Origin of the sequence: Nocardia sp. NPDC052254 (genome assembly GCF_040679495.1) — a bacterium.
Taxonomy (GTDB): Bacteria; Actinomycetota; Actinomycetes; order Mycobacteriales; family Mycobacteriaceae; genus Nocardia.
Genome location: NZ_JBFAUW010000009.1, coordinates 1 through 57,671, shown reverse-complemented (window position 1 = coordinate 57,671; position 57,671 = coordinate 1). Strand labels below are relative to the sequence as shown.

The following is a 57,671-nucleotide window of genomic DNA, read 5'->3' as shown; positions in this document are numbered from 1 at the left end:
GCGCGTACGGGTTGTTCAGGCCGTGGCGGGCGTTCTTCACCTTGACCGCGGCGAAATCGTCGAGCGTGGCGCCGTGCAGTGCCATCCGGCGACGGGCGTACAGCGCGAAGTAGATCGGGTTGGTGGCGCCGAGCAGGTGGAAACGCAACCAGTCCGGATCGTTGCGGCGTTCCCCGCCGACCGGTTGGAAGAAGCCCTTCGGTGCCGCGTCCGCGCCGATCACCAGCGCCACATCGGTCAGTCCGGCCAGGATCTGCGCGCGCGCGTTCGCGATGGCCTGCGCACCGGAGGCACAGGCGGCGTAGCTGCTCGAGATCCGCGCACCCGACCAGCCCAGCGCCTGGGCGAAGGTCGCACCGGAGACGAATCCCGGATAGCCGTTGCGGATGGTGTCCGCGCCGGCGATGTAGCCGACATCGCGGTGGTCCACGCCGGCGTCGGCCAGCGCCGCCCGCGCGGCGACCAGACCGTATTCGACGAAGTTGCGGCCCCATTTGCCCCACTGGTGCATGCCCGCACCGAGGACGGCGATGTCACGAGAGTTGGTATCAGGCATCGACCGGCCTCCACATCCACACGGTGTGCTCCGCTTCCTCGTCCTCGTACAGCACACCGACGGTCAGCTCGACCGGCATGCCGACGGCGAGGTCGTCCACGGTGAGCCCGCGCACGACCTGCCCGAGGATCACCATCTGCTCCAGCTCGAGCTCGACCGCCGCGACGACGTAGGGCTCGAACGGATCCGGCGAGACGTAGGGCGCGGGCGGCTTGTAGCGGGCATCGGCGTACGACCAGATCCGGCCGCGCGTGGAGAACCGGTACTCGGCCAGTTCGGAGCCGTCCTTGGGCGCGGTACATTGCGGATTGCGGCAGGCGAGGGTGTTGCGGGGGAAGTACGGTGTGCGGCACACGTCGCAGCGACTTCCCACGAGACGTACCGTGCCGTCGTCCGCAGTGAACCAATCTGCCACCGCGGGGCGTTGTTCTTTCTGCACAGACCCGACGTTATAGGAACACGTTCTACTTTGGAACCGTCAATCCCGGCCGGTGGAACCGGAGCCGGAGTACGGTGTGACCGGATCGAGGATGCGACGAGACCCTCGAGACGATCTGGAGTATCGCACCACGATGGGCACCAAAGCCATTGACCCGCAGTCGATCCGCAATGTCACGATCATCGGCGATCCTGCCGACACCGCCCGTGTCACCGCACGCCTGCGCCGCCGTTGCGCCACGACCGCATGGGTGACCGACCGGGTCGAACACACGATTCACATCGCCGAGGTGTCGAGCCACGCGCCCATCGCGGCGACGGAACGGGCGATTCGCGTCGCCGACGGGGTGATCGCGGTCGTGCCCGCCGCCGCCCGGGGCGGCGCGCGACTCGAGACGCTGCTGCGGGTCGCCGACGATCATCAGGTCGCCCGGCTGTGTGTGGTGACCGGCCTCGACCGACCGGACGCCGACTTCGACCGCTGTATCCGCACGATCGCCGGCATCCGCGGCGCGGTGCCGCTACCGGTGCAGCTTCCCACCGGCACCGGGACCGGGTTCCACGGTGCCATCGACCTGGTCCCGATGTGGGCACTGGCACCGATGGGCACCGAGTTCTACGGCAGCCGCTGGCAGATCGCCGAGCAGCGTTTCCGCGACCTCGTCGCCGCGGTCGCCGAACAGGACGGCGCCGGCGATACGCCCGAGGTCCCGCCCGCCCGGTTGCACGATCGCATCCGCCGCCTCACCCGGATCGGGGAGGCCGTACCCGTCCTGTGCGATACGGCGCCGTGGAGCGACGATCCGGCCGCACTCCTGGACGCCGTCGTCCGGTACCTGCCCTCCCCCATGCACGTCTGCCAGCCCGAGCACGCGCTCGACCAGTGAAGATCGGCGTGGCTACGCCCGGGCGTCGGGCACCGGCTGCCGGTCGCCGATCGGGTCGGGTAGCTCGCCCGCGAGCCGGACCCCGGCCAGCCCGGTCCAGCACAGTCCGGCCGTCGTGGCGATGGCCTCGTGCTTGGCCAGCGGCTTTCCGGTGGCCACCCAGTCCCGCGCACAGGATTGGGCGATCGCGACAAGTTCCGCCGTCATCAACCATCCGCGCTCGGCACCCGGCAGCGGATACGGTGCCAGTGCCCGCGAGACGGCGTCGGTGCACAGCGCCGCGGCCCGATGCGCCATCCGCTGCGCCGACGGCTCGTCGACCACGGCCGCACCGGCGAGCAACACGGCGCTGCGCTTGTGGACATCGGCGAAATCGAATACCGCGGTCACCGTCGCCGTCACGATCGAACGCATGCTGTCAGCGGGCGCCAGCGCGATGGTGAGCGTCTCCTCCAAGTCCTGCCTCGCCTCGTGCAGGACCGCCAGATACAACTCCAGCTTGCTCGAAAACGATTTGTACAGCACCGGTTTGCTGATTCCGGCCCGGCACGCGATCTCGTCCATGCTCGCCGCCCGATACCCGCACGCCGCGAACAACCCGGACGCCGCCGCCATGATCACGCGCCGACGCTCCTGCCTGGCCTGCGCCAAAGTCCCGTTCACCGCCCTGACCACCTCCTGAGATCTCACGATAACCACACGTGGATCCCGGCCCGCCCCGGCATCCCGCCGAACGGTCGCAACCGGTGCCGAATCGGCTCGGGCGCGGGCGGCTCGATCAGTCGCCGTCGCGGGCGTTCGGAACCGGTGGCAGATCCGCGACCGCGGCCGTCACGGTGGGATACAACCCTGGTGCGGCGGCGCCGGACTCGGCGGCGGTGAGCTCGTCACCGAACTGACCGACAGACCGTGCGATGCGGAAGTCGATGCGGCGGCGGCCGAGATCGCGCTGCAGATCGGCGAGCATCGCCGCCGCTGTCACATCGATACTGGGCGAGGTCTCGGCATCGAGTACCACCAGCCGGGTGCGATCGGTGCACAACTCGTCGATCCGGTCGCGGATGTAGTCCGCGTTGGCGAAGAACAATCCCGATTCCACCCGGACGACCAGCAGATCCGGGCGAGACGGCAGATCGGGATGCCGGGCCGCGTCCACCCACAGCGTGCCGGTGTGCACCACCCGCGCCACATGCGGGCGCGAGGTCCGGTACACCAGCAACACCATCGAGATGCAGATGCCGATCAACAGACCCGGCAGCGTGTCGAAGAGCAGCACACCGAACATCGCCGCGACGGCGGCGGTGAAATCGGCTCGCGCCGCCTTGCCGTAGATGCCGCCCAGACGCCGCGTCCAGACCCCGTACAGCCGCCGCAGCGCGGCGAAATCGACGAGCTCGATCACCGCGGCGATGACGACACCGGCCAAGGTGGCCTCGGGCAGTTTCTCGAACAGACCGGTCAGGAACAGCAGCGTCAGAATCGTCAGCGCCGCGACGACCAAACCGCTGACTTGGGTTTTCGCGCCCGCCGACCCGTTGACCGCGGTCTTGGACAGGCTGCCGTTGACGACCATGCCCGACGACAGGCCCGCACCGAGGTTCGCCGCCCCCAGCCCGAGCAGTTCACGATTGGCGTCGACCTGGTAACCCGCCTTGGCCGCATAGGTTTTCGCGGCGCCCAGCCCCTCGGCGAACCCGATCAGCAAAACTCCGACCGCCGGTCCGAGCAGGTCGACGAAGTCGCCGAATCCGATACCGCCCGGCAGCCCGAACCCGGGCAGACCGGAGTCGATGTGGCCGACGATGACGACGCCCTTGTCGTCGAGATCGAACAGCGCCACCGCGCCGATGCCGACCAGTACGGCCAGCAGTGAGCCCGGAATCAATGGCAGCCAGCGTTTCAGGCCGAGCACGATCGCGAGACTCACCAGCCCGATGGCGAAGGTTCGCCAGTGGATGTCGCCGAGTCGGGTCAGCGCACCCCAGGCCTGCTCGAAGAAGTTGCCGTCGTGTTTACCGATGCCGAGCAGCTTCGGCACCTGTCCGATGATGATGGTCAGCGCGAGGCCGACGATGAAGCCCTTGAGCACGGGCTCCGAGATGAAGGCCGCGACGAACCCCAGACGGATCAGTCCGGCCAGCAGTCCGGCGATCCCCGTGGCGATCGCCAGCGCCGTGGACAGTGCGAGGTATCTGCACCCGTCCGCGCCGGCCAGCGGGGTCACGATCGCCGCCGACAGTGCCGCCGTCGCCGACATCGGCCCCACGATCAGATGCCGCGAACTTCCGGCCAGCGCGTACAGGATCAGCGACGGAATCGCGGCATACAACCCGACCACCGGCGGCACACCCGCGATCGAGGCATAGGCGAGCGCCTCCGGAACCAGGACGGCCCACACGGTGAGGCCCGCGACCACATCGGCGCGCAACCATTGCGGCCGGTATCCCGCGAGCGATTCGAACACCACCCACCGTGTCGCCACCGCGTCCTCCGCTCTCGTCGCAGCTGAAATCGATGGATCTAGCTACCCAGTGCGTCCGCATCGTCCTGGCCGACCACGAGGTGGCGGATACCGAGTTTCTCGGCGAACAGGTGACGCTGGACGATCCAGCCGGCGGCCGACAGCGCCACCCAGGCCGCGGTGGCCAGGAACTGCTGCCATCCCGTATCGGGTGATCGCAGGAATTCCAGATCGTCGCTCATCCGGCCCATACCGCTCAGTACCATGCTCGCGCCGCCGATCGAGGTCAGCCACAACAACGCACGCTCCCGGAAGCGGTCGGCCAGAAAGGCTCCCGCCACGCACACCGCGAGGATCACGATCATGCTCATCGCCCAGTTCTTGTCCCCGGGTTGGAAGACCGTGGCCAGTTTCGCGCCCACCATCGCACCGGTCAGACCGCCGATCACGTAGGCCGCGAACTTGAACACCAGCGACACCACCACCCAGGTGACGACCGCACCGATCAATCCGAACAGCAGCAGCGTCCAGAACGACGGTCCGAACAGATCCGCGATCAGCCAGCCGATACCGAATCCGATCGCCACCACACCGAGGTGCACCGACCGGATTCCGTAGAAGCACAGCAACGCGCCCACCAGCACCACGACGATGCCACTCATCGGATCCCCTTTCGCCGCAGACCTCCGCGACTGCGAGTCTCGGCGCAACGACCGGCCGCGTACTCATCCCCTGCGGGTGAACCGTCACGGGACCCGTGTCCGGCGGCGGCACCGCGATGGCACAGTGAACCGGACACGGCCCGAGTGCGGAGGACACACCATGAATCGACGGACCCCCAGCCAATGGGAAGAACTCATCGCGGCCGACCCGGCCCATTCGACGTGGTACGTGCAGCGGTTCCGGACACTGGCCGCCGAGGGCACCGACATCGTCGGCGAGGCGCGGCTGATCGACGCGATGCTCGATCGCGGCAGCCGGGTCCTGGACGCGGGCTGCGGCCCGGGCCGGGTCGGTGGCTACCTGCACGGAACCGGTCACGTCGTGGTCGGCGTCGACGTCGATCCGGTGTTGATCACCGCGGCCGAGCAGGACTATCCCGGTCCGACCTGGATGGTGGGCGATCTCGCCGAGCTGGACCTGCCGGGCCGCGGCATCGCGGCCGACTTCGACATCATCGTGTGCGCCGGCAATGTGATGACCTTCCTGGCGCCCTCGACCCGCGCGGCGGTACTGGCCGGGTTCACCCGCCATCTCGCCCCGGCCGGACGAGCGGTCGTGGGGTTCGGCGCCGATCGCGGTTACGAGTTCCCGCAGTTCCTGGCCGATGCCGAGAAGGCCGGACTCGTTCTCGATCTGCGGCTTTCGACGTGGGACCTGCGGCCGTTCACCGACGACTCCGACTTTCTGGTGGCCGTGTTCTCGCGCGGCTGAGCGTCGAAGAACGCGGAGTGGATCGCCGGAGGTAGCGGACAAACCCTGTCCTGTACCGCTGACAAGGTGGCCTTCATCGCCGGCAATCCCCGGCGCCACACCCTCTCCGAAGGACGGACCATCATGTCGGTACACGCTGTCGCGCATCTGAACTTCCACGGCCGGGCACGGTCGGCTCTCGAGTTCTACCGGTCGGTGTTCGACGGGCAGCTCACCGTCGTCACCTACGCGGACTTCGGAATGCCCGCCGAACGACCCGACGCCACCAAGGTCGTGTTCGGCCAGGTGGTGGCCGACAACGGATTCCGGGTCATGGCCTACGACGTGCCGGGCGCCGACATCCCCGCCACTGCGGGGTCGCCAAGCACTCGCCGCGAGAACGGCACGACCATCACCGGGGAGCCCTTCTTCCTGTCCGTTCGCGGCGACACCGTCGACGAGGTCGGCGCGCTGTGGAAGCGGCTCGCCGAGGGAGCGACGATCATCGAGGAATTCGGTCCGGCGCAGTGGGCGCCAGGCTTCGGAATGCTGACCGATCGCTTCGGCATCACCTGGATCCTCGATGTCGCGACCGAGTACATCGGAGCCTGAGCCAGATTCGGCGCACCGGAGACACAGGCGCCCCGGGTGCACGGCCTGCCGAGCACAGGTCACCATCGCCCCGCCCCGCCCGGACGGTTACCGGGCTGCCGCAGCCTGCCGGTGTCGGAGTTCCGTTTCGGCGGTGTCGAGTACCTGACGAATTCCGGCGGCGAGTATCGGCTGCAGCAGCATTGTGAGCAGTCCACCGCCGAACGGGGCGACGACTTCGAATCGCGCCGACCAGCGGACCCGCGTGCCACCGGCGACAGGGTCGAAGCTCACCACGCCTTGCGAATGTCTCAGCGGCGGAAACGAATCGGTGATTCGATAGCGCACGCGGTGTGGCGGCGAGTAATCGACGACCTGCTCGGTCAATCGCAGCGGCGGGGAAGCGATTCGCCGGACCGACCCGGTGCCGTGCTCGGCGACGTCACCGGGTCGTATCCGCCGCACTGCGCGGATGATCGGGACGCGGCGATAGTTGGAAATGTCTGTGAGCCAATCGAATACTTCCACGCGCGGTGCTCGAATGGTGCGTTCCAGATCAACAGTGCGCATCGGGATCGTCCGCCGACTCGATCAAGCACTGCCGCAACCACGACAGTGGAGTTTGCCCATCGGGGCCGACCTCGTAGCCGGGATAGCTCTGGTGGATACCTGATTTCAGGAAGTCCTCGATCTGTGCGCGCCGCTGCTCGACGGCCCGGGCATCGAGCTGCCCGGCCAGCAGACCGACACCTCCTGCCGCGATCGCCGCACCGGCGAGGTCGGATGCCTCCTGGACGTATCGGCCCGCGTGCTGCGGGTCCGGATTCGACAGCTCGGCGAGCAAGCCCGCGATCCGTCCCGCGAAATCGCCCTCGGGCATCGCGCAGTACAGGTCACCGGAGGCACAGAAGGTGAAGGTGCGAGCCGTGACCCGGCCGAAGCCGGCCCTGGGACCGCCCGCTCCGGCACCGGGGACACGCGGTCCGATGAGATTGTCGACCGGCGACCGGCGCGGATCGGAGATCAGCCCCACGAGGACGACGCGTTCCGGAGCCACCACACCGTTGCCGGTACCGATCTCGGCCGCCAGATCTCCGGCCGCATCGGCGCCTTGGCTGTAGCCGACGAGAGCGATCCGGGTGGACGCGCATGCATCAGCCATGCCCGCGACCATGGCGCGCGCCTTGTCGAGGGCTTCCCGCTTGGACCGTCCGTAGACCTCGCCTTCCCAGGGAAAGGCGGTCGCGGCGTATGCGACGTGATCGACGCGCACATCGCCCGGCAGACCGTCCACGGCGCCGGAGAGCATGCCCTGGCGGGGCTCATCGACCGAGGTCTCCCACGTGCCGGGTACGGTCACGACGTACAGGCCGGGGCACTGCCGCCCGGATGGTTGCGCGATCGCCGGCCCCGTCGCCCCGACGGCAGTCAGGGTGAGGGCCGCCAGCAACGCGGCACCGATGTTCTTCGGGCGCGGAAACATGATCAGACCGCCCCGAGCCCAAGCGATTTCCCGCGTCTTCGGTGCGGGTCCGCACGACCGGTCGCGACCGCCATCACGGATCTCCCCCACGCGCACATACTCACGCCATCCACTCTCATCACTCCTCGTCGAGCTGGGCGCACGCCGACTGCGGCACCTCCATGAAAGAGAATCTGTATTAACATAACAGAGAGCGGGAGAGGCCGCGGCACGTTGGGAGTGGATCCGGGACTTCATCACCGAACCGTGACGATTCGTCAGCTTTCAGCCGGACAAGCTGCTAGTTGAGTCACCCCTACCAGGAGCGGGCACGGAGCCGGCCTTCACGTGACACATGGTCGACGGCAACTATCCGCGCCGCCAAAGCATCACATTATCGAGGGAATATACAGTCACTTATTGAATTTGATCGTCGTCATCGTGACAGCCCGGATCACCGGCACCGGACTCCGAGCCCGCCGCGTACCGTCCGAACCCACGGCGCCGGTACATTTCCGAGCCCACCGCATGTCACCCACCGGGTCGCCGACCGATATCCGGTGACACCGCCTGCACCAGCCGCGTGAGCGAGACGACCGGCACCGCGTGACGAGCACCCGGTCCCGGCGTCAGGTCAGGACACGCGGCTGCCGCCGCCGGGGTCCTGCTGATCGAGCACCGTCCGGGCCACCGAAGCGGCCGTGTCGCACTGCTGGGCGACGGTCCGCGCGACCGGATCGATCGTGGGCACCTGCTGGGTGAGATTGATCAGCAACGGCTGCGCCGCGCCGGTGTCGACGACCAGCATGCAGGCCGTCTTCGTCGTGCCGCTGTCCAGACCCGCCGGCCACCGGCTGCCCACCCGGACCGCGTAATAGCGATTGCCGAGGACGAATCGTTCGAACAGCTGGGCGGCGTCCTTGTCGAGGATCGTCGCGGTGATGCCACTGCCGTCGTCGTCGGGATAGTCACGTCGCCAGAATTCCCCGAACGGTGTCGCCGTCGTCATCACGGAAACGACCGTGCCGTGGTCGTCACCGGCCCAGCATCCATGGCCGGGCACCATCGTCGTGGCCCGGACATCCTGTGGCACACCGGCAACCGTGTGCAGCCGCGAGGTGAACGCCACGCATTCGGAACCCGGGGCGAGGACCGGCCGGCGGTTGGCCAGGAATACCAGATTCGTCGCACGAACGTCGTCGGGCGGCAGTGTCGCGGCGCGCGGACCGCTCGGCTCGGTAACCGAGCAGCCCACCACGGCCATCAGCACGGCGGCCGCGATCGCGGCCGCACCCCGGCCCGGCAGCGGCGGTGTCGTGGCCGATTCGCCGCGTCGCCTCGGGCCGGTGTGTGATTCCGCCATGATGACTCGACCCTAGTGGGTGCGCGCGGGGCCTCACCCCTGTGCGGCCACCTCTTTCGCCCAGCGGTAGTCGGCTTTGCCCGCCGGCGTTCTGCGCACCTCGTCCACCCGCACCATCGATCGCGGGATCTTGTAGCCGGCCAGAGTCTTTCGGCAGTGCTGCTGGATATCGTCCAGCGTCGGCGCGACGGCGTCGGGGTAGATCTCCACCACAGCGGATACGCGTTGGCCCATGCGCTCGTCGGGCACCGGGACGACGAGCGCGTCGGCGATCGACGGATGGGCGTGCAGTGCCGCCTCGACCTCCTCGGCGAACACTTTCTCGCCGCCGGTGTTGATGCACTGCGATCCGCGGCCGAGAAACACTATGGCGCCGTCGGATTCGACCCGGCCCATATCTCCCAGGACGGCCAATCGCGTCCCGTCGGCACGGGTCGGGAAGGTGCGCGCCGTCTTGTCCTCGTCCTTGTAATACCCGAGGGGAATGTTGCCGATGCGTGCGATGTAGCCCTCCTGCGCGGACCCCGGCGCCAGTTCGGCGAGATCCTCGTCGACCACGATCAGGTTGGGCGACTTCGGCATTCGCAGACTGCCGGTGTCGTCGACGGTGAAAGCTCCGTCGCTCCCGGTCTCCGAGGCACCGAAATTGTCGCGTAACAACAGATCCGGCTTCACCGCGAGCATCCGCTGCCGCACACCGACCGACCAGATGGCGCCGCCGGAGGTGATGGAATACAGCGAGCTGAAGTCGATCTCGTCCTTGCGCCGTTCCATCTCGTCGACGAGCGGCAGCCCCATACCGTCCCCGACGATCAGGATCACCTGTAGCGACTGCCGCTCGATCGCTTCCACGACCGCGCGTGGTTCGAAGTCTCGCATCAGCACCACCCGCGCACCGAGGGTGAAGAAGGTGAACAGCGAAAACAGCGCCGCGCCGTGCATCAGCGGCGCGGCGATGAGGAAGGCGAGCTCCGGGAATTCCTCGGCCGCCGCGGCGACTTCGCCGAGGTTGCGCCGATCGTCGGCGCCGTAGGGGTTACCACCGGACAGCGGCTTGTGAAAGAAGTCGTCGTGGCGCCACATCACCCCCTTCGGATACCCGGTGGTCCCGCCGGTGTAGAGCACATACAGGTCGTCACCGGACCGCGGGCCGAACTCCGCCGAGTCCGGCAGGTCATCCGAGTCCGAGAACGACACCACCGCGACCGACCGCGCCGCGGCCGCGCCGCGAAGGTCCTCGGTCACCGCACCGATGACGACGACGATCCGCAGCAGCGGGCAGGAGCCGAGCAGGGCGGCGAGCGCACGTTGATGTTCGGGGAGTTCGACCACGATCGCGACCGAGTCCGAGTTGACGAAGATGTATTCCAGTTCGGCCGGCGTGTACCGGTAATTGACGTTGATCGGCACGGCCCGGATCTTGATCAGCCCGAGAATGCTCGTGACGTGCTCGACGCTGTTCTTCAGGAACAGCGAAACATGCTCGCCCGCCGCGATGCCGGCCCCGGCGAACAGTCGCGCCACCCGGTTGGCCGCACGGTCCAGGCGCGCGTAGGTCAGATTTTCGCCCTCATAGGTCAGCGCTGTACGCTCGGGCACCGCTGTGGCCACAGCCTCGAAGACGTCGGCTATGTTGAACTGCACCATCATCTCTTCCCGTCGGTCAACGCATTTCGACAACTATGGAGGATTTACCACGTGGCAAAGAAAATCATCGTCGAACTGATCGACGACTTCGACGGCAAATCCAAAGCCGAGGAGACCGTCTCGTTCAGCCTCGACGGCGTCGAGTACGAGATCGACCTGTCGAACAAGAACGCGAGCAAGCTTCGTGGCGCGTTCGAGCAGTGGACCGGGCCCGCTCGCAAGGTCGGCCGGATTCCCCGGTCCAAGGCCAAGGCCGGAGTGCGTTCGGCAGCCGACAAGCAGCAGACCGGCGCGATTCGTGAATGGGCGAAGAACAACGGCTACAACGTCTCCAGCCGCGGCCGGATCCAGGCCGATATCGTCGAGGCGTACAACAAGGCGAGCTAGCCTGACCCGACCGGGGATGTGCGATTCCGCAACGCGCTGCGCCTGTTCCGGCCCGCCACCCAACCGGGGCCGGATCCGGCCGAGGGTCACCCCAGCGGCCCGCGAATCACTCGCCGACAACGAATTCGGTGATCCCCCGGCCGACGTTCCGGCCGGGGTGTCCACCCACCACACCGTCACTGCCGCCGCCCGCACCGAGGGCCGATCGACAGTGCTGCCGCACTTTTCCGGATGCGGCCCCGCGATCACCATCTCCTGCTCGTCAACCCGGTAGCGCGCTTCGACCGCGCGATCCACCGGCCTGCGCGGTACCGCCGCGACCTGACGCGAGCATTCGCCATCAGCCCCCGCACCGATCCGGTCACCGGAACCGGCAACCAGGCGATCGCGACCGCCGAAACGGCCGGATGTTTCAACGGGCCCGAGTATGGCAACTCTCAGGCAACTACGAGCACGTCGACGCCTCCGAGGCCGCTCGTCACCGAGAACCCGGAAAGGCCGCGATGAGTTCTGACTTTCCGAGTGACAACGACATCGGACCGGCCCCGTCCGAGGATTGGTCATCGGCCGGCCTCGAGGTCGCCGTGGTCGGCGTCTCGGATCACGACGGCATGCTGCACGGCGATCGCGCCGGTCGCTCGTCCTGGGCGGCGATGCAGGAATATACGGATCTGCTGAACGGGCGCACCGCGCTGCAGGCACACCCCGTCCTCGTACCCGCCGGCCGATTACGAGCGATCGCCGATCACCTCGCCGATTTGCCCTCGACGGTGACCGCGATCGCGCTGATCGGATCACCACCCGCGGAAAGCCTTGCCGTGCAAGCGATCACCGCATCCACCGAATGCCCGCTGGTGATCACGGAATCGGATGCCTTCAACGCCACCCTGACCGCCGCCGTCTCGACCGCGTTGCGCAGGACCGGCACTCCGTCCGGACGCGGACGCCTCGCGGTGATCGGTCTCGACCGCGCTCCCCGCCTGGTTCCGGTACTCCTCGCCTCCGGCGCCGGGAATCTCACGATCTACCACGACCACGACCCCGATCCGGCGCTGCGCCGGCAGCTGGCCGATGAACATGACATCGTCATCGACCTCACCGCCGGATCGAGCGCACGCCCGGGCACCGTCACCGCGCCCGACAACCCTTTCGGATATGCCGCGCTGGCGCTGCCCGGTCTCCTCAGTGCCCTGTGCGGTCACGGTGCGGCAACCGTCACCTCCGGCGTGCTGACGGCCGCCGCGCAAGCCATCTGCCTGCTCACCCCCGATACCCGGGCGGTCCCCGACCTGCGCGACAACCGAATCACCCTGGCAGTCGCACACCACGTCGGCGCGTCACTCACTCCCGAACTGCCGCCGGCGCCGCATCTGTGACCACATCACGACAGCGACCGCGTGTTACCACGACTCCAGAGTTAGCCAGTAGTTCGCGTGATCATCGACGGTGCGGGTGTCACGTCCAGGGCCACCCAGTCTTCCGCCGATCCGGCGGAACAACACCACGCCGCCGGGAACAGCAACACGGACAGGACAGTCGGCGGCGATCTCGAGCGCCTGTCACATGAACACTATTTACGAGCAATCGATTACCCGCCTGCAGAAGACACCGGCAACCTCGGACGACGCCGGAGATCCCGGCAAACGATGCCGGACAACAAGCGGGACGACTCTCGTCCGGATGGTCGGCGGAACAACCCGGTCGACGGTAGCCTGGAATTTGCTATTTGGACGCTGGGTGTACTGCTCCAACCTCGGGTCAGCCGGTTCCGCGCGCGCGAACACAGCAGCCCGCGGCGGGCTCCGATCGTGCACGCACCGACGACACGAGAAGGGGCCGCGTTGAGTTTTCCCGCCCTCGGATATCTGCACGCCGATGTCTCACTGTTACGGCGACACAACGACGAGGCGCAGATCTCCTGCCTGGCAGAGAGTCTGGGGTACACCCTGCGCAAGACACTCGTCTTCGAGAACCGCACCGACGACCCGATCCAGTACCTCATCGGTGAGGTGATCGCGTCCGACGCCGAAGCGGTGATCGTCCCCAGCCTCGACCACTTCCCCGACGGCATCGTCCCCGACGAACTCATCCACGTCACCGACATCATCACCGTGCTCCCCGAGCACGCCTACGCCTGGTGGGCGACCCACGAAGCGCCCGAACCGACCGACGGAGCCTGAACGCACACACCCGGCGCCACCGCGACCTCGCCGCCGGGTGAGAAAGACGGTCTCCGCGACCGTCACCTCCCGGCGGCGACGACCGCACCGCGACATTCGCCATGACCTGTCCCACTCGCTGTCACAATTCCGGGCCGCGCGGCGTCTCATGACCGAACCGCTCGCCCAAGGGAGGAAGACAATGAGTACCAAGAACGAAGTCGTCGTGATCGGTGGCGGATACGCCGGTGTGATGGCGGCCAATCGCCTGACCCAGCGCGACGACGTGCGGGTGACCATGATCAATCCGCGTGCGGTCTTCGTCCCCCGGCTGCGGTTGCATCAGCTGGTGGGCGCGACCCATGAGGCCGTCGTCGACTACCGCGACGTCCTGGCCGAGGATGTCGGGCTGGTGGTCGACAGCGTGACGCGGATCGACGCGGCCGGGCGGACGGTGCAGACGGCGGGCGGCGACCGCATCGGATACGACCACCTGATCTACGCGGTGGGCAGTGGCGCCCCCACGCCGCAGGTACCGGGCGCAGGCGAGTTCGCCTACCCGATAGCGACTTTGGAGGCCGCACGGCAGCTGCGGTCGGCACTGTTCGACACTCCGGGCGCGGCCCCGGTGACGGTGATCGGGGGCGGGCCGACCGGTATCGAGGCCGCTGCCGAGCTGGCCGGGCGAGGTCGCGCGGTCACCTTGGTCTGCGGCCGTGTGCTCGGTGCGTATCTGCACCCCAGAGCACGGCGCACGGCCCGCAAGTACCTCGCCGCGCTCGGCGCGACAGTCGTCGAGGGCCCCGGTGCGACCGTCACCGCGGTGACATCCGACGCCGTGGAGCTCGGCGACGGCCGGCCCCTGACCAGTGCCGTGACGATCTGGGCGGCCGGTTTCGGAGTTCCCGACCTGGCCGCCCGCAGCGGACTGCGCACCGACGCGGCCGGGCGGCTGCTCACCGACGAGACGCTCACCTGCATCGACGATGAGCGCATCGTCGCGGCGGGTGACTCGTCGGCACCGTCGGATCTGCCGTTCCGGATGAGCGCCTACACCGCGTACTGCCTGGGCGCGCACGCCGCGGACACCGTGCTGCACCGGATCGCGGGTGAACAGCCCACACCGATCGACCTCGCGTTCCCCGCCATGTGCCTCAGCTTCGGCCGCGATGCCGGGATATACCAGCTCGGTCACAAGGACGAGACCGCCATGCGGCTGTATTTCAGCGGATTCGCCGGAAAGAAGCTGAAGGAGTTCGCATGCGAAGCGGGCATCAAGCATCTGGCGACCGAAGCCCGCAAGCCCGGCGCACACCACTGGTTCTCCGACGGCAAGTACCGGCCGGAGCAGCTGCGGACCCGGCGCCCGGAATTCGCACAGGCCGAAATCTCCTCGCCACAAATCCACAATCGGTAGCTCGAATTCTCGGCGGACACACGGAAAACCCCTGAATCTCGCGCAATTCGGCCAAGCGGCAAACCCTCGGCAGACAAGGTTCGAATACATTTCGCCACCGCACTTCCACAGCAGCGGCGTGAGCGCACCATCGATCCGAGGTGACGCGTCGAGCCGACCGTGAAGGGATTTGTCTTGGATCGCCTGTTTCTGCGAACGCTCGTCTGCACCGCGGCTCTGGCCGGATTGTTCGTTTCCCAGCCGGCCGGAGCGGCCTCGGCGACGACGGGCACCTTCCGCATCGCGTCATCGGAACATCCTGGCTACGCGATGGTTTCGCGCCGGGCCGGGGATCCGATCCGGGCCCTGCCCGGCGAGCGCGGCGATCTGTGGGAGTTCGTGGTGATCGATTATCGGCCCGCGGGACCGATCTATCAGATCCGCAACGCACGGACCCGATGGTGCCTGCGGCCGCATCGATACGATCCCGGCGGCGCCTTCGTCGAACAGGGCGCGTGTGGCGTCAGCGATTACGTGACCTGGTGTCTACGCAACGACGGTGGTAGCCAATACATCTCACTGGCAGCGGATCCGCAGACGATCGCCTACGGGACGACGACCACCGGACCGGGCATGACCGTGATCGCCGGCCACGGTGGGAACGGCAGATCCGCGCACTGGATTTTGCGCCCCGCCTGAGCCGGCGGATGGCAGAATGCCCTGCCTGGCAACCGTTTCGCGCACCCGGGGCGGGGAGGCGATCGGAGTGTCCGCCGTTGTCCGGCACCGGTGACGGCAGGCAGCCTCGTCATCACCCCAGCCGGTCACGCGGCACATTCTCGCAGCGAACCAGCAAATCCGCCGGCATCGTGGCAGGACCGCGCCCGCACCGACCGATTGCCATGGCTGGAACCCGCCGCTAATCTTGGATTAGCCAGGAAGATGCTGACGGATGGAAGCGGTTGCGACCGAACACCATTTCGTCACACGACCGGTAATCGGTTGCCCCGGTCGAGCTGTCCGGATCGCGCCCGGTGATCTTCTGCTCCACGCTCGCCGCCGTGCCGCCGCGTGACGCGGTCGGCCTCCAGGAAGGACAGCGATGAGTTTCGTGGCCCTCGGATTCCTTCGCAAAGACGTCTCGCGCCAACGGCAACGGTGGGACGAAGCTCAACTCCGGCACGTAGCAAGAAGTTTGGGATACGACCTCAGCAGAACCATCACCTTCAGCCAGCTGACCCGGGATCCGATGCGGCAACTACTCGACACCGTCGTCCGGTTCGACGCGGACGCCGTCGTGGTCCCCAGTGTGGACCACTTCACCGACCACATCGTTCCCGCCGCACTCATCGAGATCACCGATGTCATCACCGTGGCGCCGGAGCACATCTACACGCAGTCCACGACCACGGAGCTGTCGCGGCGGGCGACAGGGTGATCCTGCCGTGCGCGAGCACAATTCCAATTGTGTTGCCGGAATGAGGAAGTCGGCAACCCCGTTGGGCACCGCGGCGCCGCGGGCGGACCCGTTCGCACGCTCCGGAGCAGAACACGCCGAGCCGAGCAGGATCCGTCCGCGGCGCCGTGGCGCACGGCACAATCCACCCATGAGTGCACCCGACGACTGGAACACCAAGATCATCGACGAGTTCCGGGCCAATCAGGGCCGCGTCGGCGGGCCTTTCGAGGGCGCCCCGATGCTGCTCGTCCACCATCGCGGCCGCAGGAGCGGACGCGAACTCGTCACCCCCATGATGTACATGCCCGACGAGCGCCACCTCGACACCGTCTACGTGTTCGCGAGCAAGGCGGGGGATCCGACCAACCCCGCCTGGTACTACAACCTCACCACCGCGGGCACCGCCGAAGTCGAACGCGGCACCGAGAAGTACGCGGTCGACGTGGAGGAGATCACCGGTGAACCGCGCGACCGGATCTACACCGAGCAGGCCCGCCGATACCCGGGCTTCGCCGGTTACGCCGAGAAGACCGCCGGGATCCGAACCATCCCGGTTCTCGCACTCCACCGCCGCTGACTCGGCGCTCTCCGGTGGCAGCGGAGCGGCCGATCGCGGTCGGGGCGAATCGTGCGTGACCGCCGCGCTCGTCCGGGCAGCGCTGGGGCTGCTCGACGAACAGGGCGCCGCGGCGGTATCGCTGCGGGCGATCGCCAAGCGGCTCGACGTACGGATGAATACCATTGCGTGACATGACAAGTCGACGAATCGCCCCGAAGAACTCATGGCCGACGCCATCGTCGGCGGGGCCGATCTCGACGGGTCGCCCGCGCTCCGGCGGGAGCGGTCCGCCGAGATCATCCGCCGATACCGGGCCGCACTCCTGGCACACCGCGCCGCGGTGGTGGCTGGCACCCTCGCCGCCGAACCCGCCACCCTCGATATCGCCGAGGCGCTGGTCAGCGCCCTGCTCGACCGGGGACGACCTCCCCGGGAGGCAGCCTGGACGTGCTGGAGCCCGGTCTACTTCGTCCTCGGGCTCACCCAGCGACAACACGGCGTCGCCCGGCTCTGGGCTGAGGCCGCCCGCACGACCCGCCTCGGAGGAGAGGACGTTGGTCTCCTGCGCCGAGCCACCGCGCGCGGGAGGATCGAAGAAGGTGACCCGGCACGATGTAGGGAAGGTCGCCGCGCGGCGCACACCGTCACTCTTCGGCCGCAAGTCGGAGAACTCCCGGGTCGAGGCTTCGCCCCGGCGCGAGGGTGTGGTTATCTCATCACAGGTCCTGGGCAACTTCCGGAAGCCTTGGAGCGTCGATCGGCTGCGCGGGCAGGCCGCCAATACCAGAGAAGGGCCAGTGGACGAACGATCCGGGGGGCGACTGCACACGGCGGTGGTGGCGATCGGCCAACCGCGGCGTGCCGAAGACTGGGGCAGAACAGTCTGCACCGCGTGCCGGGATGCCCTGGACGGAGTCGATTCCGTCGGGCTCGTGTTGCACAGCACGGGTTTCCTGGTCGATCTCGTGGGGTGCAGCGATTCGCTGGCCGAACAGGCCGAGGACGCGCAGATCGTGGTCGGTGAAGGCCCCGGCCCGTCCGCCTACAGCACCGGCACCGTGGTGCGGGCCACGGCGGGAAGCGACGCGTTCGAGCCGTGGCCGATGCTCGCGCACGAGGCCGCACGGCTGGGCGTCGGCGCGGTGATCGCGCTACCGCTGCGGGTCGGCGGTCTGCGAATCGGCAGGCTGGATCTGTATCGGCGGCAGCCGGGCGGACTCTCGACCGAGGTGGAAACCGATGCGATGCTGCTGGCGGAGCTGATCAGCTATACCCTGATCGAGGATTTCGCGCTGCGAGAACCCGGGGCGGACCCGCTGGCGACCACTCACCGAGATGTCAACATCGCGACCGGCATGATCGCAGCTCAGCGGGGTATCTCACTGGAAGAAGCCTTCCTGCGCCTCCGCGCGTTCGCGTTCGCCGCGGAACGTTCCCTACCAGAGGTGGCACGAGGTGTTCTCGAACGACGAGTCGATCTCGATGGAGCGACCGAATGAACGACAACACCACGAACCCAGAACGAAATCGTAAAATCCTCGATGTGTCGAAGGAGTACGTCGTGCTCGAGCAGCTGGTCGGTCCGCTGTCCCGGATCACCGCCGACCTCGTCCGTGATGCCGACCTCACGAGCACCCTTCCGCTGATCAACGAGATGTGCACCCGAGTCCTGCACGTCGCGGCGGCGGCCATCGTCGTTCTGGATCCGAACGGGGTCGCGCGCATCCTGCCGATGACCGAGGACCGACCGGATCTGATCCGACTTCTCGAAATACACGCGAGCGACGGCCCGTGGACCGAGAGCATGTCGTCGAAGGAAATGGTCGAGGTCGCCCGGATCGGCGACGACACCCGGTGGCCGGATCTGTCCCGCGCTGCCGCCGCGCTCGGCTGCGGCGCGGTGTGTGCGGCCCCCATGATTCTGGGAACCGACGCGGTCGGCAGCCTGATCTCGTTCTACGACGAGTCGGTCGAGCAGCGCCCCGGCTATCAGGTGGTCGTCCAGACCCTGGCAGACCTGACGACACTGTCGCTGTGTCAGGACAGCGACAGCGCACGGGCCGAACTGCTCGCCCGCCGGTCGCTGTCGACCTTCGACGATCGCGTCCGCTACGAACACTCGGTGGGGATGGTGGCCGGACGGCTGAACATCGACGCGAGCCGGGCGGCGGCATTGTTGCGCGAGCATGCCGACGCCCACGGTCTCTCACTGGTCGCACTGTCCCGTGCGATCACGAGCGGCACCTTCGACTGGATCGAACTCGAACATTCGGCGTGATCGGTGCACCGCGAATCGTTCACTCGGACCGCACGATTCGCCTCCGGCGCCCGCGGCTCACTCGGCCCAGGGTGAGCTCTCGATCATGTCGACGAAGTCGATGTGCTCGTGGCCGGGAACGAAGTGCGCCAGCACGTCGTCGTTGACGGTCCCGAAGGCGGTTTCGGGTTTCGGCGCGACACCGGCGGTGAACGCGGCGAGGATCCGGCGTTTGAAATCCGGACGCGGTTCCATCGCGGTGACGGCGCGGCGATCGGCATCGGCGATGCCGTGGTAGCCGATGCCCAGAACGTCGTATTCCACACCGGCGGTCACCAGCGCGACCTCCGGTTCCATGAACTCGGGGACGCCCGGCGTGGTGTGCAGCGCGATCGCGGTCCACACGCGGCGAATACTGTCCTCGGGAACGCCGTGGCCGCGCAGGAATCGGCGGGCTTCGTCGGCGCTGTCGACCTCGAAGCGATGACCGCTGTGATGGAACTGCTCCCCCAGGCCGACATCGTGGAACATCGCACCGATATACAGCAGTTCGGGGTCGTAGCTCAGGTCACGACGGCGCCCCTGCAGACTGCCGAACCAGTAGACCCGGCGGGAATGGTGGAAGACGAGTTCGCTGGTGGTGTCGCGGATGAGCTCGGTGGCCTCGCGGGCCAGTTTCGTGTCCGGGATCGTGACACCCGCGACGGATTCGACGGTGCGCGGCCGGGGCTGCTCGATGGTCATCAGGTCATCTCCTGCTCGACGAGTTCGATTACCGTGATTCCAGCCTCCCGCGGCACACCGCTCGCGCGCCCCGTGATCCGCGCCAGGCATCCCACAGATCCGGACGTGAGGAGACAGCGGTGGACACCGAGCGGCGCATCGGCATCCTCGTGTTCGACGGGGTGAAACTGCTCGACGTCGCCGGTCCCGGCGAGGTCTTCGCCGAAGCCAACCGCTTCGGCGCGCACTACCGCCTGGTGATGTGCTCACCCGAGGGCCAGGACGTCTCCACCTCGACCGGCCTGCGGATCAGCGTCGACACCGCGGCGGCCGAGACCGGTCGGCTGGATGTGGCGATGGTCGCGGGCGGCGACGCACTGCCCACACATCCGATCGATCCGCGGCTCGTGTCCGCCGCCGCGACATTGCACCGGCACGCCCGGGAGACGGCCTCCATCTGCACCGGCGCGTTCATCCTGGCGGCCGCGGGTCTGCTCGACGGCCGCCGCGCCACCACCCATTGGAAACACGCGGCCACCCTCGCCCGCGCCCACCCCGCCGTGCGGGTGGACCCGGACGCCATCCATGTCACCGACGGACCGATCCTGACCTGCGCGGGCGTGACCGCCGGCATCGACTTGTCGCTGGCCCTCGTCGAACGCGACCACGGCCCGGAACTCGCTCGCGAGGTCGCCCGATCGCTCGTGGTGTTCCTGCAGCGCCCCGGCGGCCAATCGCAGTTCTCCCCGGCGATGCGATCGCCCCTGCCACGGACCGCACCGCTGCACCAGCTGTGCGCGGCCATCACCGCCCAGCCCGCCGGCGACTACTCCGTCACCGCGCTGGCCGCGCTGGCCCACCTCAGCGCGCGCCAGCTCACTCGGCTGTTCCGCGACGAACTCGGCACCAGCCCGGCGAAATACGTCGAGCAGATCCGGGTGGATACCGCCAAGGACCTCCTCGACTCCGGCCACTCGGTGACCGCTGCCGCCCAGGACAGCGGATTCGGCAGCCCCGAGACCCTGCGCAGGGTGTTCCTCCAGCATTTCGGCGTCTCACCGCGGGCCTATCAGCGCCGATTCCACAGCGCGCTGCGCGAATGACCTGCCGGGCCCGTCGGCGTGACACCCGAATAGACGCTGGTTCCGGCCATGGCACGCGGATGTGGTTGCGGGCCGGGCGGATTCAGCGGTAGAGACCATGCAGCGCGCGGCAGGCGGACTCGATGATCTCCTCGGCGGTTGCCTCGATGGCGCCGTCCAGCCAGGCGGTGACCAATTCGGCCATACCACCGATGAACAGCAGACCGGAGGTTTCGTCGGCGGCCCGGCTGCGGCCGGCATCGCCGAGCCATGCGCGAACTTCGAGAGCCGATTCGTGCGCCAGGTGACGGAGCAATTCGGTACGCCGCCTCCGCAATTCGGGGACCGCCACCGATTCGACGATCGCCACCCGGCCCTTGCGCGGATCCGCCACCAGCAGGCGCACGAACGCGCCGATCGATGCCCGCATGCGAGCTTCCGGATCGTCTCCGGCCGCATCGGCGGCGCTGCGGCTGTTCTCCTCGATCTCGACCGCGATTTCGTCGAGGACGGCCTCGAGCAAGGCATCGAGTCCGGTGAAACTCTCGTAGAAGTAGCGTTCGCTGAGGCCGGCCTCGGCACATACGGCGGTCATCGTCGTCCGGGTTGCCGGATCGGCCCACACCGTGAGCCCCGCTTCCAGCAGGCGCGACCGGCGTTCGGTGGCCCGTTCGGCGGCAGTGGCTCCGCGATAGACCCCTGATTGCACGGCCATGGGCCCAGCATGCCACAGCGAGATCCGCACCAAGGTTGACAGGATGCTCTTCCTGAATCAGGCTGTGATGTGAGCGCCATCACAGAGACGAGGTGTGCGATGACGGCCGACGCCCTGGACACCAGGCCGATCCCGACCCAGCGCCGCGAAGACCGCGGCTATCCGGTGCTCGGGCAAGTACTGGATTTCGCCAAGGACCCCGTGGCCCTGTTCCAGCGCGAATGGGATCACTACGGCCCGGTCGCGCCGATGTACTCGCTCGGCCGGACCGCGGCACTGCTGCTCGGCCCGGACGCGTGCGGTGCCGCGCTGCTGAACAAGGACGGGGCACTGGCCAACGAGCCGGCCTGGTCGCGGCTGGTCGGCCCGTTCTTCCACGGCGGGCTCATGCTCATCGATTTCGACGAGCACAAGCGGCATCGGCGAATCATGCAGCAGGCCTTCACCCGTCCGCGACTGCAGGCCTACACCGAACGGCTGCACCCCGCGATCGAGCAGGGGGTGGCGCATTGGGGCGAGAGCGAATCCTTCCCCGCCTACTGGAAACTCAAGCAGCTCACCCTCGACATCGCCACCGATCTGTTCATGGGTGGCGCCGCGGACACCAGCCCCGCCGAGATGGAACGAATCAACAAGGCGTTCATCGCTTGTGTCCAGGCCGCGGCCGGCATCGTGCGCGGCAACGTGCCGTTCACCCGCTGGGGCAAGGCCTACCGCGGCCGGCGGGTACTCGAGGATTTCCTGCGCCACTACCTGCCCGCGAAACGCGCCGAGCAGACCGACGACATCTTCTCGGTGCTGTGCCACATCGCGGACGAGGACGGCGCCCGGTTCACCGACGACGACGTGGTGAACCACATGATCTTCCTGATGATGGCCGCCCACGACACCTCCACCATCACCACCTCGACGATCCTGCAGTATCTCGGGCAGCACCCGGCCTGGCAGCAGCGTTGCCGGACCGAGGCATCGGCACTGGGGCCGGCACCGTCGATGGCCGAACTGGAAGGTCTGGAATCGATCGACCTGGTGATGCGCGAGGCATTGCGTCTGCGCGCTCCGGTACCGGTCCTGGTCCGCTACGCGGTGAAAGACACTGTGATCCACGGGGTTCGGATTCCGGCCGGCACCGATGTGGTCATCGGCATCCAGTTCACCCACCTGATGCCGCGGTACTGGACCGATCCGCACACCTTCGACCCGGACCGTTTCGGTCCCGACCGCCGCGAGGACAAATCCCACCGCTTCGCGTGGGAGCCCTTCGGCGGCGGTGCGCACAAATGTATCGGCATGCACTTCGGCGGACTGGAAGTGAAGTCGATCATGCACCGCCTGCTACGCGACTACCACTGGCGGGTGGACCCCGGCTACGTCCCGCCACTGGACCACCACTCGCTGCCCTTCCCCAAGGACGGCCTGCCGATCACCTTCGTTCGCAACTGAGGGTCGTGCCGCCGGGCCTATTTCCGCGGCAGACCCATGACCAGGGTGGCGATGGTGTTGAGCTGGATTTCCAGGGTTCCGCCACCGATCACCCAACTGGGGATGTCGAGTTCGTGGTGGACGACCTCGGAGTCCTTTTCGCTCAGCGCGGCCGCGGGGCCGATGAGTTCGAGGGCCGCGGCCGCGGCCTCGGTGTGCAGCATGGAGGCCGCGGCCTTGGACATGCTCGTGGCGGGGCCGATGGGATGACCGTCGAGGCGGCGGATGGTCTCGCGCAGGTTCATCGCCGAGATGGCAGCCCCGCGCGCACCGATCCGGCCCAGCACCCGCAGCGCGTTCTCGCGACTGCCCGCGTACCCGTCCCGCTCGATGATGCCGACGATGCGGGCGTTGTGCCCGGGATCCCGGACGCCACCGATGAAAAGCCGTTCCTGGGCAAGGGTTTCCAGCGTCAGCGCCCAGCCCTGGCCGACCTCGCCGAGGACCATGTCGTCACCGACGAAGGCGTCGTCGAAGAACACCTCGTTGAATTCGGCGTTGCCGCTGGACTGGGTGATCGGGCGCACCGTCACACCCGGACCGTGCATGTCGACCAGGAACATGGTCAGGCCACGATGACGTTCGGCCTCGGAATCGGTGCGGGCCAGCAGCAGTCCCCAGTCGGAGCGATGAGCCAGCGTGGTCCAGATCTTCTGGCCGTTGAGCCGCCAGCCGTCACCGTCCCTGGTGGCGCGCAGGCTCAGCGAGGCCACATCCGAGCCCGCTTCCGGTTCGCTCATCAGCTGGCACCAGATCTGTTCACCGCGCAGCGCGGGGGCGGCCACCCGGGCGAGCTGTCCGGGAGTGCCGCGCGCCAGCACGATCGGCACCACCCACTGGCCGATTCCCATGGAGGGCTGGGCAATTCCGTGCTTGTCGAATTCGTCCTGCAGGATCAACTGCTCCAGCGGTCCCGCCGCGATCCCCCACGGTGCGGGCATCGGCGGGGAGACCAGACCCGAATCCGCGAGCAGGGTACGGCGGGGCCCGGTATTGGTGGCGTCGTGGTCACCGATCTTGCCCGGATTCGGATTGTCCAGGGCGGCCGCCCGATCCAGGATCTCCGAAACCCATTCGCGGAACGTGGAATCGGTTTCCGGCAGCGGTACCGCGAAATTGCGCGGCCCGCCGAGTGCGACCTCCCCCAGGCGACGTTCCCAGTTCTGCGCGGGCCCGCCGAGACCGGCCAGCGATATGGCCCGCCGCCAGTACAGGTGCAGGTCGTGCTCCCAGGTGAACCCGATCGCGCCGTGCAGGCACAGACATTCCACGGCCGCGTGCACGGCATTGCCGAGAGTGGTGATCGCGGCACCGGCCACGGCGTGCGTGCGCTGGGCGGGGTCGTCGGTCAGTCCGCGCACCGCGTCCCAGGCCGCCGCGGTGGCGAGTTCACTGGTGATCAGCAGCTGCGCGGCGCGATGCTGCACGGCCTGGAAGGAGCCGACGGGACGACCGAATTGCTTGCGGGCCTTCACATATTCGGTGGCCGTGTCCGAACACCAGCGGATCACCCCGGCCGCTTCGGCAGCCATGAACGCGGTGGTCACCGCCTCGGCGTAACCGGCGTCGATACCGGCGAGTTCGGTTCCCGCGACATCGTGCAGCCGCACGACGGCGAGGTCGCGACCGAGATCCGAACCGGCGCGCGCTTCGATCTCGACGCCCGGCGCACCGCGTTCCACCAGGAACCAGCGGGTCCGGTCGTCCTCGGCGGCGGCCACCAGCAGCACCTGGGCCGAGGCGGCGCCCAGGATCGGATCGGTCGCACCGCGCAGGCCGGTGGCGGCGATCCGCACCCCGTGCCCGGGTTCCACCGTCGCGGCGGTCACGCCCTCGGCGAACCGCCGCAACACCGCACCGGCCGGTTCGGCGGATCGCGACGAAGCGACGACGGCGCTGGTGACCACCGACGGCAGCAGCGGGCCGGGCAGCAGCGCCCGCCCGGCCTCGGCCAGTACCACCGCGATCTCGTCCAGGGTTCCGCCCTGTCCGCCGACCGACTCCGGCAGATGCACACCGGGCAGACCCAGTGCGACCAGCTCCGCCCAGAATGCGGGCAGTTCACCGGCGGCGAGCCGGTCGGTGTGCTCGCGGGTGTATTCGCGGGTGTTGTGACGGTCGGCGAATCCGCTGACGGCCTCCGCCAGCGCCGCCTGATCCGCGGTCAGGGCTACGGGCACGATCTCTCACTCCGCTCGGCTTCGGTACGCACCCGGCCGGGAACCGGGCACTCCGATTAGAACAGGTTCCTTCCGATCGCGAGGGCGAATAGGATCTCGCCCGATTCCCGCGCGCCAGGCCGGCGCCGAGACGCGGCGGCTCCCGCCGGCAGGACGGATACCGCCGCGAATATCGCTTCCCCTCAACGCATCCCGACGATGCGTTCGAGCCGCGTCAGGCGGAGATTTCGCTGCGGTCGCCGCTCCACTGGGTGTGGAACTTGCCGTCGGCGTCGACGCGCTCGTAGGTGTGCGCGCCGAAGAAATCACGCTGCGCCTGGGTGAGCGCGGCCGGGAGACGCTGCGCGCGCAGCGCGTCGTAGTACGACAACGAGGAGGCGAAGGCCGGAACCGGGATCCCGAGCATCGTCGCGGTGGCGATCACGCGACGCCAGCTGTCCACGGCATGCTCGATCGCGTCCCGGAAGTAGGGGGCCAGGATCAGGGTCGGCAGCGCCGGGTCCTGCTCGTAGGCCTCCTTGATGCGGTTGAGGAAACGGGCGCGGATGATGCACCCGCCACGCCAGATGGTCGCCAGGTCACCCGGGTTCAGGTCCCAGTCGTATTCGGCGCTACCGGCCGCGATCTGGTCGAACCCCTGGGCGTAGGCGACGATCTTGGAGGCGTAGAGGGCCTGCCGGATGTCCTCGGTGAATTGCGCCGCGTCGGTCGGCTTGTCGGCGAGTGCGCCCGAGGCCAGCCCCTGCGCGGCCTTGCGCTGCGCCCGGGAGCCGGACAGGGCGCGAGCGAAAACGGCTTCGGCGATACCGGTGACGGGGATGCCGAGATCGAGGGCCGCCTTCACCGTCCAGCGCCCGGTGCCCTTCTGCTCGGCGGCATCGACGATGACATCGACCAGGGGCTTGCCGGTCTTGGCGTCGATCTGCTCGAGCACCTGGGCGGTGATCTCCACCAGGTAGGACTCCAGCGGGCCGGAGTTCCATTCGGTGAAGACGTCGGCGATCTGCTTGGCATCGAAACCGAGTGCGTCACGGAACAGGTGGTAGGCCTCGCCGATCAACTGCATATCGGCGTACTCGATGCCGTTGTGCACCATCTTGACGAAATGGCCGGAGCCGTCGGGGCCGATGTGGGTGCAGCACGGGGTGCCGTCGACGTTGGCCGCGATCTTCTCGAGGATGGGGCCCAGCGACTCGTAGGACTCCTTGGGCCCGCCGGGCATGATGGCGGGGCCGTTGAGCGCGCCCTCCTCACCACCGGAGATACCGGCGCCGACGAAGTTCAGCCCGCGCGCCTTCATGGCGGCTTCCCGGCGGATGGTGTCGGTGTAGAGGGCATTGCCGCCGTCGATGATGATGTCGCCGGGCTCCATCGCGGCCGCCAGTTCCTCGATGACCGCGTCGGTGGCCTCCCCCGCCTTCACCATGATCAGCACGCGACGCGGCTTCTCCAGTGCCGCCACGAACTCCTCGACCGTTTCGGTCCGCACGAAGTTGCCGTCCCCGCCGTGCGCCTCGAGCAGAGCATCGGTCTTGGCGACGCTGCGATTGTGCAGCGCCACGGTGAATCCGTTGCGGGCGAAGTTGCGGGCGATGTTGCTGCCCATGACCGCCAGACCGGTCACACCGATATTGGCAATTGCGTTGGTGGAGGCCATAAGAACAGCTCTTTTCAGGTCGGGTCGCAGGTGGTCGGTGGCGGAGTCAGGATTGCCGGGCATACCGGTAGTGCATGATAAGTGCGTTCGTGGAGCTGTCGAAACCGGGTGACCGATCGGATCGAAGCTCGTCGTGTATACGACCCGCGAGCTTCTTGCCGAGCTCGACACCCCATTGGTCGAACGGGTTCACGCCCCAGATCCAGCCTTGGACGAAAACCTTGTGCTCGTACAACGCGACCAGCTGTCCCAGCGTGTAGGGGTCGACGCGGGGCAGCAGGATGGTGTTGCTCGAGCGGTCTCCCGGAAACGAGCGATGGGCCGGGCGCTCGCCGGGTTCGTCGAGATCACCGAATGCCAGTGCGCGGGTCTGGGCGAACAGATTCGACATCAGCAGGTCGTGGTGGTGCCGGTGGGTGTGCGCGGGTTCGAGCACGCCGATGAAGTCACAGGGGGTCGGGGTCGTTCCCTGGTGCAGCATCTGGAAGAAGGCGTGCTGGCCGTTCGTGCCGGGTTCGCCCCAGATGATCGGCGCGGTGTCGACAGCGACACGATGCCCGTCGCGATCGACCGACTTACCGTTGCTCTCCATATCCAGCTGCTGCAGATAGGAGGGCAGCAACGCCAGCCGCTGGTCGTAGGGCAGCACCGCGTACGACTGTGCGCCGCAGAAGTTCCGGTGCCAGATACCCAGCAGGCCGAGCAACACCGGCAGGTTCTGCTCGATGGGTGCGGTACGGAAATGGCGGTCGAGTGCGCGCGCTCCGGCGAGCAGCTCGCGGAAGTCGCCGGGCCCGAACACGACCATCAGCGAGAGCCCGATCGCCGACCACACCGAGTAGCGGCCGCCCACCCAGTCCCAGAATTCGAACATGCTGGCCGGGTCGATCCCGAAGGCCGAGACCTCCTCGGCGTTGGTCGACACCGCGACGAAGTGCCGGGCGACCGCGCCGGGGTCACCGAGACCGTCGATCAGCCACTGGCGCGCGGTACGGGCATTGGTCAGCGTCTCGACGGTGGTGAAGGTCTTGGAGGCGACGATGAACAGCGTGGTCTCGGGATCGAGGTCGCGCAGCACCCTGGTGATGTCGTGGGCGTCGACATTCGAGACGAATCGCGCGTCCAGTCCGGGCTGGGCCCGTTCCCGCAAGGCGTGATGGGCCATCGCCGGCCCCAGATCCGATCCGCCGATGCCGATGTTCACCACGGTGCGGATCGCACGGCCGGTCGCTCCACACCACCGGCCCGAGCGCACCCGCTCGGCGAAATCGCTCATGCGATCCAGCACGGCCTGCACCGCCGGAATGACGTCCTCGCCGTCCAGCAGCACCGATGCCGAGGCGTCGGCGCGCAGGGCGGTGTGCAGAACCGCGCGATCCTCGGTCGTGTTGATCCGGTCGCCAGCGAACATCGCGGCGATCCCCCGCTCCAGGCCGCGATCGGCGGCCAGGCGGGTCAGCAGACCCAGTGTCCGCTCGGTGACCAGGTTTTTCGAGTAGTCCAGAACCACACCGTCGTACTCGGCCGACATCGCGGTACCACGCCGCGGATCGGTCTCGAAAAGCCGGGCCAGCGACGTGGTCGCCAATTCCGCACGGTGCGCGGCCAATTCACGCCATACCGGCGACTCGACCAGAACTTCCAGCGTGCGACTCATGGATCCCTCGATCTGCAATGCGCGAATTCGCGCAGCCAATGCTCGAAATCATGCACTGCGGTGACGAGGCAAGTCAACCGCCGGGCCGAGTACCATGCACGAAACCGCAGCACAGCAGGACTTACGCAGGAAACCCGGTTTCGGAGGCACAGTTGCTAGCCAGCACTCGACGGCGCGAAATCATGCACAGGCTGGTCACGGATGGCTATGTGGAGGCCAAGGCCCTCGCTGACCAACTCGGTGTCGACGCATCCACGATCCGCCGGGACCTCGATGCCCTCGAGCGTGCGGGGCAGGCGCAACGCACACACGGCGGCGCACGTCCGGCTCCGGGCGCCACGGCGAAGTTGCCCTACACGATGAAGGAGGGCGAACGCCTCATCGAGAAGGCGGCGATCGCCCGAGCGGCGGCCCGCCGGGTACGCGATGGTGAGACCGTGATCCTCGACAGCGGATCGACCACCTACGAGGTCGCCCGGGCCCTGCGCCATCACGCGGACCTCACGATCATCACCAACGATCTGCGCATAGCCAAGTTCGTCGCCGAAACCCCGGGGGTGCGCCTGCTCGTCACCGGTGGCGAATTGCTCGGCTCGGTGTTCACGCTGGTCGGCGAACGCGCGATCGCCTTCCTGTCCGACTACACCGCCGATTGGGCCTTCCTCGGCGCCGATGCCGTCGACATCGATGCCGGCATCACCAACATGAACACCCTCGAGGTCCCGCTCAAACGCGCGATGATCACCGCGGCGGCCGATGCCGTCGTCGTCGCCGACAGCTCCAAATTCGGGCGTCGGGCCCTGGCCAAGGTCGCCGGTCTGGACGAGATCACCCGCGTCATGACCGATCCCGAACTGGCCACCGAGGTCCGCGAGCGGTTCGGTGAGGTCCTGGCCGTATCCGAGGATGCCGATACCCAGGACCCGCTCGACCGGCCGGCGAACGACGGTGACGGTTCGGCCGCGTACGACGACTGACTCACCTCGTCGGCCGCCGGATCCGGCCGGGAACACCGGCGCCGCGGTTCATGCGGCGCCCGGGTCGCGGCCACGGTCGTCGCAGCCATCGCTGCCATCGCTGCGGCACCGCTGATCAGCCCGGTCGTGGTCGAGGAGCCGGCGCGACCGGCCTCGATGGCGGCGCTGCGCCCGCAATTGATTAGGTAGGCTAAGCAATGTGGAATGTTCGACCGGGAGCCCGCTTGCCCCTGCGGTGACGACACAGTTCGCCGCGAGGCTCGCCGCGCACCGTCGTTCACCCGGGCGGCACACATCCCGCACCCGGGCCCAGCCGTAGCAACCGAACGTTGCTCTTCACCGAACAAGGAGTGGCACAGGCAGGAAAGGCAGTCTTGACCGCGATCCGCACCGACGACGAGAACACCACCGATACCGATCCACTGCCGCCGGCCCCATCCGGCGACGCAGCGGAGCCCTCGCACCGTCCGGGCGGAATGTTCACCTCCCTCACCGTGCCGAACTACCGCTATTACTTTGCGGGCCAGGTGGTTTCGAATACCGGCACCTGGATGCAGCGCATCGCCCAGGACTGGCTGGTACTCGGTCTGACCGGCAGCTCGTTCGCGGTCGGCATCACCACCGCGATGCAGTTCCTGCCGATGCTGCTGTTCGGCCTCTACGGCGGCGTCCTCGCCGACCGCTTCCCCAAACGGGGTCTGCTGGTCATCACCCAGGCCGCCATGGGGCTGCTCGCCGCCGTACTCGCCGTGCTGACGCTGACCGGCAAGGCCGAGGTCTGGCACGTATACCTGCTGGCGCTACTGCTGGGCATGGTGACCGTGGTCGACAACCCGACCCGGCAGTCGTTCGTCCCGGAGATCGTCGGGCGGGAGCGGTTGCGCAATGCCGTCAGCCTGAACTCGGCGAACTTCCAGGCCGCCCGGCTGATCGGGCCTGCGGTCGCGGGTGTGCTGATCGCGGCCGTCGGGTCCGGCTGGGCCTTCGTGATCAACGCCTGTTCGTTCGCCGCCGTCATCGGTGGCCTGCTGGCGATGCGACCGGCGGAACTGACGCCGGTGCCGCGCCTGCCCCGCCGCAAAGGGCAACTGCGCGAGGGCCTTCGCTACGTGAGCGCACATCCGCAACTGCTCTGGCCGATCGTCATGGTGGGCTTCGTCGGCACCTTCGGCTACAACTTCCCCACCGTGCTGTCGGGCTTCGCCTATCACGTCTTCGATGTCGACGCCGGGAAATACGGACTGCTCAACACCGCACTGGCGGCAGGATCGCTCGCCGGCGCGCTCCTGGCGAGCCGCCGAGGACGAGTGCGCATGCGCATGCTGGTCGGTGCCGCCGTCGGCTTCGGAGCGCTCGAAGCGGTCACCGCATTCGCACCGGACTACTGGCTGTTCACCGCCCTGCTGATGGTGGTGGGTCTGCTCGGGCTCACCTTCAACACCTCGGGCAACTCGATGGTGCAGCTGGAGACCGACCCCGCCATGCGGGGACGGGTGATGTCGCTGTACATGATGGTCTTCACCGGTGGCACACCGATCGGTGGCCCCATCGTGGGATGGCTCACCGAACAGTTCGGCCCCCGCTTGGGCCTGTTCGCGTGCGGCGCCGTGTCGGCGGCCTCCGCGGCGCTGGTCGGCGTCATTCTCGCCCGGGCCGCCGGCCTGCGCATTCGGATGTCGGGCAGGCGAATATCGCTCGTCCCGCGGGCCGATCCGGCGGCAGCCGTCGTCACCGCCGAGACGCGGTAGCACCCGGAACGTACGGCAAACGCATCGGAGTATCGGGCATCGTTGTCTATTATCTAGCAGTGGGCAACCCGTGCCGCCGCATGGTGGCACCGGTGCCCGCAGATCGGGAGAGTTGTTGTGGCACAGAAATACACGCCGCAGGTTCAATCCGATCTCTCCGGGATGCACGGGCAGTACCGCGCATTGCTGGATCGGGGACATCGCTGGTCGTTGCGCGAGCTGTTCAGCACCACCGATTGTGATATCGCCGAGTATTGCGGCGGCTTCGCGCCGAACCGCTTCGGCGACCAGGCGTGCGCGGTGGTCGAGGATTTCTGCCGGGGCCACGACATCTGGCTGGAACACGGTGGCGCGCAGTACAACAGCATGACGCCCTATCTGCACCCTCGGGCCGCCACCGCCGAGCGGATGACGATCATCGGGATCTACAACGCGATCCTGTTCTGGCTCAACGACACCGTCGGCCGGGAGAAGTTCGGCCATCTTTCGGCCGCGGAGCAGGCTCGGGCACTGCACGAGGTCGACCGGCTGTGCCGATTATTCGAGGCGGACCACACTCCGCCCCACCCCGCCCCGCCAGGATCGGCCCCCATCGAGGCCGCCACCACCGAATTCCTGTCGATCCTCGCCGACTACGCCGATCCGGCCTGGTTACGACGCTTCCGACAATTGACCGTCGCCCATCTGCAGCCGGCCATTCGCGATCAGAACGCCAGTGCGCGCCGCGACCTGCTCGGCGTCGGCGAGTACATCGAACTCCGCAATCAGATCTCCGGCATGTACCCCGCGATCGCGCTCTGCGATTTCGCTCGCGGTGTGGTGTTGCCGTGGGAGCGGATCCGCGCCGCCGGGCTCGACGAGGATGTTCGCGATCTCATCCGGCTCACCGCCGAGATCGGCGCATTGATGAACGATGTCTTCTCCTTCGAGAAGGAGTGCATTGTCGATCGTTCCGATTTCAATCTCGTTCCGATACTGCTGCTCAACACACCCGGTGCGACGCTGACCGATGCCGTGACCGCCGCCGCCACCGTCGTTCGCGACCGGCTGACACAGTTCCGCACCCTGCGAGCGCGCGTACTGCGGCACTGTGCGACCAGCGGAGACGACGAGCTCACCGACTCGATCGCCGCCTATCTCGAAGATCTGGACCAGTGCGTGCAGGCCAGCTGGGTGTGGCAGTGCACGACCTCGCGGTACAAGGGCAGGTCGATCTTCGTGGAGGATCACGACGCCTGAGAGGTGTTCCCTGTCGTGAGAATTTCGCCGTGCAGTACTTTTGCAGCAGCGGCCTTTAGCGTTGCGTATAGAGCGGTATCAGCCGGAGGAGGCACTACCGGACGCCCGGCTCCGATGGGCGCCCGAATCGGGCAGGGGAGTTGCAGTGGACGACCTGGAGTACACCGCGTTCGCCCAGCAGTGGCGACGCGCCTTGGCATCGCTCGCGGACTCCACTCCCTACACTGATGTAGCAATATCGCTGCTCAGCGAGTTGCTGCACGATCTCCGGACCGGAGTCGACGCCCCGGAATTCGACCCCGCCGTCGGCTCCCGGGTGGGCGCCGCGCTGGCAGACGCCCGGCTGACCGACGCCGCGGTGCCCGTGGTGTCCGCACCGGTGCTGTATGGACTCATCGAGTACTGCGACCATCCCGAAGCCGGTCCACGGCTGGCGGCCTTGCTCGCCGCATTCGGACAGGGACATCGCGAGGCTTCGGTTCCCGACGCCGCGGTCCAGTCCGAGTACGACAAGCGCTTCCGTATCGTGTTCGACCACGCGTCCATCGCCATCGCGGTCGGCGACACCGACGGCGCTCTACTCGAGGCCAATCCGCATCTGGCGGCGATGATCGGCGTGCCGCAGGAGGCGCTGCACGGCATCTCGGTCTACGACTTCGCGCATCCGGACGATCAGAACGAGATCCGGCGAATGGTCTACGAAAAGCTCGTCCCGGCCCAGGAGGGCACCGCCCGGATCGAGCGGCGCCTGCTGCGCGCGGACGGCAGCGTCGGCTGGGCCGCCTTCGCCATCACCTACGTCAAGGGCGCCGGTGACGAACCGGACTACCTGCTGGCGATCGGTGAGGACGTCACCGAACGCCATCAGTTGCAGGAGCAGTTGCACTATCAAGCCCGCCACGACGCGCTCACCGGCCTGCCCAACCGCCGGCATCTGCTCGAACAGCTCAGCGCGGTCATCGAGGTGGCCGAGCCCCCCGATCGGATGGGGTTGTGCTTCACCGACCTCGACCACTTCAAAGAGGTCAACGACCGCTACGGCCACGGGACCGGCGATCAGGTGCTGGCGACGGTCGGCCGGCGGCTGGACGACAGCCTCGACGGGCTGGGCTGCCTGGTCACCCGTATCGGTGGCGACGAGTTCGTGGTCATGGTGTTTCCGCCGGCGGACAACGAGCGGGTCACCGCGGTCGCCGATCGGCTGCGCGGTGCCCTGTCGGAGCCGATCGTCGTCGGCGGTCATCGATTGCACATCTCGGCCAGCATCGGCGCCGTGGTCACCCCGATCGCCGGCACCGATCCGGAATGGCTGCTCGACGCCGCCGACACAACGCTTTACCAGGCGAAATCCGATGCCAAGGGCGATTGGATCCTGCACAACGTGCATCGCGCGGACGGTGACGACAGTCGCGTCGAATCCCGCTGATCGACAGCGTCATCGGCGGCAGGTACGCACCTGCACCCCACACCCGGCAGCGACCTCACCACCCACCACCGGCACGGATTTCCGATCGGGTGCGCGCCGCACCACCCCGGACGGGCGGTGCGGACCGGCGGATGCGCCATATGCCGTCAACACCGCTGAGCCGACGACGGCCACGAAGACAACGACCAGATACAGCACCATCGCGCTCTCCTGTCCGAGGGCGTGGTGCGCGTGAGCGAGAACGTCACGCACACCGAGCAGACAACTCGCGCGGTGGCCGACCGCGACACCCGGACTATCGGAGCGGCACACCGAAAGTTACATCCCGCGCTTCCCGTTCTTCGCCCTGCGCGCGGACCGACCGCCGTGGGCGGTATGCCCCGCCCGGAACAGGATGTTTCCGTCGCGGCGTAGCCTGGCAGCTCGTGGCGGTACCCATGACACCCGATCCCGCAGGCAGCTCGGCGCGCCTGGCCACTGCGTGCCGCGACGACATTCCCGAGCTCACCCGGCGGCTGATGGTCGCGATCTTCACCGACAACCCGGAGTGGACCGACTATTCGGCCATCACTCGCGAAGATCTCCACGACGGCTGCCGGCGGTACCTGAACCGCGTTCTGGACCTGCTCGAAGTCGGCGGCGCCGGTGCCGAGGACGATGAGGTCGCCGCATCGATCGGCAGTCAGCGTGCCGCGCAGCGGGTGCCACTGGAAGTGATGTTGCGGACCTTCCGCCTGGGAGGTCGTGTCGTATGGGAAGCGCTGTCGGATCGGGCCGCGGTGATACCCGCGGCCGATTTCAGGGAGGCCGGCACCGCCATGTGGGCGGTCGTCGACGGAATGTCCTCGGCACTGGTCACCGCGTATCGCGGCACCGAGCTCGACCGCGTTCGCCGCAAGGAACGCCGGCGGCACGCCCTGATCGAGGATATTCTCGCCGGCCGCGCGCGTGATGCCGTGTTCGCGGCCCGCGCCGCCCGCGAGTTGAGCATGCCGCCCACCTGTGACTACGTCGTCGTGGTCGCCCGGGGGGACGCGTATCCCATGCGGCCTGGCACCGAAACAGCATTGGCCGCCAAGGGAATTCGCTCGATCTGGCACGATCGCGGCGACTCGGCGGTCGGTATCGTCGCCCTCGAGCAGCACCTGCCGCACCACGTGGCCGACATCGTGCGGCCCCTGGTTCGCGGCCGTGCCGCGCTCTCCCCCACCGTCACCGGACTCGCCGAGCTCGACGTGGCCGCCTCGCTCGCCACCCTCGGGCTCGACACGGTCCCGGCGAGCTCGGCGGGCGTGCTCACGTCGCTGGATACTCGTTATCCCGAAGCGCTGCTGCTGCGTTCACCGGACCTGGCGAGGTTGCTGGTGCGCCGATCACTGGGACCGATTCTGGCGCTGCCGCCCAGAGAACGGGACATGCTGCTGCACACGTTGACGGTCTGGCTGGCCGAAGGCAGCTCGGCCGCCCGTGCGGCTCCACTGCTGCATTGCCATCGCAACACCGTCATCAACCGGCTGCAACGCGCCGCGACGCTGCTCGGGCATCCGCTCGAGGGACAACGCCAGCACCTGGAACTGTCCCTCGCGCTCACCGCATTCGAGTTGCTGGACCACTCGGCCGACTGAGCTGCGACGACTCGGCCCCGAGCCGGCGGAATTGGGCACAACGCCCAATTCCGAGCCTCGATCACTGGGCTTGCTGGGAATTGTCCAGCGCCCGAGCACAGACAAGACTCCACCTGATGACCCACACCACAACCGGATTCGGGTCACGCACATCAGGACGAGGAGCACCACAAGTGCCGGAATTCGATCTCGTGATCGTCGGCGGCGGGCCGGGCGGATACGTCGCGGCGATCCGCGCGGCCCAGCGCGGCCTGCACGTCGCTTTGGTGGAGAAGGAGCGCCCCGGCGGGGTGTGCCTGAACTGGGGCTGTATCCCCACCAAGGCGATGCTGCGATCCGCCGAGGTATTCGAAACCGTCAAAGCCGCGGCAGCTTTCGGCATCGACGCCGACAACGTCCGGGTCGACTTCGCGGCCGTCCGGCAGCGCAAGGACGGCATCGTCAAGGAACTCACCGACGGCGTGACGGGTCTGCTGAAGGCCAACGGAGTCACCGTCATCGAGGGACACGCACGGTTCACCGGCCCGACCACCGTCGAGGTATTCGAGCCGGGCCCCTCCCCCGTCTTCGCCGGTGGACCACGCTATGCCGCCACCCCGTCCGCCACCGCGATACGCACGGTCACAGCCACCGACGTCGTCGTCGCCACCGGCTCCACGCCCGCGCTGCTGCCGATCCCGGGCGCCGACCTGCCCGGCGTCATCACCTCCGACGGCGCGTTCGGAGTGACCGAGGTGCCCGCGCGGATCGTCGTCGTGGGCGGCAGCGCCGTCGGCGCCGAATGGGCCAGTCTGTTCGCCGCCTTCGGTGCCGCCGTGACCATCGTCGAGATGCAGGACCGGCTGGTTCCGGCGGAGGACAAGGAAATCGGCGGCGCACTGGGCCGATCGTTCACCGGACGCGGTATCACCGTGCTGACCGGCACGACGGTCACCAGCATCGCGCAGACCGGCGACGCGCTGGTCGTCGATGTCGGCGGGGCAGCGACCCGGGGCATCGAGGCCGACCTCGTGCTGATCGGAGTGGGCCGCCGTCCCAACACGGCCGACCTGGACCTCGACGTCGCCGGAATCGACACCGACGCACGAGGTTTCATCCCGGTCGACGACCACATGCGGACCGCGGTCGAGCACGTCTACGCCATCGGCGATGTCACCGGCACGGCACTGCTGGCGCATGTGGCATCCCATCAGGGGCTCACCGCCGCCGATGTCATCGCCGGCCATGATGCCCGCATCGATTACGACGTCATTCCCGCGGCGACGTTCACGCATCCGGAAATCGCGAGTGTCGGCCTGACCGAGGACGCCGCCCGTGCCGCCGGACACGAGGTCGTCACCGCGAAATTCCCCTTCGCCGCTCTCGGCAGAGCGAAGACCCTCGGCGACAGCGAGGGCTTCTGCAAGATCGTCGCGGGCGCCCGGCATCACGAAGTCCTCGGCATGCACATCATCGGCCCATCGGCCGGCGACCTGATCACCGAAGGCGCACTGGCGATCACGCTCGAAGCCACCCTCGACGAGCTCGCCGAGACCATCCACGCCCACCCCACCCTGGGCGAAATCGGTATGGAAGCGGCCCTGACCGGGCTCGGCCTGCCGGTTCACACCGCCCCGCCCCGCAAGCGTTGAGGAGCACCACCGTGACTGCCACAACCCCGCAGCAGACCCCGCACAAGGCCGCCCGGCGTACCCGCCCACGAGCCACCACACCCGTGCAGTCCGCCGCCACCGAAGAGACGCCAACCCCGCCCGACTCCTTGGAATCACGTATCGCCGCAGAGGATCCCGATGTTCTGCGCACGCTGTACCGCGACATGGTGTTCATCCGCCGGTTCGAAGAGCGGACGGCGCAGAGCTACCAGCAGGCCAAGATCGGCGGCTATTGTCACCTCAATCTGGGTGAAGAGGCCACCGTGGTCGGGCTCGGCGCGGCGATGCGCCCCACCGACTACCTGTTCACCAACTACCGCGAACACGGCTACGCCCTCGCCAAGGGCATCGAACCCGGCCGGGTCATGGCCGAGCTGTACGGCCGCTCCACCGGCACCTCCAAGGGCTGGGGCGGTTCGATGCACATGTACGACACCGCGACCCGGCTGCTCGGTGGCTACGCCATCGTCGGCGGCCAGATCCCCCTCGCCGTAGGCGCCGCTCTGGCGATCGACTACCGCGGCGGAGACGATGTCGTCGTCTGCCAAATGGGTGAGGGCACAACCAATATCGGCGCGTTCCACGAATCGCTGAATCTCGCCGCGCTGTGGAATCTGCCGATCGTTTTCCTGGTCGTCAACAATTACACCGGCATGGGAACCACGGTCGAGAAATCCTCCGCCGAACCCGATCTGTGGAAACGCGCCGCCGCCTACCGGATGCGCGGCGAACGCGTCGACGGCACCGATGTGCTGGCCGTCCGTGACACCGCGCGTGAGCTCATCGAGACCGCGCGCCGCGACGGCAAGCCGGCCCTGCTCGAAGCCGTCAGCCACCGCCTCAAAGGCCATTCCGTGGTCGACCCCGCGAAATACCGCACCGAACAAGCGGTCTCGGCGGCACGCTCTCATGATCCGGTCGAGATCTGGACCGATCTGCTACTGAAAGCCGGTGTGCTGAGCGAGGATTCGGTCGAGGCCGTGACCGCCGAGGTGGCCGCGGAGGTCGTCGCCGCCGTCGAGTTCGCCGATGCCAGCCCGCATCCGGAGCCGTCGAGCCTGTTCGACTACAACTACGCCACCCCGATGCCGGGCGATTCCCGACGCCTGCCCGCCGACCCGCTCTTCACCGCCTGAGGACCCCCTGTGCCAATCATGACCTACCGTGAAGCGCTGCGCGAGACCCTGCGCGAACAGATGCGGCGCGACGACGACGTCTTGCTCATCGGCGAGGAGATCGGCGTCTTCGAAGGCTCCTACAAGATCACCGCAGGACTCCTCGACGAATTCGGCGAGAAACGGGTCCGCGACACCCCCATCGCCGAAGAGGGATTCGTCGGCGCGGCCATCGGCGCCGCCATGCTCGGCCTGCGCCCGATCGTCGAGATCATGACGATCAACTTCTCCCTGCTCGCCCTCGACCAGATCGTCAACCACGCCGCCAAGATCTACGGCATGTTCGGCGGGCAGACCAGCGTGCCCATGGTCATCCGCACCCCCGGCGGCGGCGGCCAGCAACTCGGCGCCACCCACTCCCAGAACATCGAGCTCTACTACGCGTTCGTACCCGGTCTCAAAGTCGTGGCGCCGAGCACCCCTGCCGATGCTCGCGCTCTGCTCGAGGCCGCCATCGCCGACGACGATCCGGTCCTGTTCCTGGAAAACCTCTCGCTCTACAACACCAAGGGCGAAGTGCCACAGGATCTCGCACCGGCGCAGATCGGCAAGGCCGCCGTCACCCGCGAAGGCACCGACATCACCCTGATCGGTTACTCGCGCATGGCCAACGTATGCGCCCAGGTCGCCGAAAAACTCGCCGCCGAGGGGATCTCCGCGGAAGTCGTCGACCTCCGCAGCCTGCGCCCTCTCGACCGCGACACCCTCATCCGCTCGGTACGCAAGACCGGATGCGCGGTCATCGGCGAAGACGACTGGCTCACCTACGGAATCGGTGCCGAAGTCGCGGCCTCGATCTCCGACGGCGCCTTCGACTACCTCGACGCCCCGGTGCGCCGCGTCGCCATGGCAGAAGTACCGCTGCCCTATGCCAAGCCGCTGGAGAAGCTGGCTCTGCCGTCCGCCGAATCGCTTTACATCGCAGCTACGGAAACCCTTGCGGCCGTGGGCAAGCGACGCTGAGAGGAAGAATCCTTGCCTGAAATCACCATGCCACGGCTCTCGGACACCATGGAAGACGGTGTCGTCGCGAACTGGCTCAAACACGTCGGCGAATCGGTACGCCGCGGCGAAGTTCTCGCCGAGATCGAAACCGACAAGGCGCTCATGGAGCTCGAGGCCTACGACGACGGGGTCCTCGAGCACATCATCGCCGAACCCGGGACACGAGTGCCCATCGGCGAACCGATCGCCATCCTCGGCGACGGCAGTGGACGCACGGCGATCCCGGCACGGTCCACCACCGACACCGGCACGGCCCCGGTCACCCCGAGTGTCACCGAGGCACCCGCGCCGGCACCGTCCGCCGCACCCGCCGTCGACGCTCGCCGCCCGAAGTCCTCACCGCTGGCACGCAAGATCGCCGAGGAACTGGGAGTGGACATCGCGGCCCTCACCGGGACCGGCCCCGGTGGGCGCATCACCCGGCGCGACGTCGAAAACGCGCATGCGGCAACCGCGTCCGAGGCACCGGCAGCCGCTACCGACAGGCGACTGCCGCAACCCGTCGCCGCGGTCGACGCCCCCGCCGGCAAGGCGTCCGGTGACTACGACGAGATCGCCCTGACCGGGATCCAGCGCGTGTCCGCCACCCGTCTGACCCAGAGCAAGCAGCAAGCACCACACATCTATCTGACGAGCGCCATCGACGTCACCGATCTGCTCGCCTTCCGCGCCCGGATCAACGACACACTCGCCGAAGCCGGCACCGGCAAGGTCAGCGTCAACGATCTGCTCGTCAAAGCGGTCGCGGTCACCCTGCGGGCCAACCCCGCCGTCAACGTGTCCTTCGCCGGCGACACACTGCACCAGCACCATGGCATCCACCTCGGTGTCGCCGTCGCCACGCCGGCCGGCCTGCTGGTTCCCGTGATCCGTGATGCCGACCGCAAATCGGTCTCGGCGATCGCCGCCGAAACGCGGGACAAGGCAACCCGCGCACGTGATCGAACACTCAACACCGACGACATGAGTGGTGGCACCTTCACCATCTCCAATCTCGGCATGTACGGGATCGAACACTTCACCGCCGTCATCAACCCGCCCGAGGCCGCGATCCTCGCCGTCGGCGCCGCCACCGACGAACTGCGACTCGACGGCGAGGAAATCGTCAGCCGAAAGATCCTGCGCGTCACCATGTCCGCCGACCACCGCGCCATCGACGGCGCCATCGCCGCGCAATTCCTCGCCCACCTCCGAGACCTGATCGAACACCCCCTGCGGATTGTGACGTAGGCGCCACCGCGCACGTCACAACCCCCGAAGCCGGGCGGCGCACTCGCACACCCGCGACAACGCCGCCCGGCCTCACCTCACCGTCATCCACACACCGTGTCTTGCCGCGCCCCGGCGACTCGCTCGGGTCGCGGTCTTCCCGGCGGACAGCGCATCAAGGTGCCCGCGCGGATGCCCGTCGTCGGTCGCCGGCGGGCATCAGGTCAGATCGAGCGACCCCGAGCGCTCGAGTGCGCTCTTTCCACGATCGTCAGTGTCCGCACCGCGTCCCGGGGATCGACCGGAACGGGGCCGCCGCCGGAAATGGCCTCGGCCATCCTGCGGTAGAACAACCGCCAATCCCCCGGCACGCTGGGGATCGACCGGGTGTCGCCCTCCGATCCGAGCACGCCCCAGTCCGCGGGTTCCACTGTGCCCCAGGGTTGTCCGGCAACGGGGCGGCGACCGGCACGCAGAGCACCCTCTTGCGGGTCGAGGCCGTAGGTGACAAAGGCGGCATCGGAGCCGAGAACACGGAATCGCGGGCCCAGCTGTGCGGCCACGGCACTCATCCACAGGTGGGAGCGGACTCCGTTGGTATGGGTGAGCGCGAGGAAGGCGTCATCGTCGGCCTGCACACCGCCGCGTCGGCGATCCAATTCGCAGTACACGTCGGTGACCGGGCCGAACAGTGTCGTTGCCTGGTCGATCAGGTGGCTGCCGAGATCGTAGAGAGTGCCGGCGCCCTCGGCCGTGCTTCCGAGTTCACGCCAGCCTCCCTTGGGCACCGGCCGCCAGCGTTCGAAGCGCGACTCGAATCGGTGCACCTCGCCCAAGCTGCCCTCGGAGATCAGCTTCCGGATGGTGCGAAAGTCGCTGTCCCAGCGCCGATTCTGGAATACCGACAGCGCCACCCCAGCACTGGCGGCCGCGGCGACCACCTGCTCGGCCTCGCCCGCGGTGACGGTGAACGGTTTGTCGACCACCACCGGTAATCCGCACTCGATCGCCTGCAATGCCAGCGGACCATGGGTGCGATTCGGCGTGGCAACGACCACCAGGTCGATATCGGACGGATCGGCGAACAACTCGACCGGCGTCTCGAGAACCCGCACCCCGGAGTGTTCCCGGCGCGCGTGCTCGGCGCGTTCGGCCGACGAGGTCACGACCACCGCGACCGTCATACCGGGGTCGGCGGCGATCAGCGGCGCGTGAATCACCGCCCCGGCCAGTCCGTACCCCACCACGGCGACTCTGAGCTGCGACATCTCGATAGCTCCCTCGGATCACGGGCTGTCGGATCATTCTCCACGCGGATGTTCGGTCATCGATCGGCGGGGACCGCATCGTCGGCACGAGACGTGCCGGTGCCGACGGCGATGAATGTCCGCCGTTCGTTTGGCAGCCGGACGGTCTCGGCCGACGAGTCGAAATGGTAGTCCAGCGATCGTGCGATCCGTACCGGATGCGATGCGCCCTCGGCTGAGCCACTATGTAGCGAACACTCACGGGAGCGGACCGCGCGCCGTGGCTGAGCTCAGAAAAGGCATGGCATGGAACTCGACGGCACGATCGCTCTGATTACCGGCTCGACAAGTGGCATCGGGCGCGCTACCGCCGAACTCATGGCAGCGGCAGGCGCACGAGTGATCATCACCGGACGCGACCTCGAACGCGGGAAAGCCGCAGCGCGAGCCATTTCCGGAACCGGCGCCGACGCCCGCTTCATCGCCGCCGACCTCACCGACCCGGAGTCGCTGCGGGGTTTGGCCGGCGATGCCGGCGAGGTCGACATCCTGGTGAACAACGCCGCCTTCCTGCCCACGGGCCTGACAACGGTCCAGGATATGAAGTCCTTCGACATCGCGCTCGCGACCAATATCCGAGCACCGTATTTCCTCACCGCGGCTCTCGTTCCCGCGATGATCGCCAAGGGCCGTGGCAGCATCGTCAACATCGGCACCATGGGAGCCCGGATCGGCATGCCCGGTGTATCCGCCTACAGCGCCACCAAATCGGCGCTGGAAGCACTGACGCGCACCTGGGCCGCCGAATTCGGCCCGGCGGGAGTCCGCGTGAACGCGGTCGCACCCGGCCCGACTCGCACCGAGATGGTGCTGGCCTCGATCGGCGAGGAGACAGCAGATCGGATGGACGCGGGCGGCCCGCTGGATCGGCTCGCGGCCCCCGCCGACATCGCCGAGGTGATCGTCTTCCTCGCCTCCGACCGCGCCCGCCACATCAACGGAACGACCATCGCCGTCGACGGCGGCCGCACCGCGGTCTACCGAAATCAGAGTGGGAACCAACTGTCCAGCCGGAGCACATAGCCGGATCCGCCGGTATCCGGACCTGACCGGCTGTGTCCGCTCCGCCCGGCTCGCGAGTGACCGCAACGCGGTGGGCGACGGGTGAGTGCCAACGGGCCGATGGTGGCGATCAGCATCGACAGGTCCCCGCCCATGCCCACGAGCGTACGGTGAGCCCGTTCGCTCCCGGCGCGTTCGCACGCTATTCGGCGATACCGGCCACTTCCGCCGCGTCGGGTTCACTCGTCGGCTTCGTCGCTGCGTCACGACGGGGAAGGATCACCGCGGCGGCCAGCGAACCCACGGCCAGCAGTCCGGCGGCGATGGTGAGCGCAGTGGTGTAGCCGTGAGCCAGATCGGTTGGGGCACTGGAGTCTCCGATGATGTTGCCCGCGATCGTCACCAGAATCGCCAGTCCGAGCGATCCACCGAGCTGACGTGAGCTGTTGAGGATGCCCGATGCCAAGCCCGCCTGTTCGGCCCCGACCCCGGCGACCCCGGCGACCCCGGTAGCCACCATCGCGGCGCCGATACCGATGCTGCAGACCAGCGACGGGCCGAGCACGGCGGTCACGAATCCGCTCTCGGTGGTGGCCTGCCCGAACCACAGCAATCCGAGGGCGCCCAGCAATCCGCCCGCCACGACCACCTGCCGCGACCCGATCCGGCCGATCGTGCTCTGCGCGGCACGCAGACCGATGACCACACCCACGCAGAACGGCAGGAAGGACAGGCCGGTGACGGTCGAACTGTAGGCCAGGACGCGCTGCAGGAACTGGGAGACGAAGTAGAAGCTGGCGATCTGGGCCGAGACGAGCATGAACCCGAACACCGTCGCACCGATCAGCGACCGCCGACGCAGAAACCCCAACGGCACCAGCGGATCGGTGGCATGCAGTTCGGCCCAGCCGAACACCGCGAGTGCCACGACTCCGGCGGCGAACCAGCCCAGCACGGTGGCCGAGCCCCACGCGTGTGTATCGGTGGAGATGATCGCAGCGACCAGCGCCGTCATCCCGATCGTCACCGACACGGCGCCGAGCACATCGATCGGACCGCGGCGCACCACGGCGGCATTGTCGATGCCGCGCAGCACCGCGGCGACCGCGACGCCGACGAAGACGAGGTTGACCCACATCACCCAGCGCCAGCTCAGATTGTCGGTCAGCAGCCCGCTCATCACGACACCGAACGCGCCACCCGCGGCACCGGCGCCACCCCACACCGCCATGGCCTTCGAACGTGCGGGACCCTCGGGAAACTCGGAAGTCACCAATGCCAACGACATCGGTGACAGCACCGCCGCCGCGACGCCCTGCACCGCCCGGGCCGCGATCAACTGCCAGCCTTCCTGCGCAGCGCCTCCACAGGCACTGGCCACGGCGAATACCGACAAACCGACCAGCAGCAATCGCCGGCGACCGGTCAGATCCGCGAGCCTGCCTCCGAGCAGCATCAGGCCGGCGTAGGGCAGTGTGAACGCGTTGATCACCCAGCTCAGTCCCGAGGGGCCGAAATCCAGCGCGCGATCGATGTCGGGCAAGGCGACGTTGACGATCGACAGGTCCAATGACACCAGGAACATCACCAGGAAGACCACTCCGAGGACAGCCTTCGGGTGTCCGTTTGCGCGTGCGGGCACCGTACCTCCATTATTAAATGACGCGTATTTTTATTAGGGTAAGCATGCCCTGACCATGTTGTCGAGACCTTCGATTCCAAAGAAGGGAGCGCCATGTCGCTCACCGCGGGCCGCAAACGTGGCCGTCCGATCCTGCTGGACCGGGAAGCCGTCGTGTCGACGACGGCTCGGCTGCTCGCCACCGCGGGAGTCGCCGGTTTCAGCATGCGAGGACTCGCCCGTGAGCTCGGCGTGAGCACCGCCGCGGTCTACCATCACTTCCCCACCAGAAGTGAGTTGTTCTTCGCCGTACTCAGCGCCCGTGCCGACGAACTGGACCGGCCACCGCTGCCGAGCGACCCGCGAGAGCGCCTCGTCGCGGTCGTGGTCTACCTCATCGACACCCTGCATCAGCTGCCGTGGGTACTCGACATCCTGGTCACCGGCGAGACCTTCGGCCGCGCGGCGATGTGGATTCTCGACGAATTCGTCCAGGCGGCACACGAACTCGGCGCCGATGACGAGAAGGCGATATACGTCTACGGCGTCATGTGGCGATTCGTTCTCGGCGAGCTCATGACTCGCCGCGCCGCCGACGAGCGCGCGCGAGCAACCGTGGCGGCCGGCCGGCCGCCACGACATTGGACGGACACCGCCACCGCGGAGATGCTGGCCGACTTCCCCAACGTCGTGCGAGTGCTTCCGCAGTGGTCGCGCTCCATCGCACGCCACGACACCACCACCGCCACCCGCGACATGCTCGACGGACTATTGCCCATCGGAGTCGAAAACATATGACGGCGAAGCGGATCCGGACGCACGCACCCGAACCACACCAGAAATCTCACTGCCCCGCAGCGCATTCCGCGCACCGAGGACTCGGACAACGCCCGGCATTCGGAGGCAGCACCCAGGAATCGCCTTCTATACCAACGCATTTCACGATGAGACCGCACTTGGGACACCGGGCGTCGAACCCTCGCGGACCGGCAAACCAATTGTTGAAAATCATTTTCATCCATGGTCAACTGTGACCATGATCGGAGAGCAGGCGACAACACCTGAAGGGCTCCGCTGGACGCGACAGCGTGAGTTGATCACGTCCAGACTCTCCACCCAGCAAGGGTTCATCACCGCACAGGAATTGCACTCACAGCTACGTCGCGACGGACACCGCATCGGCAAATCCACCGTGTACCGAACCTTCGCCGAACTGGGACGGGCCCAGCGTTTGGACATCGTCCGCCAGGAAACCGGTGAGCGCCGATACCGCTTGCGACGCTCCCCACGCCACGGATATCACCTGGTCTGCCGGGGATGCGGGGCAACCACCGCCCTGGACGCCGAGGCCATAGAAGGCTGGGTCGACCAACTACCTCAAGCCACCGGATTCAGCGCCATCACGCACAGACTCGAACTCAGCGGCGTGTGCACCCGATGCATGACGGCACAGCACGAACACACCCGCTGACAAACGACATCGCCACACGAATCCAGCTGCCCATCATCGGATTACGGCCGACCCGTGGTCACCACGAGGCCCCGGAGCCGGGCGACGCGCCCACATCCGAGGCAGACGACCACGCCTCCTTCCATCGCCGCCGAGCCACATGACCTTAATGATAATGTTTTTCAATAAGGGCCGTACGGCTGTGATGTGACGAAACTGGAGAAACGTGCATGGACGACTTCTACTCACCGGTTGCCGAGTTCTACGACCTGGTTCCCCGCGCCCACGCCGAGGGTGAGGCCGCCCTGCGAAAAGTCCTGGCGCAGGTCGAACCGAGTGCGGGCCCCGTGGTGGACATCGGAGCGGGCACCGGACGTACCTGCCGTATCGTCGCCGAGGTTCTCCCGTCGGCGAAGATCCTCGCCTGCGAACCGGCACCGGCGATGCGGGCGGTCCTGACTCACGATGTGATCGCCGATGAGGATCTGCGCCGCCGGGTCACAATCGTGCCGGAATCGGCCGACGCGGTCGTGCTGCCCGATTCGATCTCGGCGTTGATCCTGTTCGGTGTGCTCGGCCATATCGCCGCGGCAGACCGCCGGGCACTGTGGGATCGAGTTCTGCCCCGGCTTGCGCCCGGCGCACCGGTGCTGGTGGAGCTGCTGCCGGTCACCCGCCCCACGGCGCTGCCGGCGATGCCGCTGGCACGCGAGCAGATCGGCGATCTCGTCTACGAGGGCATGCTCGAGGCGGAGCCGATCGGCGGCGATCTGATCCGGATGACCTCCACCTGGACGATCAGTGGCGCGGCCGCACCCACCCGGGTGGTCCGCAACCGCAGCGAGTGGCACACCTTCGGCATCGATGATCTGGCCGGGGAAACCGGATGGGCGGGCGAACAGCTCACCGCACAGACCGGAGTGCTGCGAGCACGCTGATATCGGGCGGATGCGCACGCGGCCCCGAACGCGTGCGCATCCGCGCGGTTCTCAGTGTTTTTCTTCGACGCGCACGGTGATTCCGCCCTCGGGGTGCATTCCGATCAGCCCCTTGGGACGCACGTTCGTCGTCAGCAATTCGATGTCGACGCGCCGCGCGAGCGCAGCGCAGGCCGCCGTGACCGCCATGGTGGCGAAGGTGGCGCCGATGCAGCGGTGCGGGCCGAGGCCGAACGGCAGGAACTCGTATGGTGCCGGACGGTGGTATCGCTCGGAACCGGGCACCCATCTGCTCGGATCGAACCGTTCCGGATCCCGCCACACCGAGGGCAGGCGATGGGTGTGAAACGGACTGAAGATCAACAGATCTCCGGGCCGGAACCGCCGCCCCGCCAAGTCGAACTCGGTGGCGACCTTGCGCGAGACGATCGCTGTCGCGGGGTACAGCCGCATGGTCTCGGACACGATATGGTCCAGGCCCACCGCGGTCGTGGCCGCCGGGCCGCCGGCCGCGGCACGCACATCCGCCCACAGCCCGGGTTCGCGCAGCACGCAATAGAGCATCCAGGACAGTTGGGCCGCGGTCGTTTCGGCTCCCGCTTCGAGCAAACTGATCAATTGATCGGTGATTTCGTCGTCGGTGAGACGGGTTCCGTCGACACCGCGCAGCAGCGTGCCCAGCACATCGCGGCCGGGATCGGCCTGCCGGGCGCGCTGCTCGATCTCCGCGACCACCCAACGGTGTACCGACGAACGCGCGAGCAGCGCCCGGCGCCAGACGGCCGAACCCGCACCGCGTTCGAGGCTGCCGCCGAGCACATCGGTGTCGATGGCACGGTGGATGTCGTGCAGCCAGTCGTCGAGACCTTCGGAACGTCGCATGGCCGCTTCGCCGAACAGGCTCTCCACCGTGGCCAGGCGCATCGCCCGGCGCAACGGAACATGAACCTCGACAACGTCATCCGTGGCCCAGCCCGCCACGGCGGCCTCGATGTGGCGGACGACCGTGTCGCGGTGATCGCTCACCCGCCGCACGGTGAAGGCCGGTGCGACCAGCCGGCGCAGATGTCGATGACGTACACCGTCGTTGACCAGTAGCGCGGCGGATCCGGTCAGCGGCGCCAGTGCGGTGAAGGCTTGTTCCCAGCTGAACCGGTGACTGTTCGCGAGGATGAATTCACACGCCTCGGTGCCGAGGGTGAGCCAGAATCGCATCGGTTCCGCGCCGAGCTGGGAGAGTGTTCCATTCTCCCGGTACAGCCGCTGCATCGTGGCAAGCGGATCCGAGGAGAATGCCCGCAGATCCGACAGAGCGCGGGACGGATCCGGTGCGGTCACGTGCGACCACCCGCGAATGATGCCTGGGCGGTGACCAATTCGGCCAATGGCACCGGTGTGGGCGCCGCGGGCCGGATCAGCTCGGGCTCGCCGAGGACGGTCGTGAGTCGTTGCCAGATGGCGGTGACGGTGGTCGCCCACTGCCCGGCGCCGATGGATCGGCTCGGGTCGGCGATATCGGCCCGCAGCTGCGCGAGGGCGACCCGGATACTGTGCGGCCAGAGCTCGTCGAAGACCGTCCGGAACGTCGGGACGGATACCGGATTCAATATCTCGGTGCTCGGCACCTGCAGTCGCTCGGTCCCGGGTCCGGCCATGAGCAATCGCCCGGTCTCGTCCCGGTCGGTGTGCAGCCGTGGACTCCACAGCACCGGACCATGGGTGTCGGCCAGCGACAACACTCCCCCTTCGAACGCGATCGCCACCCGATGCAACAGCAGTGCGTGATTGTCGGGGTCGGCGGGATGGATCTGGTTCTGCACCCGCAACGACACCGGCACCCCGCCGATCACCGCGGTCAGATTGGTGTAGGGCATCGGCGAATCCGCCAATGCGATCAGCTCCGGTGGCACCGGTGCGGGCTCGCTGATCGTCCACGGCCGCAGCCGGCCGACAGCTCGGCCGATGATGTCGAGCAGTGAGTAGACCACCTGGCTACCGGCCGCGGCATCCACATGCAGCGGGCGTTGCCGCTCCCGGAGAATTTCGGCCGCCCGCAGGAACAGCTGTATCGGCCGCAAGTGCGGATAGAACGAATTGAGCCGGTACCGAACTCCGTGCCGGCGCGCGCTCACCAGACAGTCGGTGAGCTCGTGGGGATGCAGCAGATGCTCCTGCAGCACATGGATACCGCGGTTCATCAGGCTCTGCGACACCTTCGCGCCGTCACCGCCGGCGGCGCCGGCACGCACGGCGACACAGGCGATGTCGATATCACCGGGCAGTTCGTCGACGCCGACATAGTGCGGTACCCCATAGGTTTTCGCGTGCTCCAGGGAGGTGGCGCTGCCGCGCGAAACGACGCCCGCGAGCTCGAGGTCCGGGTCTTCGTGCACGGCTCGCAGGTATACCCGGCCGAAGGACGTGCCGCATACGACAACCTTCGGTACCGCCGGTGACGATGGTCGATCGGCGTTGTGCGCCGGTGGTGATTGGTTCACAGACTGCCTGTCTCGAGCGGTTCGTCGTGGGCGTGATGGTGGGTCTCACACACCGGCAGTGCCCCGAGCTCGGCCACCGTGTCGAGCAGACCCCGGGGATCGAGGACCTCGTCGGCGTGATGCAGACCTGCGGCGACCGCACCGGACAGCACCGCTCGGACGGCGAACGCGGCAGTCGCGGCGGTGAGTGCGAAACTGCTCGGAGTGCGCAGCACCGCGGTGTCGACGCGGTCCGGCCGGTGCACCGTGAACGCCATCAGATAGAAGGGGTCCAGCCCCGCCATATCGAGTTCGGCTGCCGCGCTGATCTGTTCGGCGATCGCGGCCAGGGCCGCCGCGTCGCGGCGCACCCGGCCGCGCAGCCGAGTGAGGGTGAGCCGCAACGCGTTGCCCACGAACACGTTGTGCCAGTGCAGATCCGCGAGTCCGGCCGACCTGGCCAGCCGTTCGGCATCGGCTGTCAGAAACGGCATCGTGGTGACGCGGCCGGGAAATCCGGCCACTTCGACGTCTTCGCGTGCCGGAAGGGCATTGCGTCGACGGCGGCCGCCCGTCCACGCGGCGAGAGTTTCGCCGTACCAGTGGCCGTCCTCGGCGTCCGAGCTGTCCAGCGACAGCGCGAGATCTCCCGCCGACGCCGGCGCGAACGCCTCGATGCCCCCCGCGTAGACGACGAGCCTGGCCCCGGTGAGGTCGTCGGCCAGTACGCGGGGAACGATATTGGCCAGCCCCGGCAGCATGCCCGCCGACAGCACCGCGACCCGCTCGGTGCCCAGCAGCGGCGAGCCTTCGAGCAGTTGGTGGGTGGGACCGTCCCCGGAGACATCGACATAGTCGCTGCCGGCCGCCAACGCGGCGCGCGCGACCCGATCCAGCAGCAGATAGGACGGACCCGCACAGTTGAGCACCAGCCTGGTGCCCGCGCAGAACCGCGCCAGTGAGTCCGCGTCGCGGACATCCACCCGGCACCGTTCGACACCGGGTGGCAGTGCCGCCGGCCCGATCCGGGTCACCTCACGTGCCCCGATCCGCAGGTCGTCGATACCGAGCCGGGTGAGCATCCGCACCGCCGCCCGCCCGACCACCCCGGTGCCGCCGAGTACGGCCACCGGTCCTCGCGAGCCGGTCACGATCGTCGCTCGCTGCCGGCGTCCGCGAGTGGCGCGGTGATACGCGCGGCCAGCGCGGCCGCGTGGGTCGCGGACATGCTGGTGAGGTGATCACCGGCAATGTCGTCGATGACGAGGTCACCGAGCCCGACACCCGACCAGAACCGCTCCACCTCCGCACGCGTGCCCATCAGTGTGGCGGCACCACCATTGCTCAGGACCCGCAGGGGACCGAAGTAGGGCTCGGCCCGGTGTGCGCCCATGGCCCGCAGGTTGTGCGCGAAAACCTCGAACTGCCGGTGGAACTCGTCGAGTGCGAGTCCACCCGCCCGGTACGGTCCGGTGCCCGAGGTCGCAGCGGCGTGCAGTGCGGCGAGACGTTCCGCGCGCGCAACGGTCGACAGCTCCCGCGCCCGCGCCGCCAGCGGTGCCCACTCACCGCTGAGCCCGATCAGCGCACCAGCGGGGATTCGGCCCGGGGTGCGGTCGAGGATCGAGCGCAGTGCGTTGTCGAATGCGTCGGTGTCGGCGGGGAATCCGATCATGGCCGGGTCGACGCCGATGGACTGGGCGAACACGTACTCGGTCAGCAGCTCGTCGTGCACCGCGGGCGGTTGATACGACCCGATGACGGTGAGCTCGTCCACCGTCGCACCGGCCTCGGTGAGGTGGCGCGCGATCTCCGCGGCGAGCAGGCCGCCGACCGAGTATCCGATGATTCGGAAGCGGCTGTCGCGTTCGAGCAACTCCCGCGCGTAATCCGCTGCCTGCCTGGTGATCACGGTTTCGGCCGGGAACGCCAGATACCGGTCCGGATCGACGACTTCGAGACCGAGCAGGGCACCGGGATGCGCCTCCCGCAGATGCGGAAGCAGCGCGTCGTAGGGCGACAACGTTCCGGTACCGCCGTGCACCAGCACCCACGTGCCGGTGTCGTGTCCGGCCGCACCGCCGAGCGAGCGCACCGCGCTGCGCCGATCCGCCGGTGCCGCGGGGGCCTGCCCACGGTGGCGGCGGGCCGCGAGAGCGGCGACGGTGGGGTTGCGCAGCATGTCACGCAGCAGTTCCTGCCATTCGATGTCGGCCACCTCGGGAACTCGCTCCCGCAGTTTGCCGACCATCTGTGACAGCAGCAGTGAATCTCCGCCCAGGGCATAGAAGTTCTGGTCGCGACCGACCTGCGGGACGCCGAGCATCTCCTGCCACAAGTGCGCGATCCGCTCCTCGATCTCGTCGGCGGGCGCGACATAGGAGGCGTGCTCGGCGGCGGCCGGAGTCGCGGCGGCGCGCTCGGCCAGCGCCGATCGGTCCAGTTTCCCGTTCGCGGTGCGCGGCAGCGCATCCAGCAGGTTCATCTCGTCCGGCACCATGTGGTCGGGCAGCAGCGTCGCGGTATGGTCGATGAGCTGCTGTTCGGTCACCGTATGGCGACCGCCCTTGAAACGGGCGAGAAAGACGCCCTGCCCCGAGGCGGCCAGCGCGGTGTCCTCGGCCGGCAGCACCCGGACGTGGTCGGCGCCGGCGGTGTCGAGCTGGCGCAGCCACTGATCTCGGGTGAAGAATGCCTGGCCGGTGCCCGCTCGAACATCGGTGAACGCGGTGAGTTCGCTGAAGAACTCGAATTCCATCGACACCAGCAGCGCGTAGTTGTGTTGCCGGGTGGGTTCCAGGAATATCAGCCATCCGCCCGGTGCGAGCAGGTCACGCAGCCGCGCCAGCACCTCGTCGGCATCGACGGAGTTGTGCAGCACGTTCGCGCACAGGATGACATCGGCCGAGTTGGGACGCAGTCCCTGGTCCGTGGCGTCGGCATTGATGTCGAAGCGGCCGTAGCGCACCCACGGATATTCCGCGAACTGTGTGCGGGCCTCGCCGAGGAAGTACTCCGACACGTCGGTGAACCGGTAGTCCGGTTCGAACTCGGCCAGCGCGGGAATCAGATCGGTACTGGTACCGGCGATTCCGGCACCGACTTCGAGTATCCGGAGCCGGTGCGGTGCCTGCCGGGCGATCTCGCGCACGGTGTCGATCACGATCCGGTGCGAGCTGCGCGCCACCAGGTTGGTGCGGTACACGGCGTGGGCAGCACCGGGTTTTCCTGCGGGGAACAGCAATTCGCGCACATCCAACGCGCCGCGCAGCAGGTCGTCCAGTCGGCTGCTGCATGCCCGGATGTAGGACAGGGTTTCGCTGCCGTAACCGACGATCTGCTCGAGCTCGTCGATGCGCCGCCATGCCGCCTCGACCGCGCGCGGGCCCGCGGCGATCAGATCGCGGTAGCGATCGCTGCGCGGATCGTGCACCACCGCGCCGCCGTCGGCGAGGGCGGTGAGCCAGCGTTTCAACAGTCCGTGCTGGCGATCGGAAACTCCGGTGGCCCTGGCGATCTCGGCGATGTCGTAGGCGTGCTCGCGGTCCTCGAACAGACCGTTCGCGCGGAGCTGGGCGGCAATGGACAGCATGGCCATCTCGTCGACCGCCTGCATCAGCGCGACGAACGATTCGCCGTCGATCTCGTCGTGTGCCGCGTCGGCGGCCCTGTCCGCGGTGGTGAGCACATCGGCCGCGGCCGACACGCCGAGGCCCTGGTCACCGCCGGTGTCGGTGGCGATTTCGGCGAACCCGCGCAGACGCGCTCCGGGGCCCCGCCCGTCGACCAGCACTGCGGCGTCGGCCACGGCGGGGTGGCGCCGCAGCGCGGATTCGACTTCGCCGAGTTCGACGCGGTGACCGCGGATCTTGACCTGGGTGTCCTCGCGGCCGAGGAATTCGAGCCGCCCGTCCGGGTGGAACCGGCCGAGGTCGCCGGTGCGGTAGAGCCGGTCGCCGGTGCGCGGATGCCGGATGAACCGCCGCGTGGTCAGCTCCTCGTCGCCCAGATACCGCTCGGCCAGTCCGGCGCCGCCGATGTAGATCTCACCGGTGACGTGTTCCGGGCAGTCCTGCAGCGCGGCGTCGAGTACGTGAATCCGCTGGTTCCGCAAGGGGACCCCGTAGGGGATGCTGCGCCAGTGCGGGTCGATCCGGCCCACCGGATGGTGGATCGACCAGATGGCCGCCTCGGTGGCGCCCCCCAGCCCGACCACGGTCGGGCCGGGCCGGTTCGCGCGTATCCGGTCGGGCAGATCCAACGGAATCCAGTCACCCGAAAGCAGAACCAGCCGTAACGATTCGGCCGGCGCCGCTGAATCGGCGGCGCCGGGTCGAGCCGAATCAGGCAGCGAGTCCACAACATCCAGCAGCATCTGCAGCTGTCCCGGCACGCTGTTCCACAGCGTGACCGAATGCCGCTGCACGAGTTCCAGCCAATGCGACGGGTCGGCGGCGCGGCCGTGTTCGGGGAGTACCACGGCGCCACCGGCCGCGGGCACGCCGAAGATGTCCCATACCGACAGGTCGAACGCCAGGCTCGCGACGCCGAGCACCCGATCCCCGGAAGTCAGCGTGAACCGCTCGTTCATGTCGTCGATCGTGTTCGCCGCCGCCCGGTGCGTGACGACGACACCCTTCGGTTCACCGGTGGAACCGGAGGTGTAGATGACATAGGCCGTCGCATCCGGGTCGTCGGCGACGCCGGGCACGGTGTCGATGCCTGGCAACAGATCTACGGCGATCGGCCGTACCTCCGCGGGGATCTCGCCGGCACCGTGCAGCCAGGACTGGGTGAGTGCCACCTCGATCCCGGCACGGTCGATGATCCGCTCCCGGCGGGCCACCGGCTCGGTGATCGCGATCGGCACATACGCCGCGCCGATCGCGGCGACCGCCACCGCGGCGACGATCTGTTCCGGTCCCTTGTCCATCACGATGGCCACACGGTCACCGGGCCGTACCCCCGCGTCCCGGAGCGCGGCGGCGCACCCACCGACCCGGCGCCGCAGCTCGGCGAAGGTGATCACCTCGTCGCGGTGAAAGACTGCCGGAGCTTGCGGATCGGTATCGGCGCGATCCAGAATCCGCTGGTGCAGCACACGCGGCGCCATGTTGGCGGCGGTGTCGTTGTAGCTGTCACGGCGGCTGCGCTGCTCGGGCGGCAGAGCGACCGGGTACTGCTCGGCCCAGACCTCGGGAGCACCGGCCAATCGGGTGAGGAGGTCGACGAACGCGGCGAAGGCCTCGGCGGCCGTATCGCCGGCGAGCGCGCCGCGACGCACGTCCCAGGCGATCATCAGTCCGCCGTCGTACGGGGTCACCTGGCAGTCGAGCCACACCTGCGGGGTGCGGGTGAGGCCCCGTCGAATCCGGCCACGGTTCGTGCGGGCGCCGTCATCCCGGCTGCCGAGCGTGCTGGTGAACACCACGGGCATGAGTACCGGATTGCCTGCGCGGCGGGTGAGTTCGCTGAGCACCTCCACGCCGTCGAACGATCGATGGTCGAGATCGGTGAACAGCTGGGCCGTGACGGCGCGGGCGCGATCGGCGAAGGTGTCGTGGCCGTCCAGATCGATGCCGAGGAGGGTGACCGACGTGAAATCACCTATCACCGAATCGATGTCGTCGTGCACCGGGAGCCGGTTGAACACCGGCAGGTTGATCGTGAATTGGCGCTTCCGGCTCCAGCGGCCGATGACCTCGGCGTATGCGGCGAGAACCGCACCGGACGGGGTCAGGCCGTGCGGGATCGCACGGCCGGCCAATCCGGCCAGTGCGGAGGCGGGCAGCCAGTGCTGCAATCGGTCGAAAACGGGGTCGGCGTTCGCGTCGGCGACGTCGCCGGTCGGCTCGGTGGCCAGCTCCGGTGCGGCGGGCAAGGTGTCGATCCGCTCGTGCCAGTAGGCGCGATCGCGTTGGTAGCGCGGGCCGTTGCGCCATTGCTGCGCGCCCAGGACGTAATCACGGAAGCCGATCTCCGGGGCGGGCTTCAGCACGGTGGCGTCGCCGGACGCGTGGACGAGGTCGTCGAGTTCGGCCAGGAGCAGCTGCAGGCTGGCGGCGTCGACCACCAGCAGTTCCACGACCAGATGCAGCACGCAGGCGGTATCGGTGCGGGTGGTGCGCAGGCCGAACAACGGCCAGGTCTGCGTATCGCCGGCCGGGCCGAGCAGTTCGTCGCGTTGCCGGTCGAGCACGGCATCGACCTGGGTGACATCGAAGCCCCGGACATCGGTCACCGAGATCTCGTAGTGCGGCACGGTCGCGGCGACCTGCTGACAACCGTCGGCGCGGACGGTGGCCCGGAGCATGTCGTGGCGTCGCACCAGGGCGTTCCACGCCTTGTCCACACTGCCGGGATCGACACCGTCGTAGGAGATTTCGAGGTAGCCGGTGCAGGCCACGCCTCCGAGGGGATAGGTGGGATCGCGGCCGATCAGGTAGGCCTGCTGCACCGGCGTCAGCGGGAACGCGTCGTGCGCGGCGGCCGGATCGGCGCAGATGCCGATGGCTGCCTGGTCCTGGGCGAGGTACTCCAGGAGCGCGGGTTTGTGGGCTGTCAACTGCTCCCGGAGTTGCGCGGTCACAACTCCCTGTGGGGCACGGAACCGCACCTGCTCGCCGTCGGCCCACAGGTGAACTCCTCGCTGTCGGAGATCGGTCACCAGGTCGGGGATGTTCACAGAGCACCTTCTTCGAGATCGATACTGGTTTGCGGTTGGTTGCGGACGAGTCCGGCGATGGTCGGGGTGGTGAAGAATTCGCGCAGGGTGACGGTGATTCCGAGTTCCCGGTCGAGGCGGCTCACCAGGCGGGTCGCCGACAGTGAGTCGCCGCCCGCACCGAAGAAGCTCAGGTGCCGATCGGCAGGCGCGGCGCCGAGGGTCTCGGACCAGACCCGTGCGATCCGGGTTTCCAGGCCTGCTCGGACCGGCTCGTCCGGGTCGGAAATGTTTGTGGCGGAGGCTGATTCAGCTCGTCGCAGCAGGGCGGCGCGGTCGATTTTTCCGTTGCCGGTCAGCGGGAGGTCATCCACCGGAATCAATTCGGGCATCCAGGCGGCGGGGATACGGTCGGCCAGGAAGGCGCGCAGATCGTCGGGGAGCACCGTGGGGCCGGTGCGTTCCGATTCCGGACCGGCCGGAGCCGATGGTTCGATGAAGGCGACCAGTCGCGTCCGGGGACGGTCCCCGATCGCGAGCGCCATCGCCCGGCGGATCTCCGGGTGGGCGGTGATGGCTTGCTCGATCTCACCGAGTTCGACCCGGTGCCCGCGGATCTTGACCTGACGATCGGCCCGGCCGAGGAATTCGAGAACCCCGTCGGACCGGTACCGGCCCAGATCTCCGGTCCGATACCAGCGGATACCACCGTCCTCGAAGAACGACGCGGCAGTGAGGTCGGGGGCGCCCCGATAACCGCGGGCGACCCCGGCTCCGCCGATCAACAGCTCACCCGGAACCCAATCGGGACGATCCCGGCCATTCTCATCGACGACACGAAACTGCTGGTTGCGCAGCGGCCGACCGTAGGGAATGGAAGTCCACCGCGGATCCACCGACTCGACCTCGAAGAAGTTCGACCAGATCGATGCCTCGGTAGCACCGCCGAGCGCGATGAATCGGCAGTGCTCCGACAGTGCCGTCAGGCGCCCCGGGAGGTCCAGGCCGACCCAGTCCCCGGACACCAGCACCAGCCGCAACGATCGGGCCGGATCGCCTCCGGTCTCGGCGACCGTGAGCAGCATGTCCAGCATCGCCGGCACCGTATTCCACACCGTCACACCGTGTTCGCGCACCAAGGCCAGCCAACGAGCCGGATCCCGCCGATCCTCGTCCGCCACGATCACCGCACCACCACCGGCGCCCAGCACACCGAACAGGTCGAACACCGACAGATCGAAATCGACTGCCGCCACCGCCAGCACTCGGTCATCCGCCCCGAGGTCGTAACGATCCTGCAGATCGGCGAGTGTGTTCACCGCCTGGCCGTGCTCGATCTCCACACCTTTCGGGACACCCGTGGAGCCGGAGGTGAAGATGATGTAGGCGAGGTCCGCGCCGCTGCCCCGGTGTACCGGGGCAGGTGCGCAGGTCTGCGCGTCCGCGATCGGAATCACCTGCACCCCAGCGATATCGGGTTCCCGTTCCTGCCCGATACCAGCCTGGCTGTCCTGCGGGCCGGGGAATCGGCCGGTGTCGTCGGTGAGGACAACCGCGGCACCGGCCTGCTCGACGATCGCGGCCCGCCGCCGCGGCGGCTGATCCACAGCCACCGGCACATACGC

General features: G+C 67.9%; 50 protein-coding genes (1 of these 50 running past the window's edge). 28 read left to right on the top strand and 22 right to left on the bottom strand.

The genetic code is table 11. The features are described 5' to 3' along the window. On the bottom strand, positions 1 to 556 hold the 5' portion of the coding sequence (locus AB0L57_RS22165; protein WP_364965225.1) for a lipid-transfer protein. The gene continues 647 nt to the left of window position 1, outside the view; the window shows 556 of its 1,203 coding nt (coding positions 1-556); it begins with the start codon at positions 554 to 556; its stop codon lies off the left edge, out of view. Continuing rightward, positions 549 to 971, bottom strand: coding sequence for an OB-fold domain-containing protein (locus tag AB0L57_RS22160; RefSeq protein ID WP_364965810.1), 423 nt, complete (start codon positions 969 to 971; stop codon positions 549 to 551). The genes AB0L57_RS22165 and AB0L57_RS22160 overlap by 8 nt, the downstream gene beginning before the upstream one ends. 115 nt (positions 972 to 1,086) lie before the next feature. On the opposite strand from AB0L57_RS22160, the gene AB0L57_RS22155 reads away from it, so the two are divergent. Beyond that, positions 1,087 to 1,881 (top strand): GTP-binding protein, encoded by a 795-nt coding sequence (locus AB0L57_RS22155; RefSeq protein ID WP_364965223.1) that lies wholly within the window; start codon positions 1,087 to 1,089, stop codon positions 1,879 to 1,881. 12 nt (positions 1,882 to 1,893) lie between these two features. Here the strand turns inward: AB0L57_RS22155 and AB0L57_RS22150 are convergent, their stop codons facing one another. The 3 genes from AB0L57_RS22150 to AB0L57_RS22140 all read right to left on the bottom strand — a co-directional run bounded on the left by AB0L57_RS22150 (position 1,894) and on the right by AB0L57_RS22140 (position 5,004). Beyond that, positions 1,894 to 2,544 (bottom strand): TetR/AcrR family transcriptional regulator, encoded by a 651-nt coding sequence (locus AB0L57_RS22150; protein WP_364965221.1) that lies wholly within the window; start codon positions 2,542 to 2,544, stop codon positions 1,894 to 1,896. Positions 2,545 to 2,659: 115 nt separating this feature from the next. Continuing rightward, positions 2,660 to 4,363, bottom strand: coding sequence for a SulP family inorganic anion transporter (locus AB0L57_RS22145; RefSeq protein ID WP_364965219.1), 1,704 nt, complete (start codon positions 4,361 to 4,363; stop codon positions 2,660 to 2,662). Positions 4,364 to 4,401: 38 nt separating this feature from the next. Further along, complete coding sequence (locus AB0L57_RS22140; RefSeq protein WP_364965216.1) at positions 4,402 to 5,004, bottom strand: DUF4203 domain-containing protein; 603 nt, start codon at positions 5,002 to 5,004, stop codon at positions 4,402 to 4,404. A 160-nt stretch (positions 5,005 to 5,164) separates the two neighbouring features. Between AB0L57_RS22140 and AB0L57_RS22135 the strand changes: the two genes are divergently transcribed. Next, the gene (locus tag AB0L57_RS22135) at positions 5,165 to 5,776 is read left to right on the top strand and encodes a class I SAM-dependent methyltransferase (protein ID WP_364965213.1); all 612 of its coding nucleotides are present in this window, start codon (positions 5,165 to 5,167) and stop codon (positions 5,774 to 5,776) included. A 123-nt stretch (positions 5,777 to 5,899) separates the two neighbouring features. After that, positions 5,900 to 6,367 (top strand): VOC family protein, encoded by a 468-nt coding sequence (locus AB0L57_RS22130; RefSeq protein ID WP_364965211.1) that lies wholly within the window; start codon positions 5,900 to 5,902, stop codon positions 6,365 to 6,367. Positions 6,368 to 6,454: 87 nt separating this feature from the next. Here AB0L57_RS22130 and AB0L57_RS22125 read toward each other — a convergent pair whose 3' ends face one another. The 4 genes from AB0L57_RS22125 to AB0L57_RS22110 all read right to left on the bottom strand — a co-directional run bounded on the left by AB0L57_RS22125 (position 6,455) and on the right by AB0L57_RS22110 (position 10,815). Then, the gene (locus AB0L57_RS22125; protein WP_364965208.1) at positions 6,455 to 6,916 is read right to left on the bottom strand and encodes an SRPBCC family protein; all 462 of its coding nucleotides are present in this window, start codon (positions 6,914 to 6,916) and stop codon (positions 6,455 to 6,457) included. Continuing rightward, entirely contained in the window at positions 6,903 to 7,829 is a 927-nt protein-coding gene (locus AB0L57_RS22120; RefSeq protein WP_364965206.1) for a cutinase family protein, read from the bottom strand. Before AB0L57_RS22120 ends, AB0L57_RS22125 begins: the two co-directional genes overlap by 14 nt. Before the next feature lie 613 nt (positions 7,830 to 8,442). After that, complete coding sequence (locus tag AB0L57_RS22115; protein ID WP_364965204.1) at positions 8,443 to 9,171, bottom strand: hypothetical protein; 729 nt, start codon at positions 9,169 to 9,171, stop codon at positions 8,443 to 8,445. Positions 9,172 to 9,204: 33 nt separating this feature from the next. Further along, positions 9,205 to 10,815, bottom strand: a complete 1,611-nt coding sequence (locus tag AB0L57_RS22110; RefSeq protein ID WP_364965201.1) for an AMP-binding protein — start codon at positions 10,813 to 10,815, stop codon at positions 9,205 to 9,207. A 54-nt stretch (positions 10,816 to 10,869) separates the two neighbouring features. Here AB0L57_RS22110 and AB0L57_RS22105 point away from each other — a divergent pair, with 54 nt between their 5' ends. From AB0L57_RS22105 to AB0L57_RS22060, 10 genes are all read left to right on the top strand, one after another. Next, entirely contained in the window at positions 10,870 to 11,205 is a 336-nt protein-coding gene (locus AB0L57_RS22105) for an Lsr2 family protein (RefSeq protein WP_364965199.1), read from the top strand. Between the two features lie 503 nt (positions 11,206 to 11,708). Continuing rightward, on the top strand, positions 11,709 to 12,581 hold the full coding sequence (locus AB0L57_RS22100; protein ID WP_364965196.1) for a hypothetical protein: 873 nt from the start codon (positions 11,709 to 11,711) through the stop codon (positions 12,579 to 12,581). A 465-nt stretch (positions 12,582 to 13,046) separates the two neighbouring features. Then, positions 13,047 to 13,385 (top strand): hypothetical protein, encoded by a 339-nt coding sequence (locus tag AB0L57_RS22095; RefSeq protein WP_364965194.1) that lies wholly within the window; start codon positions 13,047 to 13,049, stop codon positions 13,383 to 13,385. Positions 13,386 to 13,566: 181 nt separating this feature from the next. Beyond that, a complete protein-coding gene (locus tag AB0L57_RS22090; RefSeq protein ID WP_364965191.1) occupies positions 13,567 to 14,781 on the top strand; it encodes an FAD-dependent oxidoreductase in 1,215 nt (404 codons plus the stop codon). A 174-nt stretch (positions 14,782 to 14,955) separates the two neighbouring features. Continuing rightward, positions 14,956 to 15,459, top strand: coding sequence for a hypothetical protein (locus AB0L57_RS22085; protein ID WP_364965188.1), 504 nt, complete (start codon positions 14,956 to 14,958; stop codon positions 15,457 to 15,459). Positions 15,460 to 15,862: 403 nt separating this feature from the next. Then, positions 15,863 to 16,198: a hypothetical protein gene (locus AB0L57_RS22080; RefSeq protein WP_364965186.1), complete on the top strand. Its 336-nt coding sequence runs from the start codon at positions 15,863 to 15,865 to the stop codon at positions 16,196 to 16,198. Between the two features lie 169 nt (positions 16,199 to 16,367). After that, positions 16,368 to 16,796 carry a nitroreductase/quinone reductase family protein gene (locus AB0L57_RS22075; RefSeq protein WP_364965183.1) on the top strand — a complete coding sequence of 143 codons (429 nt, stop codon included), beginning with the start codon at positions 16,368 to 16,370 and terminating at the stop codon, positions 16,794 to 16,796. A gap of 55 nt (positions 16,797 to 16,851) precedes the next feature. Then, on the top strand, positions 16,852 to 16,968 hold the full coding sequence (locus tag AB0L57_RS22070; RefSeq protein WP_364965181.1) for a TetR family transcriptional regulator: 117 nt from the start codon (positions 16,852 to 16,854) through the stop codon (positions 16,966 to 16,968). A gap of 409 nt (positions 16,969 to 17,377) precedes the next feature. Continuing rightward, positions 17,378 to 18,277: an ANTAR domain-containing protein gene (locus AB0L57_RS22065; RefSeq protein WP_364965179.1), complete on the top strand. Its 900-nt coding sequence runs from the start codon at positions 17,378 to 17,380 to the stop codon at positions 18,275 to 18,277. A 44-nt stretch (positions 18,278 to 18,321) separates the two neighbouring features. Continuing rightward, positions 18,322 to 19,056: a GAF domain-containing protein gene (locus AB0L57_RS22060; protein WP_364965176.1), complete on the top strand. Its 735-nt coding sequence runs from the start codon at positions 18,322 to 18,324 to the stop codon at positions 19,054 to 19,056. 57 nt (positions 19,057 to 19,113) lie between these two features. On the opposite strand, the gene AB0L57_RS22055 is transcribed toward AB0L57_RS22060, so the two are convergent. Continuing rightward, the gene (locus tag AB0L57_RS22055; RefSeq protein ID WP_364965173.1) at positions 19,114 to 19,779 is read right to left on the bottom strand and encodes an HD domain-containing protein; all 666 of its coding nucleotides are present in this window, start codon (positions 19,777 to 19,779) and stop codon (positions 19,114 to 19,116) included. 119 nt (positions 19,780 to 19,898) lie between these two features. On the opposite strand from AB0L57_RS22055, the gene AB0L57_RS22050 reads away from it, so the two are divergent. Continuing rightward, the gene (locus AB0L57_RS22050; RefSeq protein WP_364965170.1) at positions 19,899 to 20,861 is read left to right on the top strand and encodes a GlxA family transcriptional regulator; all 963 of its coding nucleotides are present in this window, start codon (positions 19,899 to 19,901) and stop codon (positions 20,859 to 20,861) included. Between the two features lie 82 nt (positions 20,862 to 20,943). Here the strand turns inward: AB0L57_RS22050 and AB0L57_RS22045 are convergent, their stop codons facing one another. After that, positions 20,944 to 21,555, bottom strand: a complete 612-nt coding sequence (locus AB0L57_RS22045; RefSeq protein ID WP_364965169.1) for a TetR/AcrR family transcriptional regulator — start codon at positions 21,553 to 21,555, stop codon at positions 20,944 to 20,946. A 99-nt stretch (positions 21,556 to 21,654) separates the two neighbouring features. Here AB0L57_RS22045 and AB0L57_RS22040 point away from each other — a divergent pair, with 99 nt between their 5' ends. Then, a complete protein-coding gene (locus AB0L57_RS22040) occupies positions 21,655 to 22,998 on the top strand; it encodes a cytochrome P450 (RefSeq protein WP_364965165.1) in 1,344 nt (447 codons plus the stop codon). A gap of 17 nt (positions 22,999 to 23,015) precedes the next feature. Here the strand turns inward: AB0L57_RS22040 and AB0L57_RS22035 are convergent, their stop codons facing one another. From AB0L57_RS22035 to pgi, 3 genes are all read right to left on the bottom strand, one after another. Next, a complete protein-coding gene (locus AB0L57_RS22035) occupies positions 23,016 to 25,217 on the bottom strand; it encodes an acyl-CoA dehydrogenase (RefSeq protein ID WP_364965162.1) in 2,202 nt (733 codons plus the stop codon). Between the two features lie 214 nt (positions 25,218 to 25,431). Next, positions 25,432 to 26,874, bottom strand: a complete 1,443-nt coding sequence (gene gndA, locus AB0L57_RS22030) for an NADP-dependent phosphogluconate dehydrogenase (RefSeq protein WP_364965160.1) — start codon at positions 26,872 to 26,874, stop codon at positions 25,432 to 25,434. Between the two features lie 46 nt (positions 26,875 to 26,920). Beyond that, on the bottom strand, positions 26,921 to 28,531 hold the full coding sequence (gene pgi, locus AB0L57_RS22025) for a glucose-6-phosphate isomerase (RefSeq protein ID WP_364965157.1): 1,611 nt from the start codon (positions 28,529 to 28,531) through the stop codon (positions 26,921 to 26,923). A 152-nt stretch (positions 28,532 to 28,683) separates the two neighbouring features. On the opposite strand from pgi, the gene AB0L57_RS22020 reads away from it, so the two are divergent. The 4 genes from AB0L57_RS22020 (at position 28,684) to AB0L57_RS22005 (ending at position 33,921) form a co-directional block, all read left to right on the top strand. Further along, positions 28,684 to 29,508, top strand: coding sequence for a DeoR/GlpR family DNA-binding transcription regulator (locus tag AB0L57_RS22020; RefSeq protein WP_364965154.1), 825 nt, complete (start codon positions 28,684 to 28,686; stop codon positions 29,506 to 29,508). A 374-nt stretch (positions 29,509 to 29,882) separates the two neighbouring features. Further along, positions 29,883 to 31,256, top strand: coding sequence for an MFS transporter (locus AB0L57_RS22015; protein ID WP_364965151.1), 1,374 nt, complete (start codon positions 29,883 to 29,885; stop codon positions 31,254 to 31,256). A 117-nt stretch (positions 31,257 to 31,373) separates the two neighbouring features. Next, positions 31,374 to 32,495 carry a terpene synthase family protein gene (locus AB0L57_RS22010; protein WP_364965149.1) on the top strand — a complete coding sequence of 374 codons (1,122 nt, stop codon included), beginning with the start codon at positions 31,374 to 31,376 and terminating at the stop codon, positions 32,493 to 32,495. A gap of 145 nt (positions 32,496 to 32,640) precedes the next feature. Continuing rightward, a complete protein-coding gene (locus AB0L57_RS22005; RefSeq protein ID WP_364965146.1) occupies positions 32,641 to 33,921 on the top strand; it encodes a sensor domain-containing diguanylate cyclase in 1,281 nt (426 codons plus the stop codon). Positions 33,922 to 33,930: 9 nt separating this feature from the next. Here AB0L57_RS22005 and AB0L57_RS22000 read toward each other — a convergent pair whose 3' ends face one another. Continuing rightward, positions 33,931 to 34,233 (bottom strand): hypothetical protein, encoded by a 303-nt coding sequence (locus tag AB0L57_RS22000; RefSeq protein ID WP_364965143.1) that lies wholly within the window; start codon positions 34,231 to 34,233, stop codon positions 33,931 to 33,933. A gap of 113 nt (positions 34,234 to 34,346) precedes the next feature. Here AB0L57_RS22000 and AB0L57_RS21995 point away from each other — a divergent pair, with 113 nt between their 5' ends. The 5 genes from AB0L57_RS21995 (at position 34,347) to AB0L57_RS21975 (ending at position 40,608) form a co-directional block, all read left to right on the top strand. Beyond that, complete coding sequence (locus tag AB0L57_RS21995; protein ID WP_364965141.1) at positions 34,347 to 35,546, top strand: helix-turn-helix domain-containing protein; 1,200 nt, start codon at positions 34,347 to 34,349, stop codon at positions 35,544 to 35,546. A gap of 173 nt (positions 35,547 to 35,719) precedes the next feature. Next, a complete protein-coding gene (gene lpdA / locus AB0L57_RS21990) occupies positions 35,720 to 37,177 on the top strand; it encodes a dihydrolipoyl dehydrogenase (RefSeq protein WP_364965138.1) in 1,458 nt (485 codons plus the stop codon). An 11-nt stretch (positions 37,178 to 37,188) separates the two neighbouring features. After that, entirely contained in the window at positions 37,189 to 38,334 is a 1,146-nt protein-coding gene (pdhA, locus tag AB0L57_RS21985) for a pyruvate dehydrogenase (acetyl-transferring) E1 component subunit alpha (RefSeq protein ID WP_364965136.1), read from the top strand. Positions 38,335 to 38,352: 18 nt separating this feature from the next. Beyond that, a complete protein-coding gene (locus AB0L57_RS21980; RefSeq protein WP_364965134.1) occupies positions 38,353 to 39,336 on the top strand; it encodes an alpha-ketoacid dehydrogenase subunit beta in 984 nt (327 codons plus the stop codon). A 12-nt stretch (positions 39,337 to 39,348) separates the two neighbouring features. Next, a complete protein-coding gene (locus AB0L57_RS21975) occupies positions 39,349 to 40,608 on the top strand; it encodes a dihydrolipoamide acetyltransferase family protein (protein WP_364965133.1) in 1,260 nt (419 codons plus the stop codon). 203 nt (positions 40,609 to 40,811) lie between these two features. On the opposite strand, the gene AB0L57_RS21970 is transcribed toward AB0L57_RS21975, so the two are convergent. Continuing rightward, positions 40,812 to 41,855, bottom strand: coding sequence for a Gfo/Idh/MocA family oxidoreductase (locus AB0L57_RS21970; RefSeq protein ID WP_364965131.1), 1,044 nt, complete (start codon positions 41,853 to 41,855; stop codon positions 40,812 to 40,814). A gap of 285 nt (positions 41,856 to 42,140) precedes the next feature. Between AB0L57_RS21970 and AB0L57_RS21965 the strand changes: the two genes are divergently transcribed. Then, positions 42,141 to 42,917, top strand: coding sequence for an SDR family oxidoreductase (locus tag AB0L57_RS21965; RefSeq protein ID WP_364965129.1), 777 nt, complete (start codon positions 42,141 to 42,143; stop codon positions 42,915 to 42,917). A gap of 181 nt (positions 42,918 to 43,098) precedes the next feature. On the opposite strand, the gene AB0L57_RS21960 is transcribed toward AB0L57_RS21965, so the two are convergent. Further along, entirely contained in the window at positions 43,099 to 44,538 is a 1,440-nt protein-coding gene (locus AB0L57_RS21960) for an MFS transporter (protein WP_364965127.1), read from the bottom strand. Positions 44,539 to 44,631: 93 nt separating this feature from the next. Here AB0L57_RS21960 and AB0L57_RS21955 point away from each other — a divergent pair, with 93 nt between their 5' ends. The 3 genes from AB0L57_RS21955 to AB0L57_RS21945 all read left to right on the top strand — a co-directional run bounded on the left by AB0L57_RS21955 (position 44,632) and on the right by AB0L57_RS21945 (position 46,905). Beyond that, the gene (locus tag AB0L57_RS21955) at positions 44,632 to 45,315 is read left to right on the top strand and encodes a TetR/AcrR family transcriptional regulator (RefSeq protein WP_364965125.1); all 684 of its coding nucleotides are present in this window, start codon (positions 44,632 to 44,634) and stop codon (positions 45,313 to 45,315) included. A gap of 238 nt (positions 45,316 to 45,553) precedes the next feature. Continuing rightward, positions 45,554 to 45,988: a transcriptional repressor gene (locus AB0L57_RS21950; RefSeq protein ID WP_364965124.1), complete on the top strand. Its 435-nt coding sequence runs from the start codon at positions 45,554 to 45,556 to the stop codon at positions 45,986 to 45,988. Between the two features lie 209 nt (positions 45,989 to 46,197). Further along, positions 46,198 to 46,905, top strand: a complete 708-nt coding sequence (locus tag AB0L57_RS21945; RefSeq protein WP_364965121.1) for a class I SAM-dependent methyltransferase — start codon at positions 46,198 to 46,200, stop codon at positions 46,903 to 46,905. A 51-nt stretch (positions 46,906 to 46,956) separates the two neighbouring features. Here the strand turns inward: AB0L57_RS21945 and AB0L57_RS21940 are convergent, their stop codons facing one another. The 5 genes from AB0L57_RS21940 to AB0L57_RS21920 form a co-directional block, all read right to left on the bottom strand. Further along, positions 46,957 to 48,243 carry a cytochrome P450 gene (locus AB0L57_RS21940; protein ID WP_364965118.1) on the bottom strand — a complete coding sequence of 429 codons (1,287 nt, stop codon included), beginning with the start codon at positions 48,241 to 48,243 and terminating at the stop codon, positions 46,957 to 46,959. After that, positions 48,240 to 49,403: a Gfo/Idh/MocA family oxidoreductase gene (locus tag AB0L57_RS21935; RefSeq protein WP_364965115.1), complete on the bottom strand. Its 1,164-nt coding sequence runs from the start codon at positions 49,401 to 49,403 to the stop codon at positions 48,240 to 48,242. The genes AB0L57_RS21940 and AB0L57_RS21935 overlap by 4 nt, the downstream gene beginning before the upstream one ends. Further along, positions 49,400 to 50,533: a saccharopine dehydrogenase NADP-binding domain-containing protein gene (locus AB0L57_RS21930; RefSeq protein WP_364965112.1), complete on the bottom strand. Its 1,134-nt coding sequence runs from the start codon at positions 50,531 to 50,533 to the stop codon at positions 49,400 to 49,402. The genes AB0L57_RS21935 and AB0L57_RS21930 overlap by 4 nt, the downstream gene beginning before the upstream one ends. Beyond that, positions 50,530 to 56,067 carry an amino acid adenylation domain-containing protein gene (locus AB0L57_RS21925; protein WP_364965110.1) on the bottom strand — a complete coding sequence of 1,846 codons (5,538 nt, stop codon included), beginning with the start codon at positions 56,065 to 56,067 and terminating at the stop codon, positions 50,530 to 50,532. Before AB0L57_RS21925 ends, AB0L57_RS21930 begins: the two co-directional genes overlap by 4 nt. Beyond that, positions 56,064 to 57,671: non-ribosomal peptide synthetase (locus AB0L57_RS21920; RefSeq protein WP_364965108.1), on the bottom strand; the 1,608-nt coding region annotated here is incomplete at its 5' end. The genes AB0L57_RS21925 and AB0L57_RS21920, both read right to left, overlap by 4 nt.

What these genes read in the sequence shown, in the direction of transcription:
- AB0L57_RS22115 (WP_364965204.1), bottom strand. Translation starts at nt 9,171, where the DNA reads ATGGCGGAATCACACACCGGCCCGAGGCGACGCGGCGAATCGGCCACG.
- AB0L57_RS21950 (WP_364965124.1), top strand. Translation starts at nt 45,554, where the DNA reads ATGATCGGAGAGCAGGCGACAACACCTGAAGGGCTCCGCTGGACGCGA.
- AB0L57_RS22055 (WP_364965173.1), bottom strand. Translation starts at nt 19,779, where the DNA reads ATGACCATCGAGCAGCCCCGGCCGCGCACCGTCGAATCCGTCGCGGGT.
- AB0L57_RS22040 (WP_364965165.1), top strand. Translation starts at nt 21,655, where the DNA reads ATGACGGCCGACGCCCTGGACACCAGGCCGATCCCGACCCAGCGCCGC.
- AB0L57_RS21965 (WP_364965129.1), top strand. Translation starts at nt 42,141, where the DNA reads ATGGAACTCGACGGCACGATCGCTCTGATTACCGGCTCGACAAGTGGC.
- AB0L57_RS21970 (WP_364965131.1), bottom strand. Translation starts at nt 41,855, where the DNA reads ATGTCGCAGCTCAGAGTCGCCGTGGTGGGGTACGGACTGGCCGGGGCG.
- AB0L57_RS22120 (WP_364965206.1), bottom strand. Translation starts at nt 7,829, where the DNA reads ATGTTTCCGCGCCCGAAGAACATCGGTGCCGCGTTGCTGGCGGCCCTC.
- AB0L57_RS22135 (WP_364965213.1), top strand. Translation starts at nt 5,165, where the DNA reads ATGAATCGACGGACCCCCAGCCAATGGGAAGAACTCATCGCGGCCGAC.
- AB0L57_RS22090 (WP_364965191.1), top strand. Translation starts at nt 13,567, where the DNA reads ATGAGTACCAAGAACGAAGTCGTCGTGATCGGTGGCGGATACGCCGGT.
- AB0L57_RS21955 (WP_364965125.1), top strand. Translation starts at nt 44,632, where the DNA reads ATGTCGCTCACCGCGGGCCGCAAACGTGGCCGTCCGATCCTGCTGGAC.
- AB0L57_RS22045 (WP_364965169.1), bottom strand. Translation starts at nt 21,555, where the DNA reads ATGGCCGTGCAATCAGGGGTCTATCGCGGAGCCACTGCCGCCGAACGG.
- AB0L57_RS21980 (WP_364965134.1), top strand. Translation starts at nt 38,353, where the DNA reads ATGACCTACCGTGAAGCGCTGCGCGAGACCCTGCGCGAACAGATGCGG.
- AB0L57_RS22075 (WP_364965183.1), top strand. Translation starts at nt 16,368, where the DNA reads ATGAGTGCACCCGACGACTGGAACACCAAGATCATCGACGAGTTCCGG.
- pgi (WP_364965157.1), bottom strand. Translation starts at nt 28,531, where the DNA reads ATGAGTCGCACGCTGGAAGTTCTGGTCGAGTCGCCGGTATGGCGTGAA.
- AB0L57_RS22100 (WP_364965196.1), top strand. Translation starts at nt 11,709, where the DNA reads ATGAGTTCTGACTTTCCGAGTGACAACGACATCGGACCGGCCCCGTCC.
- AB0L57_RS22080 (WP_364965186.1), top strand. Translation starts at nt 15,863, where the DNA reads ATGAGTTTCGTGGCCCTCGGATTCCTTCGCAAAGACGTCTCGCGCCAA.
- AB0L57_RS22125 (WP_364965208.1), bottom strand. Translation starts at nt 6,916, where the DNA reads ATGCGCACTGTTGATCTGGAACGCACCATTCGAGCACCGCGCGTGGAA.
- AB0L57_RS22155 (WP_364965223.1), top strand. Translation starts at nt 1,087, where the DNA reads ATGCGACGAGACCCTCGAGACGATCTGGAGTATCGCACCACGATGGGC.
- AB0L57_RS22130 (WP_364965211.1), top strand. Translation starts at nt 5,900, where the DNA reads ATGTCGGTACACGCTGTCGCGCATCTGAACTTCCACGGCCGGGCACGG.
- AB0L57_RS22140 (WP_364965216.1), bottom strand. Translation starts at nt 5,004, where the DNA reads ATGAGTGGCATCGTCGTGGTGCTGGTGGGCGCGTTGCTGTGCTTCTAC.
- gndA (WP_364965160.1), bottom strand. Translation starts at nt 26,874, where the DNA reads ATGGCCTCCACCAACGCAATTGCCAATATCGGTGTGACCGGTCTGGCG.
- AB0L57_RS21945 (WP_364965121.1), top strand. Translation starts at nt 46,198, where the DNA reads ATGGACGACTTCTACTCACCGGTTGCCGAGTTCTACGACCTGGTTCCC.